Source organism: Citrobacter sp. Ca225, assembly GCF_030337175.1.
Classification (GTDB): Bacteria; Pseudomonadota; Gammaproteobacteria; order Enterobacterales; family Enterobacteriaceae; genus Citrobacter_A; species Citrobacter_A amalonaticus.
The window spans coordinates 1-57,671 of the sequence record NZ_JAOWCD010000057.1; the positions used below are offsets into that span (position 1 = coordinate 1).

Consider the following 57,671-nt stretch of genomic DNA (forward strand, 5'->3'; position numbering starts at 1 on the left):
TGTTCCGTGTCAGTGGAGGCGCATTATAGGGAGTTATTTCGGGCTGACAAGGGGAAATTTAAAATAATTTTCCGAGTGCGTAATATTTACCCAAAACAGCGTTAAACCGTCAGTTTTTCGAGCGATTCAAAGCCATAGCGCTGCAAAACGGGCAATAATTGCTCAGTTTCTGGCGTCATCGCCATGCAATAGGCAATGTTGGCATCTGCTGATTTCGCATCCGGCGCTTCATGTTCCAGTAGCCAGGCAGTACGTCGTGCAATGGCCGCCCCGGAATCGACCAGTCGCGTTCCTTCAGGCAGAACCTGTAAGAGTTCTTCCTGCAACAGGGGAAAGTGGGTGCAGCCAAGTACCACGGTATCAGGCGGCTCCGGCATCCGCAGCCATGGGCGCAGGATCCGTTGCAGTTCTTCCAGCGGCACGGGTTCGCCGTGCAACTTCGCTTCCGCCAGTTCCACCAGCTCTGCGGACCCCAGCATGGCTATCTGGCACTCATTGGCAAAGCGCGCGATCAGTTCATGCGTATAAGGGCGCTTCACCGTCCCGCGCGTGGCCAGAAGCCCGACAACCCCGTTCGCCGTCAGACGCGCCGCCGGTTTGATCGCCGGTACCACGCCCACAACCGGGAAAGCGAACTTCTCACGTAAGGCAGGAAGAGAGACCGTGCTGGCCGTGTTACAGGCGATAACGGCCAGAGAAAGAGGATAACGCTGCTGTACCGCCGTCACGATCTCAACAACGCGCTCAACGATAAATGCCTCGCTCTTCTCCCCATAAGGAAAAGCCACGTTATCGAAAGCATAGATATAGTGGAGATCCGGCAGGAGATGCCGAATCTCATCATAGACCGACAACCCACCGACACCGGAATCAAATACCAGCACGGTGGGGCGCGGATCAGAAGGTGTAGCTGCCAGACAAGGTGTATTCCCGTCCTGCAGTTTGGTAGCCATAAACTGTCTCGTAATCTTTATCGAACAGGTTGGCTATTTTACCACGAACTGTGAGATGTGAGGTGACTGGATATGAAAGTCCGAGGTCCCACACGCTCAGCCCGCCCATTTTCACCTTCCGGGAATTGTCGTAGTCGTAATCGTAACGCTCGCCAATATACTGATAGGTCACATCCCAGCCCAGATCGTAGACCTGTCCGCTGAGCTCGTACTTCACCTGCTGTTTAGCGCGACGATAAAGCGGCTGATCGGTTTCATCATCACGCGGATCAACATACTGCAACGTTAAGCGATGATCGACCGGCCCGGTCGTCAGGTTCCCGGTCCATTCCAGGCCTTTGATGGTCGCGGATTTGACGTTGAAGTAGGTATTGTTGTTGTAGTCGATCAGGTTCTGAATTTTGTAGCGATAGGTCGACAGACGCCAGTCAAGCGGGCCGGTCAGCCCTTCTAATCCGGCTTCCCACTGCTTCGACTCTTCCGGCTTCAGGTTTGGGTTAGAGGCGATCCCAAAACGCTCCGCACCAAACTGTTGCCCCAGTGAAGGCGCAAGGAAGCCCGTGCCATAGGAAAGCGTCACTTTATAGTCATCAACAAACTGCCATCCCGCCGCTGTTTGCCAGGTACCATGCCAGCCGAACTGGTCGTCATGGTCTTCACGGCCCGACGCTTCCAGCGTCACGCTATCAATCTGCTGTTGCCCGGTGAGATAGAGGCCCGTGTTATCACGCTTATAGTTGTCTGTCCCATACTCGCCGAAGGACATCAGCTTTTCTTGTTTCCAGTCGACACCAGCACTGACAGCGCCGTGCCCGACAATAACGTTGTTGCCCCACTGGACGTAGCGCTGTTCCATATCATCAAGGCTATAACCTGTGGCATAGCGCCCATTCAGGCTGCTGTAGTTATAGTCCTTAATTCGCTGGTAGTTAGCGACCAGTTGTGACGAGTAGATTCCAGAATTGAAGCGCAGCCCCGTATCCCACGACTGAGTGTAATTCTGGTGCTCGTCGTTTCCGCCGTCATATCCCCAGTTCCCCTGGTCGTAATCGGCATTACTGGCATAGCCGTAGCCACGAAAGTAACCATCGAATTGATCGTTAAATTTGTGCTCAACGCCACCCCAGAAGAGTTTATTGCGATAACCATCGCGATCGCTGTCGCCGCTATAGCTGGAACGCGGCTGAACGTCGAAGCCTTTGGTGGTCTGATAAGCCCCGGCCGCGGTTACCACGGTATCGCCAAAACGCTGGCGGTACGTACCGTCATATTGCTGATAACCTTTTGACCCCACGCCAGCATTAATCTGCGAACGTTCCTCACCCGTCATAGTGATGATGTTCACTACGCCGCCAATCGCGCCAGAGCCATAAATCGCTGAGCGCGGGCCACGGATATACTCAATGCGCTGCACCAGCGACACCGGGATCTGGTCAATATCGGAATTATTCGTAATGCCCGGACGGGCGACCGGAATACCATCGACTAACACCAGAACGTGTTTCGCTTCGGTACCCCGCACAAACAGAGAAGAGCTTTGCCCCATGCCGCCATTCTGGGCGACATCCACGCCTGGCAGGCGGCGCATGACATCCAGAACGGTTCGGGACTGCCAGCGTTCGATATCCTCGCGGGTGACAATATCGGTCGGGGCCAGAACGGTATTAACAGGTTGTTGAAAACGGTTTGCTGTCACGACAAGCGTGTCAGGGGTGGCATCCTGTGCCCAACCCGAAAAAGCCGTGACGGAGAGCGCCGTCAGCAGCGATGTTTTTTTAATCATTGTAAAGCATCCACAATATAAGAAGGATGCCGCAGGTCCCACCGATAGTACGCGATGATGAAAACCAGTTGCGACGTTAGCCGGCAGGTCTTCGGGCTTGGAAGGTTATCCACGGATATAAGAGATGAAGACTTCCCACCCAACAGGCAGTGTCTGCTTACGCTCTCATCTCACCTTTCCTTACCGCTGCGCGTCAGCTCCAGATTTACACTGGATTCCCTATTAACTCACAGGACCGGCACACGGATGCTACAGTTTGTAACATCTTACTGTCCAGCGTGTTTGTTAAATATGAGAGATCATCAATGACTGGACATCTGTTGAGCAATCCCTACAATCCCCGCGTACTTTTATTTTTCAGGATACATCATGACCCCCGAACACCTTCCGACAGAACAGTATGACGCGCAGCTCGCCGAAAAAGTGGTGCGCTTGCAGAGTATGATGGCGCCCTTTTCTGACCTTGTCCCGGAAGTGTTTCGTTCGCCGGTCAGTCACTACCGTATGCGTGCTGAATTCCGCATCTGGCACGATGGCGATGACCTCTATCACATCATTTTTGACCAACAGAGCAAAAGCCGAATCCGCGTCGACAGCTTCCCTGCGGCGAGTGAACTGATTAACCAGTTGATGACCGCGATGATCGCAGGCGTGCGCGACAACCGCGTGTTGCGCCATAAACTGTTCCAGATTGATTACCTCACCACCATGAGTAATCAGGCAGTGGTTTCGCTGCTGTATCATAAAAGGCTGGACGACGAATGGCGTGAAGCCGCCGAAGCGCTCCGCGACGCCCTGCGTGCGCAGAACCTGAACGTGCATCTGATTGGCCGCGCGACAAAAACCAAAATCGCGCTGGATCAGGACTACATTGATGAACGTTTGCCAGTTGCGGGCAAAGAAATGATCTATCGCCAGGTTGAGAACAGCTTTACGCAGCCAAATGCGGCCATGAACATTCAGATGCTGGAGTGGGCGCTGGATGTCACTAAAGGCTCAAAAGGCGACCTGCTTGAACTGTACTGCGGTAACGGCAACTTTTCTTTAGCGCTGGCACGCAATTTTGACCGTGTGCTGGCCACCGAAATCGCCAAACCGTCTGTTGCCGCCGCGCAATACAACATTGCGGCGAATCAGATTGATAACGTGCAGATTATCCGCATGGCGGCGGAAGAGTTTACGCAGGCAATGAACGGCGTGCGCGAATTTAACCGCTTGCAGGGTATCGATCTGAAAAGCTATCAGTGCGAAACGATTTTTGTCGATCCGCCCCGCAGCGGTCTGGACAGCGAAACGGAGAAAATGGTGCAGGCATATCCGCGCATTCTGTACATCTCCTGTAATCCGGAGACGCTGTGCAAGAACCTGGAAACGTTAGGCCAGACGCATGACGTATCACGTCTGGCGCTGTTTGATCAGTTTCCGTATACGCACCATATGGAGTGTGGGGTGTTGTTGACGGCGAAGTGAGTGTCATAACCGGATGATGACGCAAAGCGTCTCATCCGGCCTCTCCTCTTTATTCCGACACTTCCTGCTTGCGATTACGCATTTTCACGCCGATCCAGAAGACCAGAATGACCGACAGCACCGCCGGGAAGAAGTTGGAACCGATATCCGGATATTCCGCGCGCACCACGGTGCTGTAAAGCAGAACGCCGAGAATAAAGCAGGCGGCAGCCAGACCCGGTAAACCCACAGGCATGGTGCGATTCAAATAACGTTGATGCAGACAGTACACCGTCAGCACCAACGAGATAATCGGAAATACAGAGAACGGCACGATGGAGCTAAACAGCGCCGCGAATGTACCATTGATTGACAAGCCAGCGACCAGCGCCAGCAGCAGCGTACCTTTATCCTGAACTGACTGTTTCATTACTCTTCCTTCACGTTACCCGGAATGAGGGGCATCTTCTCTTGTTCACGGCGATACCAGTAATACGCACCTTTCGAAATCATGCGCAGTTGCAGTACCAGTCGCTCTTCTAACTGCCGACGCTGTTCCGCGCCCACGTCCAGCGCTTCGGCGCCTGCACTGAAGACAATCGTCACCATCGCTTCGGCTTGCGCTTCAGTAAACGCACGCGGCATATGGTTTTCGATTTCCAGATAGTCCGCAAGTTCCGCGATGAAGTGCTGAATTTCTCGCGCAACGGCAGCACGGAACGCCGCTGAGGTGCCAGAACGTTCACGCAATAATAAACGGAAGGCGTTGGGGTTGTTACCGATGAACTCCATAAATGTGGAGACCGAGGTGCGGATCACACTCCCGCCCTTGGCGATACGCTGACGAGCCTGGCGCATCAACTGACGCAACATCAGACCGCTTTCATCAACCATGGTCAGGCCGAGCTCATCAACATCACGGAAATGACGATAAAAGGAGGTTGGCGCAATGCCCGCTTCACGTGCGACTTCACGCAAACTGAGACTGGCGAAGCTACGCTCCGCGCTCAGTTGACTAAATGCGGCTTCTACCAGCGAACGCCGGGTTTTTTCTTTTTGCTGCGCTCTAACGCCCATCACGATGTCTGAATCCTTCCGTATGCCTTGTCCGGCACTATACCAGAGTTCAAAGTTAATCTGTTTGTTCAGCTTTGTGAATGATTGTTTACGCGCAGTTTGTGCTTCGGCTTCGCAAAAAAGCACAACGATAATTGGGTTATCCCGGCAATGATGTTACTATTCTGTTGCTTTTATGTATAAGAACAGGTAAGCCTTACCATGCCACATTCCTACGATTACGATGCCATAGTTATAGGTTCCGGCCCCGGCGGCGAAGGCGCTGCAATGGGTCTGGTTAAGCAAGGAGCTCGTGTTGCCGTTATCGAGCGTTATCACAACGTTGGCGGCGGTTGCACCCACTGGGGCACCATCCCGTCAAAAGCGCTCCGCCACGCAGTCAGTCGTATTATCGAATTCAATCAGAACCCCCTTTATAGCGATCATTCCCGCCTGCTTCGTTCCTCATTCGCCGATATTCTCAACCATGCCGACAACGTGATTAATCAGCAAACACGGATGCGGCAGGGTTTTTATGAGCGTAACCACTGCGAGATCTTGCAGGGTAACGCCCATTTTGTTGACGAACACACGCTGGCGCTGGAATGTCATGACGGTACGGTTGAAACCCTGACAGCAGAGAAATTTGTCATTGCCTGCGGATCGCGCCCTTATCATCCGGCAGACGTGGATTTCTCGCACCCGCGCATTTATGACAGCGATTCGATCCTCAGTCTGCACCACGAACCGCGCCATGTGATTATTTATGGCGCCGGGGTGATTGGCTGCGAATATGCGTCGATCTTCCGCGGAATGGAGGTCAAAGTTGATCTCATCAACACCCGCGACCGTCTGCTGGCGTTCCTCGATCAGGAGATGTCCGACTCCCTCTCTTACCACTTCTGGAACAGCGGCGTCGTCATTCGCCACAATGAAGAGTATGAGAAAATCGAAGGCTGCGACGATGGCGTGATCATGCACCTGAAGTCCGGTAAGAAACTGAAGGCCGACTGCCTGTTGTATGCCAATGGTCGTACCGGCAACACCGATTCTCTGGCGTTACAGAATATCGGTCTGGAAACCGACAGCCGTGGTCAGCTCAAGGTCAACAGCATGTACCAAACCGCGCTGCCGCACGTTTACGCGGTGGGTGATGTGATCGGTTACCCGAGCCTGGCGTCCGCAGCATACGACCAGGGACGCATTGCCGCCCAGGCGCTGGTGAAAGGGGAAGCGAACGCGCACCTGATCGAAGATATCCCGACCGGCATTTACACCATCCCGGAGATCAGTTCCGTTGGCAAAACCGAACAGCAACTGACGGCGATGAAAGTGCCTTACGAAGTGGGACGTGCCCAGTTTAAACACCTGGCGCGCGCGCAAATCGTCGGCATGAACGTAGGCACGCTGAAGATTTTGTTCCATCGGGAAACGAAAGAGATTCTGGGGATTCACTGCTTTGGTGAACGCGCAGCCGAGATTATTCACATCGGTCAGGCGATTATGGAGCAGAAAGGTGGTGGTAACACGATTGAGTACTTCGTTAACACCACCTTTAACTACCCGACGATGGCGGAAGCCTATCGGGTAGCGGCGCTAAATGGCTTAAACCGCCTTTTTTAACGCCTTGTCGAAATGGCCATCCATCGCACCGCGGATGGCCTCTGCCAGTTGCTCATAGCGACTACGCAGCGGTGATCCTGGACGATACACCAGCCCCACCGTACGACGCGGCTCAGGCTTAATGCAGGGCAGATATACCACGCCATCACGTTTGCGTTCTTGCGGAACCGCCAGTGCAGGCAGCAGGGTAATACCGCTTCCTGCCGCTACCATGTTACGCAGCGTTTCCAGACTGGTCGCACGGAAGTGGGTGTCTTCGTCAGCACCGGCTTCAAAGCAGAATCCCATCGCCTGATCGCGCAGACAGTGACCGTCCTCCAGCATCAGCAGTTTTTCGCCTGCCAGATCGGACATCGGCACGCATTCGCGATTCGCCCACGGGTGATCTTCGTAGATCGCCAGCAGCATCGGCTCGTCGAACAACGGCACTTCGATAAAGGCCTCGCTCTCTTTCACCAGCGCCAGGATCACGCAGTCAAGCTTGCCGCTATCCAGTTGCGCCAGCAGCTGATGGGTCTGCGCTTCATGCAGATACATTTCCAGCTTCGGGAAAGTCTGGTGCAGCATCGGGATAATATGCGGCAGCAGGTAAGGACCGACAGTGGGAATCAAACCAATGTGCAGCGGACCTGACATGGTTTCGCCCTGTTGGCTTGCCATCTCCTTGAGCACTTTGACCTCACGCAGCACGGTACGCGCCTGATCCACCAGCAGTAAACCCGCCTGGGTGAACAGCACTTTACGACTCGTACGCTCCAGCAGCATCACGCCCAGCTCATCTTCCAGCTTGCGGATTTGTCCGCTCAGCGTTGGCTGACTAACGTGACAGGAGTCCGCCGCGCGCCGGAAGTGGCGATGTTCGGCTAATGCCACCAGGTATTCAAGATCACGAATATTCATTATTCATCCTCCATCGCCACGATAGTTCATGGCGATAGGTAGCATAGCAACGAACGATTATCCCTATCAAGCTTTCTGTCTGATAATCCATCACAGAAACGGAGCAGTCTCGTTTAACCCTTGAAGCCACTGCCCGTTCAGAGAGTCTCTCTCTACCCAAATAACGAAAGCCAACGTGAACTTTTGCGGACCCCGTGGTCCGCATTTTTTTTTGCGTAAAAAAGCCAGGCATCGTGCCTGGCCGGAATGAAGTTAATCAGCGTTATATTGCACTCAATGCATCCGCAACGCGTTTGAATTGCGCAAACCGGCTACGCAGCATGTTGTGCTTTACGGCATTCGGCTCAAGTCTGATCACCGACGGCAGAGTGGCGTTAATCGCCTGTGCGAATCCTGCATAATCCCCCACGCCAACGGCCGCACACATCGCCGCCGCCCGGCACCCGGACTGCTCGACATCGACAATTTCAAGCGGCAGATTGCTGGCATCGCAAAACATCTGCATCCAGATGCGCGAATGCGTTGGCCCGCCGGTAAAACGAATCGCCTGGGTTGCGCCGTTGAGTTGCAGCATCCGGTCCTGATGCAGTAAATGAGAAAATACGATGCCCTGATAGATAGCGTAAACCATGTCTGACGCATCGTGATGCCCTGCCAGCCCGAAAAAGCCGCCGCTTAATGAGTCGCAATAGTTTGAGCCGTACAGCCACGGGAAAAACAGAATGCTGTCTGGCTTCTGATACCCCTGCTCCGCCCACCGGTTAAGCGTATCGTGATCGTTTGCCAACGCCGGGAAAAAATGGTTGATAAACCAGGTCAGATTACTGGCGGAAGTGGGGCTGCCTTCATGCGCAAAATACTGCCCAGGAACACTGAATTTACCCCACACATAGGGATAATCCGCCGGAATAATGCGATCGAATACCCGGGTAGCGATAGACCAGGTGCCCGCTACCGCACTGAGGTGCGAGCTGTCATGCACACCGGAGGTGATGGCTGCGCCAACCACGTCAAAGACCCCGCCGAACACGGGTGTACCTACCTTCAACCCGCATAACGTAGCGGCATCGGCGGTCACATAGCCAGCGAGATCGGCAGAACCTATCACCCCCGGCGTGCAGTGCACCATCTCCTCAATGCCAAACAGGGCGAACAGCGCGGGATCGAACTCATTACGCTGCTGATTAAACAACTGGCTCCCGGAGATATTGGTCTCTTCACAGGCAAGGTTATCCGTCAGGCAGTAACGAATATAGTCGTGCGCCATCAGGATGTGGCCCGTCCGCGCGTAGTTCTCCGGCTCATGCTGTTTCAGCCAGGCCAGCAGCGCTGCCGGATGAGAAGGCCATAGCTGTTGCAAACTGAGCGGGTACGCCTGGCGATCGACACCCTGCGCCTTCCAGCTTGCCACCTGCGGTTGCGCCCGTGAATCTGAAGAGACGATGCCATTACGGACGGGTTTTCCCGATTTATCGACCAGGTAAAGTCCTTTACCGTGTGCAGAAAAGCCAATCCCGCGGATCTGTTCCGCCGCAATATGGCTCTCGGCCAGTGCGCGCTGAATCACGAGACATGTGGTGGCCCAGAGCGCGTTCATATCGCGCTCACAACACCCCGCCTGTGAGCTCAGCAGCGGCAAGGTTTGGGCCGCAACGATGACTTCTCTACCTTCGGCGGTATAAATCCCCGCTTTGGTGACTGTGCCGCCCAAATCAATGCCGATAAAGTAATGGCTCATCGTTATCTCCTTAACCTGCCATGAGTGGCCGTTCGTCATACCACCCGGCTGCCTGCATCTTGCTCTCTATCCACTGGCGCGCATGGATAATTTCCAACAACGGCTCGGCGGACTTTTCCGTCCACATCTCAATCAGGAAGGTTCCCCGATAGTTAAGGCGGCGTAGCGTTTTGAACAGCTTGATAAAGTCCACACACCCTTCGCCAAAGGGCACATCGCGGAATTGACCGGGCGAATCCGGCGTCACCGGGAATGTGTCTTTGAGATGGATCGCGGCAATACGGTCGATGCCTTTCGCCAGTTCGCTCTCCAGTTCGTTACCCCAGGCAGTTAAGTTGCCGACGTCCGGGTAAACGGTGAACCACGGCGAGTTAATTTTTTCATCCAGCACTTTCCATTTGCTGATGGAATTGATGAAAGGCGTATCCATGATTTCCACGGCACACATCACCTGCGCAGCTGCAGCCTGCTCCGCGGCCCAGGCCATCGCATCTTCGAACCAGGCGATAGTCTCTTCATTCTGTGGCTCATAATAAACGTCATAACCGGCAAGCTGGATGGTCCGTATCCCTAGATCCTGCGCCAGTCGCAGTGCTTTTTGCATGATGGCACGCGCCTGCTGGCGAGTCTGACTATCGTGGCTGCCGAACGGGAAACGGCGATGGGCGGATAAGCACATCGTTGGAATGCGCACCCCGGTTTTCTGGATCGCGCTGATGATTTCCATACGCTCTGCCAGTGACCAGTCGAGACGTGCCAGCCGCTCTTCGCTCTCATCCACCGACATTTCGACAAAATCAAAACCGCAGGATTTTGCCAGTGCCAGTTTTTCTACCCAACTGGTGTTTCCGGGTAGCGCCTTTTCATAAATACCTAACGGGTGGCTACGCATTATCTTCCCTCACGAGTGGCCAGTTGTTGTAACGCTTTTCGGCTGTGATTCATGGCGCGCTGTGCCTGCCATTTTTGCTTAAAGAATTTAAACGCCAGCGCTGCTATCAGCGTGATACCCCAGACCGCCAGATTGAAATGCAGGCTGAGGCCTAACAGGCTCAGGCCGGTGGCGATCACCTGCAGCACCAGCAAGGCGCAAAAGACGTGGCTGACTTTGCCTGAGCCGCCGAAGGGATCGGTGCCGCCCAGCACAATCGCCAGTACCGTCAGCAGCAGATAAGAATCGCCATAGCCCATACGGGCGGAGTTAAAACGGGCCAGCATAATCAGCCCGGCCAGCACACACAGCAGGCTGGAAATCGCGTAAATCGCCATTAACACACGGTGGGTGCGAATGCCGCTAAACCAGGTCGCATTGATGTTGCTGCCGCACATATAGATGATTTTCCCGGTACGGGTTTTGCCGAGGAATAGCGCCAGGCCCAGGGTAGCGACGATAAAAATCACCATCGGCACCGGAATGCCAAAGATCACTTCCGACCCGATACTGCGCACCACCGGTGGCATACCGCTTAGCGCCGCGCCTTTAGTCAGGTAAACGCCGATGCCGCTGATAATGGTCATGCTGCCCAGCGTCACCAGAATCGGGTGCGCGCCCACGCGGGAAATAATGGTCCCGGTGAGCGCGCCGATCGCCATGGCGATCGCCATCGCACCCAGCAGCGCCAGAAACAGCCACCACAGTTGCATACCGGTAGACGCGTCAGCCGGCACATACTGGATCAGCAGCCAGGCCATAAACAGGCTGGTCAAATTCGCGGTACCGATAATCGCCAGATTCAGACCGCCGCTCAGCATCGGGACAAACATCGCGAAGGTCAGTAGCCCCAGTTCCGGTAGCTGAAAGGCGATACTCAGAAAAGTGTTGTCGGTAAAAAAACGCCCTGGCATCGCCAGACTGAACGCCGCCACGGCGAAGAAACAGATCGCCAGCAACCCTGAGCTGGTGCCATCAAGCGGTAAAAATGCCTGCTTTTTCATTTCAAGCCCCCTGTCAGACGAATCCAACGTCCGTTTCTTTACGTTTTTTGTAGTGGGTGACGCAGATAGCCGAGACAATCACCACGCCGATGACGATATTCACGAAGTAGCTGGAGACGCCGATCAGGTTAAGACCGTTTTTGAGGATGCCGATCAGAAAGACCCCCATTAGCGTGCCGATCACCGAACCGCGCCCGCCGGACAAACTGGCTCCGCCCAGCACGGCGGCGGCCAATACATCGAGTTCGCCGCCCACCAGCGCGTTAGGCACCACTTCACTCATGCGGTAGGCCTGTAGCATTCCGCCAATGGCGGCGGCGGCGCCAAGATACCCGTAGGCAAACAGATAAATCAGCGATACCCGGATACCGATACGTCGTGCCGACTCGGTACTGCCGCCCACCGCATACAGCTGGCGGCCAATATGGGTTTTATTCATCAGCATCCAGGTGAAACAGGCCATCGCCAACATCACCACCAGCGGCAGTCCGACCTGGTAGGTTTCTCCTTCAAAACCAAAACTAAACAGCGATCGCTGGGTGATCCACCAGTCCGGCAGGTCATAGATGCTGTGGCCGTTGGTCAGCCACATCAGCATGCCGAACAACAGCGACTGCATACTGATGGTGATGATGATGGAAACCACATTGAGGTAATAAATCAGGATCGCGTTGATCAGGCCAAATATCACACCCAGCGCGATAGCAAACCCCAGGCACAGCAGCGGGCTGGTCATGGTGCCGCTGAGCAACAGGGACGCCACCACGTACTGAACCACCGACGCCACGGCGGCGAAGGAAATATCAATCCCCCCGGTAACCAGCACCACAAACAAGCCGAGGGCGAATATCCCCGTCACCGCGTAGCTTTCGGTGAGATCGAGCAGGTTCTGGATTGACAGGAACTCATTACTCATCAGCGAAAAAAACGCCAGCATCAGGACGATGACCCAGCCCAGCCAGCCTTCCACCGACCGTGGAAACCGGAGCGACAATACATTAGCCATTAATCACCTCCGCCAGCTGCTGCTCGGTATAGTCCGCAGGCAACAGCTCGTTAATAATTTTCCCGCGCTGCATATGGAAAATACGATCGCAGTTGTAATACGCCTCTGGCGCTTCATCGGTAATCAGCAGCACGGAAATACCGACGCCGGAAAGGCGGTGGATAAGCTGATAAATACTGTCTTTCGCGCCAATATCGACGCCGACGGTCGGCGCATCGAGGATCAAGACTTTGGGGCGGGTTAAAATCCATTTTGCCAACACCACTTTTTGTTGGTTGCCGCCGGACAGCGTCGAGAGCGGGTTATCGGGATTGGCGACTTTAATATCCAGATCCTGGATCCACTCCTGAACGAGGGTGGCCTGCCGTTTTTCATCAATAACATGCCACGGCGTTTTTAACCGGTTAAGGATCGAAAGCACCATATTGTCGCTGACCGACTGCGGGAGCACCGCGCCCAGCGTCAGGCGGTCTTCAGAGACATAGGCAATGCCCAGTTTCGCGGCCTGCGTATTGTCTTTGATGATGACTTTTTTCCCTTCCAGATAAATCTCTCCGCTATCCGGATGGGTAATGCCAAAAAGACTTAACGCCAGCTCTGTTCGCCCTGAGCCTAACAATCCGCACAGTCCCAGCACTTCACCCTGGTGAAGCTTCAGTGAAATATCCTCGAACTGCCCTTTCCGACTGAGCTTATTCAGTTCCAGCACCACTTTTCCTTCCACGCTGTTCGGCAGCTTTTTCTGATGGACAATCGTTCTGCCGGTCATCAGTTCGGTAATACGCGACGGGGTTAGTAAATTCGCCGCCCAGGTGCCAATGATTTCGCCATCGCGGATCACAGTAATACGGTCGGAAATCTCTTTCACTTCATCCAGACGATGGCTGACAAACACCACGGTGATATTTTTATCGCGCAGATAATTGACCGTGCGCAGTAGTTGGTTAACTTCAGTACGCGTCAGCGACGCCGTAGGCTCATCCATAATCACCAGCCGGGCATCGGCCACCAGCGCGCGGCAAATCGCCACCTGCTGGCGCTGGGCAATCGGTAAATGCTGAACCTGCGCGTCCGGATCGAGGGAGAAATGTAATTCGTGGATAATTTTTAGCGCCAGCGCTTTCAGACGGGCTTTGCGGTGCCAGCCAAAATAGCCCTTGAGATTTTCTTCAAAGGCGATATTTTCCGCGACCGTGAGGTTCGGGAATAACGACAGATCCTGATAAATAACCTGAATGCCTAACTCACGGGCTTTATCCGGCGAGAGTCTTGACCAGGATTTATCATCAATAATAATTTCGCTACCGGCATCCGGGATATACACACCGCACAGGGTTTTTATCAGCGTGCTTTTACCACAGCCGTTCGCTCCGGCCAGACAGTGGACTTCGCCTTTATTTAACGTGAGATCAATATTCTTTAATGCCCGATGACCGCCAAAACTTTTGCTTAGCGACTTAAACGTCACCAACGGTTCACCGGCATTTCGTTCTGCAATATGCGGCATCATGCTGTTCCTGAAAACGACCAAAGGATTTCCGGGCCGGTTGGCGGCCCGGTGATGCGACCAGAAATTACAAACCTAACTTCACTAAACGCCGGGTATTTTCAACATCAAGCTTTTCGGGGTTATCGCTCAGAATGGTGTTGTTCTGGACTTTGATTTCGCCCATATCGCCGATTTTGACGCCGTCTTTAATCGGTTCGCCGTTCATCATCGCCGTGGCGACCTGAACGAAAACTTTACCGGCGATCATCGGGTTAGAAATGTAGCCGCCGTCAATCGCGCCTTTCTCCAGCAATTTAATGCCCTGACCCGGAGTGAAGGTGCCGAACACGCAAATCGCATCGTTTTTCTTACGCTTATCAATCGCGCGGCCTGCGCCAATCGGGCCCTGAGAACCGAACGACATAATGCCTTTGAGATCTTTGTATTTGGACATCAGGTCATTCGCAGTGCGCATGGAATCGTCCACCGATTCCGCCACGCCAAAGCGATCTTCCACCAGGGTCATTTTCGGGTAGTGTTCTTTTTGATAAGCAATCGCGGCATTGGCCCAGTCATTCACCAGCGGTACCGTCAGGCTACCGACAAACATGGCGTATTTGCCCTCTTCCCCCATGCACTTCGCCATATCTTTCATATGATTGGCGCCCATGGTTTGGGTGTTCAGCAGCTCAAAATCCCAGTCAGCATTAGCCTGATCCGGTGATTCATGTGTAATCACTTTGATACCGGCTTCCTGGGCACGTTTAAGTACCGGCTCCAGCACTTTCGCATCGTTCGGCACCACGCCAATCACATCGACTTTCTTAGCGATTAAATCTTCAATGGCCCGCACCTGCTCGGCCGGGTCTGCCGTCGTTGGGCCAACCTGCCAGGCATTAACGCCGAGCGCCTTGCCCTCTTCTTTAATCCCTTGTTCCATCACGTTGAACCAGGGAATCCCGCCGACTTTCACAACCACGCCCATGGTAAAAGGCTTGTTGGCTTTTTGCGGCGCCGTGGATTGTTCAGCCCACGCGGCGGTTGATGACAATGCAACAGTAATCAGGCAGGGTAAGAGTAATTTTTTCATCGTAATTTCCTTAAGAAATAGCTTCAGACGCCAGGAATACCCAATAAAAATTGGCCTGACTTTTTATTTATTTCGACTTTCCTCTGGCATTGGCAGAATAACCAGACAGGTGTCATGATTATTCAGATAACGGCTAACACATACTACTTATCGACTTCCACCACATTTAGCTGTGGGTATTGCGCACGATAACGTTGATCAATACAGCTATTGGTGACCATAATATCGATTTCATCCAGCATACATATTTTACTGAAGGCGTATTGTTCAAATTTACTGGAATCCACCAGAAGGATCTTTTGCCCGGAAACCTGTAACATAACCTGCTTTAATCTGGCATTTATTTCACTGCCATCACGTATGCCATTTTCCAGATTTACTCCCTGACAGGAAAAGAAAAAACTATTAATTTGAAAATTTCGAATAGCACTCTCGGCAACGGGTCCATGGAAATCATCGTGGCGTTCAGAATACTCACCGCCAATACCGATAATGCGCACTTTATCCCGACAGGCCAGCGCCTGGATAATGCGTAGCGAATTGGTCACCACGGTAATATCAATGTCCGGAATTTGCCGGGCCAGAAACCAGCAGGTACTGCTGTTGTCCATCAGAATGCAATCGCCGGAATGAATAAACTGTAACGCTGCCTTGGCGATTTTAGTTTTGATATCAGGATGTTCCTCGGTACGCTTGCGAAATGATTCGGCGCGGTCCACGCTGCTCGCCTGCCATGCCGTCCCCTCTATCGCCGCTGCCGTCGCCTCTGGCGCATCCAGAGAAACCGCGCCGCCAAAGCTGCGGGTCAATCGTTTGTTACGTTCTAATACTTTCAGATCCCGGCGAATGGTTTCCGGTGATACCTGACATAATTGCGACAGCTCCGTTACCCGCACCGCCCCTTGTTTTTGCACATGGGCACAAATCATTTTGTAACGTTCTGCCTGCAGCATAATAGGGATCCGCTAAGTATCATTTTACATGGTCTTATAATTAACGTTTCCACCCGGAATTAAAGTGATTAATTTCAAGAAATATTCCATTGAAAAAGCCCGCGAACAATTGAACGATACTCATCACAATAAACAATGAAATAACAGCAATCAGTCAACATGTAAGGTGATAAAACTCACAAAATACGCTTGTTTTGCACGCCTGCCGTAACCTGAAAACACGCAAACAAACATAAATGGTCATCTTAGGATTGACCAAATATGCCCGAATGTGACCGAGCATGACTTTTTCTTGCCATGACGCGCCTGACTACGTTTTACATCCTATTTATTCGGCGTAATTTAAATAAAAACGCGGCACATATTTTATGTTATCCATCGTTAAGTCATTAATGCTGTTAAATAACATGCTTCCTATATTCTGGAGTCAACAATGAATACGTTAAAACAACACGTTCTCGAGGCGAATTTATCCCTGCCTGCGCATAAACTGGTAACGTTTACCTGGGGTAACGTCAGCGGCATCGATCGTGAAAAAGGTATTATGGTCATCAAACCTTCCGGAGTGGAATATAACCATATGGGTCTGGAAGATATGGTGGTGGTGGATGTACAAAGCGGCAACGTTATTGAGGGAAATAAAAAGCCATCATCAGATACCGACACGCATTTAGCGCTCTATCGTGCTTTCCCGACGATTGGCGGCATCGTACATACGCATTCCCGACACGCCACTATCTGGTCGCAAGCCGGAAAAGACTTAATGGCTTTAGGCACCACGCATGCGGATTATTTTTACGGAACCATTCCTTGCACGCGCCCGATGCATGACGACGAAATTAATGGCCGCTATGAATATGAAACCGGCAGCGTGATTATCGAAACCTTTGCGCAGCGCGGGCTCTCACCGGAACAGATCCCGGCGGTACTGGTCAACAGCCATGGGCCTTTCGCCTGGGGTTCTGATCCTGCTAACGCCGTGCATAACGCCGTGGTACTGGAAGAAATCGCTTATATGAATTTGTTTACTCAGCAGTTACAGCCTCAAATTCCCGCCATGCAACCCACGCTGCTGGATAAACATTTCCTGAGAAAACACGGCGCGAATGCTTATTACGGACAGTAATCTTCGCGTGATGGCATAAAAAAGCCTGGCATCTCGCCAGGCCAGATAAGCCAGAATACCCGTTATGCCAGACGCGCCTTCGCGTAGCTGATCGCCTGTGCGATCTGCTGCGGAGACACCCCGCCCTTCGCGGCACGTTTGTCCAGACACGACTGCAGAGAGAGGATCGGGTATACGTCATCGCCGATGACGCTACTGAATTTCTGCAGATCGGCGAGCGGCAGGTCTTCCAGCGGTTTCCCCTGACGAATCGCCTCAACAACCGTTTCACCGACGATGTGGTGTGCTTCACGGAACGGCACGCCTTTCGCGACCAGATAATCCGCCAGTTCAGTGGCGTTAGCGTACCCTTGCTGCGCCGCTTCCTGGCAACGCGGACGTTTCACCTGAATGCCGTCCAGCACCAGCGCAGCCATATGCAGGCAGTCCAGCCAGGTGTCGAGCGCGTCGAACAAGCCTTCTTTGTCTTCCTGCATATCTTTGTTGTAGGCCAGTGGAAGTCCTTTCAGCGTCATCATCATGCCCGTCAATGCGCCCTGCACACGGCCACATTTACCGCGAATCAACTCCAGCGCGTCCGGGTTTTTCTTCTGCGGCATCAATGAAGAACCGGAGGTCACGCGATCGGAAAGCTCAACAAAGCCCGCTTCACCGGTGTTAAAGAAAATCAGATCTTCGGCAAAACGCGACAGGTGCACCATACCGATAGAGGCGTCGGACAGCAGTTCCAGCACGTGGTCACGATCCGATACGCTGTCCAGGCTGTTACGCGTGGCCGATGCAAATCCCAGCCAGCCCGCCAGCTGTTCACGATCGATTTCATAGGCGGTCCCGGCCAGCGCGCCACAGCCTAATGGGCTAACGTCCAGACGCTTTAACGCATCCTGCAGACGGCTTTCATCACGCGCCAGCATTTCGACATACGCCAGGCACCAGTGCGCAAACGTCACCGGCTGCGCACGTTGCAGGTGGGTATACCCCGGCATCACCGCATCCTGGTTATTTTCCGCCGTCTCGACCAGTGCGCTCTGCAACTGACGATTAGCAGTAAGCAGTTCGGTCACCGTCTCTTTGCACCACAGTTTCAAATCGGTAGCGACCTGGTCATTACGGCTACGCCCGGTATGCAGCTTTTTACCTAACTGACCGACTTTGTCGATCAGTTTGCCTTCCACCCAGCTGTGAATATCTTCGGCATCACTTTCGAGGATCTGTTGCGGATTAGCGCGAACCTCTTCCAGCAGTACGTTCAACGCCTCTTCGAGCTGAAGTTGTTCGTCAGCGGTCAACACGCCAACGGTAACCAACGCTTTGGACCAGGCCACAGAGCCAACAATATCCTGCTCCGCCAGGCGGTAATCAAAGCGCAACGAATCGTTGAACTGTTTGAACCGCTGATCTGCTGCCTGAGTAAAACGCCCACCCCAAAGTGCCATAACGAATTTCCTTAATTTGATATTTTTGCCCGGTGGCGCTGCGCTTACCGGGCCTACAAAACTCATGCAGGCCGGATAAGGCGAAGCCGCCATCCGGCACATTAATAGTTAAGCCAGAATACGTGTACCGATCGGCGTGCCATTGAACAGCGCCGGGAGTTGCTCGGCATGACGCCAGGAGGCGATATCCACCGGACGACCCAGCGTGCGTGCAGCATCCAGCGCGGCATTGACCTTCACAATCATGCCATCGGTAATAATACCCTGGTCGATCAGCTGTTCCGCTTTCGCGGCGGTCATTTCAGCAATGCGCTGACCTTTACCGTCGAGAATACCACTCACGTCGGAAAGCAGGATCAGATCCGCGCCCAGCGTCGCCGCCAGCGCTGTCGCCGCCTGGTCCGCGTTCACGTTCATCAACTGCCCTTCTTCCGTCACCCCAATCGAGCTGACGACTGGCAGAAAACCATTTTCCAGCAGCGTGTTAATCAGCGTAGGTGAACCCGGCTGCGCCAGTCCAACATGGCCAAGCTCTTCGTCGAGCTGGGTCACTTTTACGCTATCGCCATCGCCAAGATACAGGCCTACGGAGGCGATGTGGTGTTTCTTCGCCCAGGCCAGCAGCGTTTTGTTCGCCGTTCCCGCCAGCGCACCGGTGATGATGTCGATCTGGTCAGCAGGCGTCACACGCAGGCCGTTTTTCTTTTTCACCGGCAGGTTGAGCCCTTTCATCAACTCATCAACGACACAACCGCCGCCATGGACAATGACCAGCGGACGCTGATGCGACTCGCGATAGTTCACCAGCGCAGTAAAAAGACGCTCCAGCGCCTCTTCGCTATCCAGTAATACGCCACCCAGCTTGATAATTAATGGACTCATCATTGCACCCTTAAATAAGAGACTGCGTTTCAGCAAAGCCGAAACGGATATTGGCACACTGCACTGCCTGTGCGGCGGCGCCTTTCAACAAATTATCTTCGGTTGCCACCACGATCACATGTTCACCCTGCACGGCAAAACCGATATCGCAGAACGGCAGCCCAACGACATTCTTCAGCGCCGGAACGCCTTTGTCATACAGACGCACCAGCGGTTTATCCGCATACGCCTGCTGTAATACCTGCGCGACCTGCGCAGCGGTCACGCCCGGCTGCAGTCGACAAGTGATCGTTTCCAGGATCCCGCGCGGGAAATTGCCCAGATGCGGGGTGAAAATCACGTCCGTTCCCAGATGGGTGGCGATCTCCGGCTGATGACGATGGGTAAACACGCCATACGGTTGCAGGCTCACTTCGCAGAAGCTGTTAGACAATGCCGCTTTACGTCCCGCTCCGCTCACCCCGCTGGTCGCGTTGATCACCGGCCATTGCGTCAAATCCAGCAGTCCGGCATCAATCAGGGGTTTCAAAGAAAGTTGCGCCGCCGTGGGATAACACCCCGGCACCGCAATCAGATTCGCCTCTTTCAGTTTGTCGGCGCTCCACTCCGCCAGACCGTAGACCGCCTGCTCAAGCAGGTTGGGATACTGATGGGTGAAGCCATAGTATTTTTCATAGAAGCCGGCATCGTTCACGCGGAAGGCACCGGAAAGGTCGAAGACCACGCAACCGGCAGCCAGAAATTGCGGCGCCAGGTCATGGCTGACTTCGTGGGCGGTGGCTAAAAACACCACATCCACACCATCGGTAAACTCGCTGATATCGGACATCGGCTGCAACGGCAGATCGACGATGCCTTTAAGCTGTGGATGCAAATCAGAAATTAACTTTCCCGCATCATTGCTTTGCGCTGAGACGGTCAAAGCGGTTATGGTCATATGAGGGTGGCGATTCACGTAGCTTACAAGCTCTGCGCCCGCATAACCGCTAGCGCCTACAATCAGCGTATTCAACATCAGGTTCCTTTATGCTCAACGTTAATGTATTTTTATGCACATTTATTGCATGAATATTGATACTATCACGTCCTAAGGTGTGTCAACAATGAAAATGAACTTACCGCCATTTATCGAGATCTACCGCGCGCTGATTGCCACGCCGTCCATCAGCGCTACCGAAGAAGCACTGGATCAGAGCAATGAGTCTTTAATCAATCTGCTGGCGGGTTGGTTCAGCGATCTCGGTTTCAACGTTGAGATTCAACCGGTCCCGGGAACCCGCAATAAATTCAATCTGCTGGCCAGCACCGGACAAGGAGCAGGCGGCTTACTGCTCACGGGTCATACCGACACCGTACCGTTTGACGATGGGCGCTGGACGCGCGATCCCTTCACCCTTACCGAGCATGACAATAAGCTCTACGGTCTGGGTACCGCAGATATGAAGGGCTTCTTCGCATTTATTCTCGACGCGCTTCGCGACGTTGATGTGACACAACTGAAAAAACCACTCTACATCCTGGCGACGGCAGATGAAGAGACCAGTATGGCGGGGGCGCGTTACTTCTCGGAAAACGCGTCGATTCGTCCTGATTGCGCGATCATCGGTGAGCCCACGTCGCTACAGCCGATTCGCGCTCACAAAGGTCATATCTCGACGGCGGTACGGGTGATGGGCCAGTCCGGTCACTCCAGCGATCCGGCACGCGGCGTGAACGCCATCGAACTGATGCACGACGCGATTGGTCGCATTATGCAACTGCGCGATACTCTGAAAGCGCGTTATCACTACGACGCGTTCACCGTACCATATCCCACCCTGAATCTGGGTAGTCTGCACGGTGGCGATGCGTCGAACCGAATTTGTGCCTGCTGTGAACTGCATATGGATATCCGCCCGCTGCCGGGCATGACGCTGGGCGATCTGGATGGTTTGCTGACGGAAGCCCTGGCACCAGTGAGCGAACGCTGGCCGGGTCGTCTGACCGTTGCCGAACTCCATCCGCCGATCCCTGGTTACGAGTGTCCGCCGGACCATCAGCTTGTCGAGGTAGTGGAGAAACTGCTGGGCGAAAAAACCGATGTCGTGAACTACTGCACCGAAGCGCCGTTTATTCAGACCCTGTGCCCAACGCTGGTGTTGGGACCGGGTTCAATCAATCAGGCGCACCAGCCTGACGAATATCTCGAGACGCGTTTTATTAAGCCCACCCGTGAGTTAATCACCCAGGTCGTGCACCACTTCTGCTGGCACTGATCGAACTACCCGCTTTCCCGGCCTACCTCCGATGGTAGGCCGGATATGCGCAGCGCCATCCGGCAATGCATTTTCACATTCCGATAAGCATTTCTTATCTGGCTGGATGTGAATTAAATTTCGTAAATTACCCGCATTTATTCGTTTGCTGAACCGATTTCGCCGCAATTGACGCCACGGGTTTTACGTGGCTTTATAAAAGACGACTACTAAACAAAGTCCGAAAGATTTCGTGTCACAGCAAGGCGGCAAACAAGCCCATTCCAGGGCGCTTACATAAGTAAGTGACCTGGGTGGACGAGCGCAGCCAACGCCGCTGTGGCGTGAAAGATACAGGACTCATAGATTAAAGATGGGGTGTCTGGGTTAATATGAACGAACAATATTCCGCGTTGCGTAGTAATGTCAGTATGCTCGGCAAAGTGCTGGGAGAAACCATCAAGGATGCGCTGGGAGAGAACATTCTTGATCGCGTAGAAACAATCCGAAAGCTGTCTAAATCCTCACGCGCTGGCAATGAAGCAAATCGCCAGGAGTTGCTCACCACGTTACAGAATTTGTCGAATGACGAGTTGCTGCCGGTCGCACGCGCGTTTAGCCAGTTCCTGAACCTGGCCAATACCGCCGAGCAATATCACAGCAGTTCGCCAAAAGGCGAAGGCGCCAGCAACCCGGAAGTGATTGCCCGCACCCTGCGTAAACTGAAAAACCAGCCAGAGCTGAACGACGCCATCATCAAAAAAGCGGTAGAGTCGTTGTCTCTTGAGCTGGTGCTGACCGCACATCCGACGGAAATTACCCGTCGCACACTGATCCACAAAATGGGCGAAATCAACGCCTGTCTGAAGCAGCTCGATAACAAAGATATCGTTGAATACGAACGCCACCAGTTGATGCGCCGTCTGCGCCAGCTGATTGCCCAGTCCTGGCACACCGATGAAATTCGTAAGCTGCGCCCAAGCCCGGTTGATGAAGCCAAATGGGGCTTCGCGGTGGTCGAGAACAGCCTGTGGCAGGGCGTACCGAACTATTTACGCGAGCTGAACGAACAGCTGGAAGATAATCTGGGCTACCAGTTACCCGTTGATTTCGTTCCGGTCCGTTTCACCTCATGGATGGGCGGCGACCGTGACGGCAACCCGAATGTAACCGCAGATATCACCCGCCACGTTCTGCTGCTGAGCCGCTGGAAAGCAACCGACCTGTTCCTGAAAGATATTCAGGTTCTGGTTTCCGAGCTGTCGATGGTCGATGCCACGCCGGAACTGTTAGCGATGGTCGGTGAAGAAGGCGCTTCGGAGCCTTACCGCTATCTGATGAAAAACCTGCGCTCGCGCCTGATGGCAACCCAGGCCTGGCTGGAAGCGCGTCTGAAAGGCGAGAAGCTGCCGAAACCGGCAGGTCTGCTGACACAAAACGAACAGCTATGGGAACCGCTGTACGCCTGCTACCGGTCGTTACAAGCTTGCGGCATGGGCATTATCGCCAACGGTGAACTGCTCGACACCCTGCGTCGTGTGAAATGTTTTGGCGTCCCGCTGGTGCGTATTGATATCCGCCAGGAAAGCACCCGCCACACCGAAGCGCTGGGTGAACTGACCCGCTACCTCGGCATTGGTGATTACGAAAGCTGGTCAGAAGCGGACAAACAGGCCTTCCTGATCCGTGAGCTGAACTCCAAACGCCCGCTGCTACCGCGCAACTGGGAGCCGAGTAATGACACTCGTGAAGTGCTCGACACCTGTAAAGTCATCGCCGAAGCGCCGAAAGGGTCGATTGCTGCCTACGTCATCTCAATGGCAAAAACGCCATCTGACGTGCTGGCTGTGCATCTACTATTGAAAGAAGCCGGAATTGGCTTTGCCATGCCGGTGGCCCCGCTGTTCGAGACCCTTGACGACCTGAACAATGCCGACGACGTCATGACCCAACTGCTGAACATCGACTGGTATCGCGGTCTGATTCAGGGCAAGCAGATGGTGATGATTGGTTATTCCGACTCGGCAAAAGATGCCGGCGTAATGGCCGCCTCCTGGGCGCAGTATCAGGCGCAGGATGCGTTGATCAAAACCTGCGAGAAAGCCGGTATTGAACTGACGCTGTTCCATGGTCGCGGTGGTTCTATCGGTCGCGGGGGCGCACCGGCCCATGCCGCCCTGCTTTCACAACCACCGGGCAGCCTGAAAGGCGGTCTGCGCGTGACCGAACAGGGCGAGATGATCCGTTTCAAATACGGTCTGCCGGAAGTCACCGTCAGTAGCCTGTCGCTATACACCAGCGCCATTCTGGAAGCGAACCTGCTGCCGCCGCCAGAGCCGAAAGACGCCTGGCGTCATATCATGGACGAACTTTCAGTCATCTCCTGTGACGTGTACCGTGGCTACGTGCGTGAAAACAAAGACTTTGTCCCGTACTTCCGCTCCGCAACGCCGGAACAGGAACTGGGCAAACTGCCGCTCGGTTCGCGTCCAGCGAAACGTCGCCCGACCGGTGGTGTGGAATCTCTGCGCGCTATTCCGTGGATTTTCGCCTGGACGCAGAACCGCCTGATGTTGCCAGCCTGGCTCGGTGCCGGCACCGCGCTGCAAAAAGTGGTGGAAGATGGTAAGCAGAGCGAACTGGAAGCGATGTGCCGCGACTGGCCGTTCTTCTCCACCCGTCTCGGCATGCTGGAAATGGTGTTCTCGAAAGCGGATCTGTGGCTGGCGGAATATTACGATCAGCGCCTGGTCGCGAAAGCGCTGTGGCCGCTGGGCAAGGAGCTGCGCGAACTGCTGGAAGAAGACATCAAAGTGGTGCTGGCGATTGCCAACGATTCACATCTGATGGCCGATCTCCCGTGGATTGCCGAGTCTATCCAGTTACGGAATATCTACACCGACCCGCTGAACGTTCTGCAGGCCGAGCTGTTACACCGCTCGCGACTGACGGAACAACAGGGCAAAGAGCCCGATCCTCGCGTTGAACAAGCGCTGATGGTCACCATTGCCGGCGTGGCGGCAGGTATGCGTAATACCGGCTAATTTTCCCCCTCCCCCCCTCTCGTGCTATTGCGCGCGAGGGGGTTGAAATAGTTCTGTCATAACCTCCGCACATTCACTATATTTCTGTCTGTTTTTTCCACCGTGAGATTTTTCAGAGCAACGTGTGCCTTTGCACCGGTGCTTCAGATTCTCTTAAGGTTTAGTCGCTACGTTTGGCACCACGTTTAAAGACAGGCTGACAATATGCAATCCACAACCCTCCAGTCTACGCCATCATTTAGCTGGAAAGCCCTTGGCTGGGCGCTTCTCTATTTTTGGTTTTTCTCCTCTTTATTACAGGCCATTATTTTAATTACGGGTTTCAGCGGTACCAACGGACTGCGTGACTCGTTGCTTTACAGCTCCCTTTGGCTGATCCCAATTTTCCTGTTCCCGAGTCGGACCCGCATTATTGCTGCGGTGGTGGGGATCGTGTTATGGGCGACGTCGCTGGCCACGCTCTGCTATTACGTCATCTACGGGCAAGAGTTTTCGCAAAGCGTCTTGTTCGTGATGTTTGAGACTAACGCCAACGAAGCCAGCGAATACCTGAGCCAATACTTCAGCCTGAAGATTATCGCCATTGCGCTGGCCTATACCGTCGTCGCCGTATTTCTCTGGACACGACTGCGCCCCGTCTATATTCCCGGACGTTGGCGTTGGCTCGTCTCTTTTGCGCTGCTGTATGGGCTGATCCTGAACCCGTTTGTGGTTCGTTCTGCGTTTGGCAACTCGCCGTATGAAAAAACGCTAAGCGGCCTCTCCTCACGTATGGAACCAGCGGCGCCATGGCAGTTTGTCATTGGTTACTACCAGTATCAGCGCCAGTTGACCTCACTTAACAACCTGTTAAGTCAGAACCACGCTCTGCCTCCGCTGAGCAATTTTAAAGACAATTCCGGCGACGCGCCGCGCACGCTGGTGCTGGTGATTGGCGAATCCACCCAACGTGGCCGCATGAGTCTGTACGGTTATCCGCGTGAAACCACGCCGGAACTGGACGCATTGCATCAGTCGGATCCGAATCTGACCGTGTTTAACAACGTCGTGACCTCACGCCCTTACACGATCGAAATCTTGCAACAGGCGCTGACCTTCGCGAACGAGAAGAACCCGGACCTGTATCTGACGAAACCGTCGCTGATGAACATGATGAAACAGGCGGGGTATAAGACCTACTGGATCACAAACCAGCAGACGATGACCGCCCGTAACACCATGCTGACGGTTTTCTCGAAGCAGACCGACGAGCAGTTCTATATGAACCAGCAGCGTACGCAAAGCGCGCGCGAATATGACACTAACGTGCTGACGCCATTTAAGAAAATCATGGCTGATCCGGCACCGAAAAAGTTCATCATCGTGCATTTGCTGGGCACGCACATTAAGTACAAATTCCGTTACCCGGAAGACCAGGGCAAGTTCGACGGTAGTACCGATCATGTCCCGCCAGGTCTGAGCGCAGAAGAGCTGGAATCGTATAACGATTACGACAACGCCAACCTGTATAACGACAAAGTCGTCGCGAGCCTGATTAAGGATTATAAAGCGACCGATCCGAACGGCTTCCTGCTCTATTTCTCCGACCATGGCGAAGAGGTGTATGACACCCCGCCGCATAAAACGCAGGGTCGTAACGAGGACAACCCGACGCGTCACATGTATACCGTGCCGTTCTTGTTGTGGACGTCCGAGAAATGGCAGGCCGCGCATCCGCGTGATTTATCACAAGATGTGAATCGTAAGTACAGCAGTTCGGAACTGATCCACACCTGGTCCGACTTAGCCGGGCTGACCTACGACGGTTTCGATCCGACGCGCTCCATCACCAGCCCGCAGTTCAAAGAAACCACGCGCTGGATTGGTAACCCGTACAAGAAAAATGCGCTGATTGATTACGACACTCTGCCGTATGGCGATCAGGTCGGAAATCAGTAAGTCATTCAGCAGGCCACGCTTTTTAGGGTGGCCTTTTTTCGCCCTGGCAGTTACTGTTTCCTTGTCTGAGCAACGCAAGGGATCATCATGTATCAAGACGTCAGCCATCTTCTATCCCGCCTGATTCATGGCCCCGCGCCGCTGCGCCAGATTTTCTTTGCCAGTACGCTTACCCCCATCCCGGCGCTGGCGTATCAGGTCGATTTTCCCCGTCTGGAAATCGTGCTGGAAGGTGAACTGACCGACGCCAGCCTCACCGACACGCTCACCCCATACGATGTGCTCTATGTGCCAGCAGGTGGCTGGAATCTTCCGCAGTGGCAGGTGCCGGTCATTACGCTCAGTATCCTGTTCGGCAAACAACAGCTCGGATTCAGCGTGGTGCAATGGGACGGGGAAACATACCAGAATCTGGTCAAACAGCACGTGGCGCGCCGTGGCCCGCGTATCGGTTCCTTTCTGTTGCAGACGCTCAATGAAATGCAAATGCAGCCGCAGGAGCAGCAAACGGCGCGGTTGATTGTCGCCAGTCTGCTCAGCCACTGTCGCGACCTGCTTGGCAGCCAGATCCAGACTGCCTCGCGCAGCCAGGCGCTGTTTGAGGCTATCCGCGACTACATTGACGAGCGCTACGCCTCACCGCTCACCCGGGAATCGGTGGCGCAGGCGTTCTATATTTCGCCGAACTATCTCTCGCATCTGTTTCAAAAAACGGGGGCGGTTGGCTTTAACGAATACCTGAACCATACGCGACTGGAACACGCAAAGACCTTGTTGAAAGGCTACGACTTAAAAGTGAAAGAAGTCGCGCACACCTGCGGATTTGTGGACAGTAACTACTTTTGCCGCCTGTTTCGTAAAAACACCGAACGCTCGCCGTCAGAATATCGTCGTCAGTATCACAGCCAGCTAACGGAAAAGCAGGTCAGTCCAGAATAAGATGGGTATATTGCGGAGCGGAAAGCAACTTACGCACCGCGCTCATGACACGCTGCGGTTCGCGCAGAAAGGCGTTAATGCCGGACTGGACATAACGGCATTGAGTGAAACGTTCCGCTCCCGCCAGTTCGATATCGGTAATCAGCAGCACGGCATCCGCCCGACGGATATCCTCTTCGGTTAAGCGATTTTCCGTACCAAGCGCCCCCTGCGTTTCAATCTTAATGGTCCATTTTTCCTGCTGGCATAACTTCTCCAGCCGTTCAGCCGCCATGTAGGTATGGGCCACACCGCTTACGCAGGCCGTCACCGCGACCAGAAATCGTCCTGTTGACACGGACATATTACCCTCCTGTTGTGACCTGAAAGCCCGCGTTCTCCGCCATCTCACGCATTTGGGCAATAATCTGTTCCGTTGGCGCAGGGACGTCCTTCATCCCCCACTGCTGCCCGAGCAACCGATATTTCGGTTCTCCATAGAGATGAAACGGTAGCAGGTGCAATTGCTTTATACCAAGCGATAACAGCAACGTCAGCGCGCGCTGCATATTCTCATGTGTGAGCGTGTAACCGGGGATCAGCGGCAAACGGGGGATCACGTTAACGCCCTCCGCCACCAGCATCCGCAAATTAGCCACGACGCGCGGCATATTCATCGCCACAATCTCACGGGCCCGTTCAGGCTCCATGATCTTTAAATCGAACAGCACTTCATCACACGCTTTCGCCAGCGGAAGCAGCCGACGGGCGGGGGCATCGCCTGCCGTTTCAATTGCACAATGCACACCCCAGCGCCGCAGACGCTGTAAGAATCGCGTAGCGAAAGCCGCCTGCATCAACACCTCTCCGCCCGACAGCGTCACCCCGCCGCCAGAGGTGCGAAAGAAAACGTCATCTTTCATCACCTCGCGTTCCAGCTCATCCAGGGTGACATCACGGCCAATCCGCTCAAACGCCCCGGAAGGACACTCGTCGGCATCACGCAGACACGGCGTACAGCGCAGGCATTTGCTTTCCCGTCGCACCGTTTCAATCCGTGGCGAGATCGATTCCGGATTGGCGCACCACGGGCAGGTGTGTGGGCAGCCTTTAAAAAAGACCACCGTGCGGATCCCCTGACCGTCATTCAGCGAATACCGTTGAATATTGAAGATGCGTGCGACCTCCTCGTCGCACGACTCCACAACCTCACAACTGATGCGCGGTGCGGCGAATGATGTCATCCTGAATCTCCTTCGACAGCTCGACAAAGAAGGCGCTATACCCTGCTACGCGTACCACCAGCCCGGCGAAATCCTGGGGTCGCAGCTGCGCTTCCCGCAGCGTTTCGGCATTCACCACGTTAAACTGAATATGCTGCAATTTGAGCTGGGTAAAGGCGCGCAAGAAATCGCACAGCTTGTGTAATCCTGCCTCTCCTTCCAGCGTGGCGGGCGTGAACTTCACGTTCAGCAACGTCCCGTTGGACAACAGCGTGTTATCCAGCTTACTGACCGATTTCAGCACCGCCGTCGGTCCCTGCATATCCTGTCCAAGCATCGGCGAAAGGCCGCCATCCGCCAGTTGCTCTCCGGAAAAACGCCCGTCCGGTGTCGCCCCTACCACCGCCCCCAACGGCACGTGTGCGGACACGGTATAAGAACCCGGCGTAAACTGCCCGCCACGCGGATTCTGATACTTCTCCACCTCTTTGCAGTAATAACGCAGCAGTTCGGCGCTGATGTTGTCCACCTCATCAATGTCATTACCGTATTTATGGAAGCGGTTGATCAACCTGGCGCGGATCTTTTCCCCTTCCGGCGTGGCAAAGTTAGCCTTTAACACCGCAAGAAGTTCGTCAAAACGGAGGCGCTGCTGCTCAAACACCAGTCCATTCAGCGCATGCAGAGAATCGCTGAGGTTGGCGATGCCAATACCCTGCACACCCGAGAAATTATAGCGCGCGCCGCCGTCGGTGATGTCACATCCCTTCTCCAGACAATCACTGATAAACGAGGAGAGCAACGGCACTGGCGCCCAGTCGCGATGACCGATGTCGCAAATATTACTGCCTTCAACCATCAGCGTGATGTAGTGGCTGATTTTGGCGCGAATATGTGCCAGCAGACCGTCCCAGGTCAGCTCACCATTACCTTCATTCTCGTACAGGCTAATTTCCATGACCTTCAACAGATTGAACATAGCGATATCATGCAGACCATAGGTTCTGCCCGGAATCGACAACTCCACGCACCCTACCACGGCGTAATCACGCGCATCTTCCAGCGAGACGCCCCGGTTGAGGAATGCCGGGATCACCACTTCATCATTAAAGATCTGTGGAATACCGGTACCCAGGCGGATAGTCTCGGCAGTCTTCATCAGAAACGGCTTATCAATCAGCGTGTTGGTGCGAACGCCCAGATTCGGCTGGGGTAACTGCACACTCTGATAGGCATCGAGACAGAGGAATGAAAGCACGTTTACCGCACTGCGGCCATTCTCCGTCAGGCCACCAAGTAGCGCGGTATAGCCGGTCGGGAAGCCAGCGAAATAACGTGCGCTGCTGGTCGAACGCAGGAGCACAATGTCGTTGCATTTCACCCACAGCGATTCCAGCAGTTCTTTCAGGAATGCGGGATCATCTCCCTGCGCCAGCGACGCCTGATAAAACGGCAGCATGTACTGATCGAAACGCCCCAGCGACAGCGAACTAGCGTTGGACTCGTACTGCAAAATGATGTTCATGTACCAGAACAACTGGCACGCCTGCCAGAAGGTGTGCGGCTTATGCTGCACGTTATGCCGCGAGTTGGCAGCGATAGTCAGCAACTCCTGGCGACGAGTGACGTCAGGGCAGCGTTCAGCCATCTCTTCCGCCAGTACGGCATAACGCAGAATGTGGCGCTGCGACGCTTCCAGCAGCAGCAGTGCCGCCTGATAAAAGGCGTTATGCGGCGCCTGCTCGCAGTGCGCGCGCATCTCCATCACCAGTTCACCCAGCCCGTGATTCAGCAGGCGCGGATAATCAATGATGATATGCCCCTGTCCCTTATCCGTCTGGTTGATGCTAAAAATCTGGGTACTGACGGCGGCCTTAACCTCATCCGTCATCTGACCGTTGATGAAATCCTTCATCGACCGTTTTTCCCAGTAAGGGAACAGCACATCACGATAGAGGCGTTTATCGTCTTCGCTGATGTCGAAACGGTCCTGGGGACGAGTCGGGAACTGATCCAACTCGTTGAGCAGCCAGTACGGGTCCATCTCCGGCGACATGATGCCCGCACGCGGTTTAACGGTACGGTTGCCGGCAATCAGTTCCTCATCACGAATCGAAATCTCGACATGCTCGAGGATATACGCGGTCGCTTTAGCCCGACGTAAAATGACCGGCTCCCCTTCCGTCTGTTGATGACTGGCGGTATACAGCATTGCACGCTCAAGCGAAATTTCCCTGCTGTTCTGAAAGAGTGCCGCTTTTAAGCGGTGGATGCGGTGGGTCATGAGGAACTCCTGTGGGCATGAATGCCTGATGGCGCTACGCTTATCAGGCCTACAAATTCGTAGGCCGGATAAGGCAGCGCCGCCATCCGGAACACAAAAAACTTATGCGGTTTGCGCCAGATGCGCGCCAATCTTGTTCATAATCGCGTCGGCGCGTTTTACCGCATCGCTGATGTTGACACGGACGATAGTCTTACCAGCAAAACGCTCCTCAAATTTAATCCCGATATCCTTGGTCAGAATGACGATATCAGCCTGTGCCACATCAGCGGGTGTCAGTTCATTTTCCAGACCAATGGAGCCCTGCGTCTCCACTTTCACTTCCCAGCCTTTCGCTTTGGCTGCACTTTCCAGCGCTTCAGCGGCCATATAGGTATGTGCAACACCTGAAGGACATGCGGTTACTGCAATAATTTTCGTCATGACGCCACTCCTCACTTAATTAATTTCAAAATCTAAATCCAGATCGTCTTCTTTCTCGTCGGTCTGAGAGACATTCTTGCGCGCCAGGCTTTTCAGCACGTTCACACAGATAGCCGTCACCACCGCACCTACCGCCACCGCGGCGACATAACCCAACTTACCTTCAACCACCGGCAGAACAATCAGTCCACCCCAGCCTGCGTAACACTGAGCGCCGAACAATGCCGCCGTGGCCGCACCACAGGCCGAACCCAGCATGATGGAAGGAATGACGCGCAGCGGGTCAGCGGCAGCGAAAGGAATCGCCCCTTCGGTAACGCCCACACATCCCATCACCAGCGCCGCTTTACCGGCTTCGCGCTCTTCAGAAGAGAAATTTTTACGCCCCACCAGCGTCGCCAGTCCTAAGCCCAGCGGCGGCACGCAGATCCCGACCGCCGCAATGGCCACGACGGTGTAAACCCCCTGCGCTACACAAATCAGCATGAAGGCGTAGGCCACTTTGTTGATCGGGCCGCCCATGTCAAAGGCCAGCATCAGCCCCATAATCACGGCTAACATCACGATGCTGCCCTGCTGCATGCCTTGCAGCCACTGGGTCAGACTGGCGGTCAGCGCGCCAACGGGTTCGCCCAGTCCCCACATCATGATGCCCGCCGTAATAAAGGTCCCGATGACAGGAATCACGAAGATGGGCATGACAGAACGCAATACCTTATGGACCGGAATTTTTTTCAGGTAATACACCACAATGCCGCCGATAATCCCGGCAATCAGCGCCCCGAAGAACCCGGCGCCGAAGCTGTTGCCTACCCAGGCACCAATCGCGCATGGTGCCAGCGCGGAGCGTTCCGCAATGGAATAACCAATGTACGCCGCAAGGAAAGGCACCATCAGGGTCAGCCCGGCCACGCCGATATCAAACAGCTTTTTGAGATTCGGATCGGTCGCGGCATCAGGCACCGCCCCTTTCCCATACAGCATGACGGAGACTGCCAGTAAGATGCCGCCCGCAACCACAAAGGGGATCATATGCGACACCCCCGTCATCAGATGCTGACGGGTATTTTTCAGGATGTGTACCAACTCATTCATAAGTCGCTCCCGGGCAGGTGTTTGCCCATATCCATAACGTTGTTGTGGCAAACAATAGGCAATCCGCAAGGTCGCAGACAGTGGATAAAAAGGCCATTTACTGGATTTTTGTAATGTCAGTACAAAAATGCGATCCGCTTCATAAGTTGAAGGATAAGAGAATTCACGGATACCGGGAGGACTTGTGAACTGTCTCCCACTTTTCGCCTTACATTACATTTGTCCAGTTTTTGGCAGAATTGTCACATGGCAGCGAACAAGCAAGGCCTTTTATGCTGTAGGCAGAAAACCGTTATGGGAGAAAGGCAATGGCCCTGATTGTGGAATTTACCTGTGAGCTGCCCAATGGCGTCCATGCACGCCCGGCAAGCCATGTTGAGACCCTGTGTAACACCTTTACTTCACACATTGAGTGGCACAACCTGCGAACCGATCGTAAGGGCAACGCCAAGAGCGCGCTGGCGTTGATTGGCACGGATACGCTGGCTGGCGACCCCTGCCAGTTGCTGATTACAGGAGCAGATGAAGCCGATGCCCATCAGCGCCTGAGCCTGTGGCTGCGCGACGAGTTCCCCCACTGCGATGCCCCGCTGGCAGAAGCCAGTAACAGCGAATTAGAACCACTACCGGTTTCACTGACTCACCTGAACCCGCAGCTTTTCCGCGCCCGTAGCGTTTGCAGTGGTAGCGCGGGCGGTATCCTGACGCTTCTCTCTTCGCTGGATCTCAACGCGCTCGGCGAACTCCCTGTGGCAGGCGATGTGGAAAGCGAGCAGTCGGCGCTGGATCGCGGCTTAACGCTGCTGGTAAAAAACATTGCGTTTCGTTTGCTCGACAGCGACGGCACCACCAGTGCGATTCTGGAAGCCCACCGTTCGCTGGCGGGCGATACCTCCTTGCGTCAGCATTTGCTGGCAGGCGTTTCTCGCGGCTTAAGCTGCGCGCAGGCGATTGTCGACAGCGCCAACCATTTCTGCGATGAGTTTGCCCGTTCCAGCAGTCGCTATTTGCAGGAACGCGCGCTGGACGTGCGCGACGTCTGTTTCCAGTTGCTGCAACACATCTACGGCGAAAAGCGCTTTCCGGCACCGGGAAAGCTGACCCAACCCACTATTTGTATGGCGGATGAGTTGACGCCCAGCCAGTTCCTGGAACTGGACAAAACGTTCCTCAAAGGACTGCTGTTGAAAAGCGGCGGCACCACTTCGCACACGGTGATTCTTGCTCGTTCATTCAACATCCCCACTCTGGTCGGTGTCGCGATTGACGCTTTAACCCCGTGGCTGCAGCAAGAAGTTTATATCGATGGCAATGCAGGAGCGGTGGTGGTCGCGCCTGATGAACCGGTCAGCCGCTACTATCAGCAGGAAGCCCGTGTACACGAGGCGCTGCGCGAGCAACAGCGCGTCTGGCTGACCCAGGAAGCGCGCACGGCCGACGGCATTCGTATGGAAGTTGCCGCCAACATTGCTCACTCCGTGGAAGCGCAGGCGGCATTTGGCAACGGCGCGGAGGCGGTTGGCCTGTTCCGCACCGAAATGCTGTATATGGATCGGCTCAGCGCTCCGGACGAGAACGAGCTGTACAACATTTTTTGCCAGGCGCTGGAATCCGCACAGGGGCGCAGCATTATTGTGCGTACGATGGATATCGGCGGCGATAAGCCCGTTGATTATCTGAATATTCCTGCTGAAGCCAACCCGTTCCTCGGCTATCGCGCCGTGCGTATCTATGAAGAGTACGCCGCGCTGTTTACCACTCAGCTCCGGTCGATCCTGCGCGCATCGGCGCACGGAAGCCTGAAAATTATGATCCCGATGATCTCCTCAATGGAAGAGATCCTGTGGGTGAAAGAGAAACTGGCGGAAGCCAAACAGCAGCTTCGCAATGAACAGATCCCATTTGATGAGAAGATCCCGCTCGGCATTATGCTGGAAGTCCCGTCAGTGATGTTCATCATCGACCAGTGCTGTGAAGAGATTGATTTCTTTAGTATTGGCAGCAATGACCTGACGCAATACCTGTTGGCCGTTGACCGCGATAACGCCAAAGTGACCCGCCACTACAACAGCCTGAACCCGGCCTTTCTGCGCGCGCTGGATTTCGCGGTGCAGGCGGTGCACCGTCAGGGGAAATGGATCGGCCTGTGTGGCGAGCTCGGGGCAAAAGGTTCCGTTCTGCCATTGCTGGTCGGGTTGGGGCTGGATGAAATCAGCATGAGCGCCCCCTCCATTCCTGCCGCTAAAGCGCGAATGGCGCAGCTCGACAGTCGCGCCTGCCGCCAATTGCTGAATCAGGCGATGGCCTGTCGCACGTCGCTGGAAGTGGAGCATCTGCTGGCGCAGTTCCGCATGTCACAGCAGGATGCCCCACTGGTCACCGCCCAGTGCATCACCCTCGACAGCGACTGGCGTAGCAAAGAAGAGGTAATCAAAGGGATGACCGACAACCTGCTGCTCGCCAGCCGCTGCCGCTACCCCCGCAAACTGGAAGCCGATCTGTGGGCTCGTGAGGCAGTATTCTCTACCGGGCTGGGCTTCAGCTTCGCCATTCCGCACAGCAAATCTGAACACATTGAGCAGTCCACTATCAGCGTGGCACGCCTGAAAGCGCCTGTCCGCTGGGGAGATGACGAGGCGCAGTTCATCATCATGCTAACGCTCAACAAACACGCGGCGGGGGACCAGCACATGCGTATTTTCTCACGCCTGGCCCGTCGCATTATGCACGAAGAATTTCGCAATGCGCTGGTGAATGCCGCGTCTGCCGACGCGATTGCCAGCCTGCTGCAACATGAGCTTGAACTTTAAGAGGAAGCAAAATGGAACTGTATCTGGATAGCGCCAATGTGGCGGAAGTCGAACGTCTGGCCCGCATCTTCCCTATCGCCGGGGTGACGACCAACCCGAGTATTATCGCGGCAAGCAAAGAATCCATCTGGGATGTTCTGCCGCGTCTGCAAAAGGTGATTGGCGAAAACGGCGTTCTGTTTGCCCAGACCATGAGTCGCGATGCGCAGGGAATGGTGAATGAAGCTAAACGTCTGAACAATGCCGTTCCGGGAATTGTGGTGAAAATACCGGTAACCTCTGAAGGACTGGTCGCCATCAAACAGTTGAAAAAAGAGGGCATAGTCACCCTGGGAACCGCCGTGTACAGCGCCTCTCAGGGACTACTTGCCGCGCTGGCGGGGGCAAAATATGTCGCGCCTTACGTCAACCGCGTAGATGCCCAGGGCGGAGACGGTATTCGCACCGTTCAGGAATTACAGACGCTACTGGAACGTCATGCCCCGAAAAGCAAAGTGCTGGCCGCCAGTTTCAAGACCCCGCGCCAGGCGCTGGACTGTCTGCTGGTGGGCTGTGAAGCAATCACCCTTCCTTTAGATGTAGCGCAACAAATGCTCGATACCCCTGCGGTAGAGTCAGCTGTTGAGAAGTTTGAGCAAGACTGGAAAAACGCATTCGGTAACATCAACCTGTGAGGGAAATAAGGTATGGATCGCATTATTCAATCCCCTGGTAAGTACATTCAGGGTGCAGATGTCATCACTCGTCTTGGCGAATACCTCAAGCCGTTGGCTGAACGTTGGCTGGTTGTCGGCGACAAATTTGTTCTCGGTTTCGCTCAGGGCGAACTGGAAAAAAGCTTTAAAAACGCAGGACTGGCGCTGGAAGTCGCGCCGTTTGGCGGTGAATGCTCGCAAAACGAGATCGACCGTTTGCGCAGCGTGGCGGAAAATGCGCAGTGTGGCGCGGTGCTCGGCATCGGCGGCGGTAAAACGCTGGATACCGCCAAAGCCCTTGCCCACTTTATGAACCTGCCTGTGGCGATCGCCCCGACCATCGCCTCAACGGATGCGCCCTGCAGCGCGCTTTCCGTTATCTACACCGATGCTGGTGAATTTGACCGTTATCTGCTGCTACCGCACAACCCGCATATGGTTATCGTCGACACCAAAATCGTTGCCGGCGCCCCGGCGCGTCTGTTAGCCGCAGGGATTGGTGATGCGCTGGCCACGTGGTTTGAAGCACGCGCGTGTTCACGCAGCGGCGCGATCACCATGGCGGGCGGCAAATGCACTCAGGCGGCGCTGGCGCTGGCTGAACTGTGCTACAACACGCTGCTCGAAGAGGGTGAAAAAGCAATGCTCGCCGCCGAGCAGCATGTCGTGACCCCGGCGCTTGAACGCGTGATTGAGGCCAACACCTATCTGAGTGGCGTCGGCTTTGAAAGCGGCGGTCTGGCTGCCGCGCACGCGGTTCACAACGGTCTGACGGCGATCCCGGATGCGCATCACTATTATCACGGTGAAAAAGTGGCCTTTGGTACGCTGACGCAGCTGATTCTGGAAAACGCGCCGGTTGAAGAGATTGAGACCGTTGCCGCACTGTGCCATTCCGTCGGTCTGCCGATTACGCTGGCGCAACTGGATATCAAACAGGATATCCCGGCGAAGATGCGTATTGTGGCAGAAGCCTCCTGCGCGAAAGGCGAAACCATTCACAACATGCCTGGCGGCGCTACGCCGGATCAGGTTTATGCCGCACTGTTGGTTGCCGACCAGTACGGTCAGCGCTATCTGCAAGAGTGGGAATAACACGCTCTACACTCCCGGCCTCGCCGGGAGTGTTTCTTATCTCATCAGGCCTGTTCGACCACCTGCACCTCACGCTTTTTCCGGCTGACAATTGCCAGCGCCATAACGATCAGCACAATTCCCCCACCCTCAACGGGACCGGGGTTTTCACCAAGCAGCCACCAGGAAAACAGCACGCTACAGACCGGCACCGCCAGGGTACTTAAGCTGGCGATACTGGCAGGCAAATTCTTCAGGACAAACAGCCACAAACTCCAGGCCAGCGCCGTCGCCAGAATCGCGCTATATCCCAGCGCCCAGAGGACCACCGGCTGCCAGTCAACTTCCCGCTGCGGCACCAGCCAGGCCACCGCACTCATCACCAGCGCGGCATACAACATCTGCCAGGCCGTTAACGACAGCAAATCGACGCGTGGATGGCGGGTATAAAGACGTTTAGCGACAATGGCGCTCGCTCCCCAGCTGACTCCGGAGAGAATCGCCAGCAGAGCGCTCTTCAATGTTGATAAATTCAGTTGCCACGGTTGCAGCACAAGCAGTAACCCTATTGCGGCAATGGCAATTGCGGCGTATTGCAGGCGTCGCAGTCGCTCCCCCAGAAACAGCGCCGCCAGAATAACGACCCAAAACGGCATGGTATAGGTCAGGATAGCGACTTTCCCCGCCCCGCCGCTGACCAGCGCCCACTGACCGAAGCCAATCATCCCGCAGGTCTGCAACAGCGCAATCGCCAGCGTAAACCGAAACGGCGTCGGGTGCAGGCCACGGCCGCGCAAAAGGAGGACGAGGAATAATATTAAGGCTCCGAAGATACAGCGTAATGCAGTGAAGTCGAACGCGCCGATATAGCTCGTGACCTGCTTCATAAAAATCCAGCTATAGCTCCAGATAAGGGTAAGCAAGATAAGACCACCGATTGCCAGTGGATTGCCCTTTCCTGAGACAGACATGATAGATCCAATAGATTGACGTTTCCTGCGGACACTATACCCCTACAAATACACTTCAGCGACTGCAAGCCGTCGCTGAAGTGGGGTCAGATTACATCAGGGGTGGGCTTACTGCAGGTCGAAACGGTCCAGGTTCATCACTTTCACCCATGCCGCAACAAAGTCCTTCACGAACTTCACGTGCGCATCGCTACCGGCATACACTTCCGCCAGAGCACGCAGCACCGCATGAGAGCCAAAAACCAGGTCCGCACGAGAAGCGGTGTATTTCACTTCACCTGTCTGACGATCGCGACCTTCAAACTGTTCGTTTGACTCATCAACCGGTTTCCATTCGTGACGCATATCCAGCAGGTTGACGAAGAAGTCATTGCTGAGTACACCCGGACGATCGGTAAAGACACCATGTTTACTGCCGTCGTAGTTCGCGCCAAGCACGCGCAGACCACCCACCAGCACGGTCATTTCTGGTGCGGTCAGAGTCAACTGCTGCGCTTTATCGATCAGCAGAGACTCTGTTGTTGCCACGCCAGGTTCACCGCGATAGTTACGGAACCCATCGGCGATCGGTTTGAGGAGCTCAAACATCTCAATATCTGTCTGATCCTGACGCGCATCCACACGACCAGGCGTAAACGGCACATGAATGCTGACACCTGCAGCGCTGGCGGCTTTTTCAACCCCCACGACACCGGCAAGAACAATGATATCGGCCAGCGACGCTTTAGCGGAATCACGCTGGATTTTCTCCAGAACCGGCAGCGCACGCGTAGCAATCGCATTGACATCCCAGCCGCGCTGCGGCGCTAATGCCAGACGCGCACCGTTCGCCCCGCCACGTTTATCCCCCCCGCGGAAGGTCGACGCAGACGCCCACGCAACGGACACCAGTTCACCGACAGAGAGACCGGAATCCGCGATGGCAGACTTCAGGCTCAGGATATCTTCTTCCGTTGGATTGAAGGTGGGTTGCGGCAGCGGGTCCTGCCAAATCAGATCTTCTTTTGGCACTTCCGGACCGATGTAACGCGCTTTCGGCCCCATATCACGGTGGGTCAGTTTGAACCACGCACGGGCGAAGGCTTCGTTAAACGCCTGCGGATCGTTCAGGAAACGGCGGGAAATTTTTTCGAATTCTGGATCAAAACGCAGCGTCAGGTCGGTGACCAGCATCGTCGGCTTACGTTTTTTCGACGGGTCGAACGGATCAGGAATGATTTCTGGCGCATCGACTGCTTCAAACTGGATGGCGCCAGCCGGACTGCGCGTCTGTACCCACTCATATTTGAACAGGTTCTCGAAGAAGTAGTTGCTCCACTGGGTTGGGGTTTGCGTCCAGACCACTTCCAGTCCGGATGTAATCGCATCCGCGCCCACACCGCTACCAAAATCACTTTTCCAGCCTAAACCCTGGTTTTCGATCGGTGCCACTTCCGGGTCCGGGCCGACGTGCGTCGCCGGGCCTGCGCCGTGGGTTTTCCCTAATGTGTGACCGCCGGCAATCAACGCAACGGTCTCTTCGTCGTTCATCCCCATGTTGCCAAAGGTTGCACGAATCGCTGAAGCCGCCGAAAGCGGTTCACCGCTGGCGTTAGGACCTTCCGGGTTAACATAGATCAGCCCCATCTCGGTGGCGGCTAAAGGACGTTTAGCCAGTTCTTCCGGGTCACGGTGGGCAAGCCACGTTTTCTCATCGCCCCAGTTTACATCCAGATCCGGTTCCCAGACGTCCTCACGACCCGCACCGAAACCAAAGGTACGGAAGCCGGAGTTTTCCAGCGCAACGTTACCCGCCAGAATAAACAAGTCGGCCCAGGAAATTTTTTGTCCGTATTTTTGCTTGATTGGCCACAGCAGACGACGCGCCTTGTCCAGACTCACGTTATCCGGCCAGGAGTTCAGGGGAGCAAAACGCTGCTGTCCGCGACCTGCGCCGCCGCGTCCGTCAACGGAACGATAGGTACCAGCCCCGTGCCAGGCCATGCGGATAAACAGACCGGCATACGTTCCCCAGTCAGCAGGCCACCACGGTTGAGATTCGGTGAGAAGCGCTCTGAGATCGCCTTTCAGCGCGGAATAATCTAATTTGCTGAATTCTTTGCGGTAATCAAAATCTTCACCCAGCGGGTTTGAGCGATTGGAATGTTGGTTTAACAAGTCGACGCGGAGCTGGTTAGGCCACCAGTCACGGCTGGTTGTTCCTGCTCCAGCGCTCTGGTCATGGCCGCCCTGATGAAAAGGACATTTTCCGGCGGACGTCGGGTTATGGATATCGTCTGGCGTGCTCATCTATATGCTCCCTTTACAGTGTTTACATTACGATATACACCTACAGAGATAAGATATAGTCGAAAAAATCCACAGATTCGATAGCCGATACCTTTTATATTTTTAGTTACAGAGATGTAGATCAAAATGAGGTGTAATAAAGCCCTCCGGGGAGGGCCGAGGCATTTAGATACCGGGTCTGACACCCAGGGTGTGGCAAATGGCATAACTCATTTCAGCGCGGTTAAGTGTATAGAAATGAAAGTCTTTTACGCCTTCCCGGCTTAAAATTTTCACCATGTCCATGGCGATATTTGCTCCCACCAGCTTACGGGTTTCCGCATCGTCATCGAGGCCATTAAACATCTGTGACATCCACGCCGGAATGCGCACATTGGTCATATCGGCAAACTTCTTCGCCTGCTTAAAGTTCGAGACCGGCAGAATGCCAGGAATGATTTCCACGTCGATACCCGCAGAGACGCAGCGGTCACGAAAACGCAGGTAGCTTTCGACGTCAAAGAAAAATTGGGTAATGGCGCGGTTCGCCCCGGCATCCACTTTACGTTTCAGGTTGAGCAGATCCGCCTGCGCGCTTTTCGCTTCCGGATGCACTTCCGGGTAAGCGGCGACGGAGATATCAAAGTCGGCCACCTCTTTCAGCAGGCTCACCAGGTCGGCAGCATACATATCGGGCTTACCGCTGCCTGCCGGCAAATCGCCGCGCAGCGCAACGATGTGGCGGATTCCGTTGTTCCAGTAGTCCTGTGCAATAGTACGCAGTTCATCGCGGGTCGCATCAATACAGGTCAGGTGCGGTGCGGCTTCCAGACCGGTACGATCTTTAATCCCTTTGATGATGCTGTGCGTGCGATCGCGTTCGCCAGAGTTGGCGCCGTAGGTTACCGAAACAAACTTCGGCTTCAGGCTGCTCAGGCGATCGATGGAATTCCACAGGGTTTGCTCCATTTCACTGGTGCGCGGCGGGAAAAACTCGAACGAAACGTTAATCTGACCCTGGACTTCCGCCAGGCTCTGATTCAGGGCTTCCCGCTGGTTGGCGTGAAAAAAGCTCATACCTTACCTCATCAATCGCTTGTCATTATATGTTGTGTTGTGAACATCTATCCGTTTAGACGTCCAGATGTAAAAATGACGGAAAAGCACGATGACGTCAACTGAAAAATCATCGTTGATGGTGAGGAAAAGTCAGGGAAGATGAAAAAAATTCACGTTAGTGGGCTATACCAGCGGACAGCATCATGCTTTTCAGCCATTGTAAGCGGGCAGCGTTCTCCGGCAACATCGCCAGCCCCGCCTGAATGCTGAGTTCACCCTCGCTCAGTGGTCGAAAAACCACGCCCTGACGCTGAATAGCGGCAAAGGAAGCAGGGAATAAGCTCAGACCATCGCCATGGGCTATTCGCGCCAGCAGAACGTCATGCTCCAGCGGCTCTTCAAGACAGGCAGGAGCGTAACCTATACGCTGAAAGCGTGCCCGCGTAGCGTCAAAGAAGGCCGGATTTCGTTCCCGGCTAAACCAGAACAGCGGCCGGTGATTAAGTGCTTTCAGGGAGAGGGTGTCACTGCCAGCCTCTGACCAAATGGCAGGTAGCGCTGCGATGAGCGGCTCACGCCAGTCGAGCGGCGTGATGGTCAGTCCGGCGGTCTCCAGCGGCAACGCCACCACGGCAGCATCCAGTTTTCCGCGTCGCACCTGACGTATGAGATCGGGCGAGCCCTGGCGCACAAGACGCAGGGTATCAACCCGGGTATTCAGTTGCGTTTCCAGCGCGGCGAAAACGCCCTGCTCAAATGCCGTCGTCAGCCCCAGACGCAACGACTGCACGCCGTCTGGCGCAAGCTGATTCAGGGCCGCATAGGTTTTATCCTGCTGTTCCAGCAGCGGACGCACGATCTCCAGCACGCGCAGCCCCTCATTCGTCAGCGTCAACCCTTTGGTATGACGGACAAACAGCGTCACCCCCAGACGTTCTTCAAGCTGGCGTATATGGCGGCTAAGCGGCGGTTGCGACATAAACAGTCGCAGGGCTGCCCGGCTCATGTTGTTCTCTTCCGCCACCACGGCAAAGTAACGCAGCAGGCGAATATCCAGAGAGTGCAGAAGCGGTGTTGTCATACCGAAAAGGTATCACGGAAACGGTATTATCCAAATCATTCCACCCACCCTATCCTCACGTCATCACTAACAGATGAGGAAGACACTATGCATTCAGAACGCTTTATCACCGGTCAGAACATGCTACAGCAGGTTGATGGCAAAGGCGGCGATGCCGTCGTCGAGAGCCTGAAGGACATCGCTCCCGACTTCGCTCGCTATCTGATTGAGTTTCCTTTTGGCGACATTTATTCCCGCCCCGGACTGGATTTACGCAGTCGGGAAATCGCCACCGTCGCCGCCTTAACCGCACTGGGCAACGCCGCACCGCAGTTGAAGGTTCACATTGCTGCCGCGCTGCATGTCGGGTTAACGCAGGAGGAGATTATTGAGGTCATGATACAGATGGCAGTGTATGCCGGTTTCCCGGCGGCGCTGAACGGTCTGTTCGCCGCAAAAGAGGTGTTTGCTGGTCGGTAACACGCCGGACAGGATGCTGAAGCATCTTATCCGGCCTGAATTACGCCCGAACCATCGGCCGGATAAGCGCACTGCGCCATCCGGCAAAAAACTACAGCAGCTGCGCCAGACGGTTAATATCCGACTGAATCGCCCCGGCAGTGACGTCACGCCCGGCACCGGGCCCGCGGATCACTAACGGGTTATCGCGATACCAGCGGCTTTCGATAGCAAAGACGTTATCGCACGGCAGCAGCGCTGCCAGCGGATGCTCCGGGCGAACCGCTTCCACGCCAACACGCGCTTTGCCATTGGCGTCGAAACGCGCCACATAGCGCAGTACCAGCCCCATTTCACGGGCCGCTTCCAGACGCTGCACCATCTGATCGTTCAGCTCATCGCCATTCTCAAAGAAGTGGTCGATTGAGCCTTCTTCACAATGCGCGGGAACCAGCGACTCAACGCGGACCTGATCCGGCTCGATGTCGTAGCCTGCTTCGCGTGCCAGAATCACCAGCTTGCGCATCACATCTTTACCCGACAGGTCAACGCGCGGATCCGGCTCCGTCAGTCCCTGTTGCCAGGCCTGATCCACCAGATCGGTAAACGGCACAGAGCCATCAAACTGCAGGAACAGCCAGGACAGTGTGCCGGAGAAGATCCCGCTGATCGACAGGATGGTGTCGCCGCTGTCGATCAGATCGCGCACGGTGTGGTTGATCGGCAACCCCGCACCCACGGTTGCGTTATACAGCCAGTGGCGCCCGGTCTTATCAAACGCGTCGTGGATCTGGCGATACTTATTGCTGGTGCTTGCACCGGCCAGTTTGTTCGCACTAATCACGTGAAAACCGTGGCTGGCAAAGTCGAGATACTGATCGGCGAGCTGTTCGCTGGCGGTCACATCCAGCACCACCAGATCGTCATACGGATGCGCGCGCATCCACAGGAACAGCGACTCTTCATCCTGTTCAATGGCTTCATCATTGAAGAACGCCAGCGCCCGGCTGGCGTCCAGCCCTTCGTAGTTCAGCAGGCTGCGACGGCTATCCACCACCCCGGCCAGCACAAATTCAAATCCGGTACGCGCCGAGAGCGTGCTCTGCTCGCGGGCAAACAGCTCCAGCCAGCGGGAGCCGATGTTGCCCTTGCCGAAAAGCACCAGGCCGATGCGTTTTTCAGCGCGGAAAATGGACTGATGCAGACCCTGAATCAGGCTCTCCGTTGGGCCGGTACGCAGTACGGCCACCAGGCTGATGCCCTCTTCCGACTGCCAGGTAAATTCTACCGGCTGTCCTTTCAACTGTTGCCAGAAACGATGGCAGTGCAGCGGGTTACGGGTGACGCCTGCGCCCACCATTGCCACCAGCGCCAGCCCCTGACGCAATCGCAGTTCACCCGGCAGACCGGCTTCATCGAGGATTCGCAGGGCACTGTCGGCCACTTCCGAGGTATAGCAGAACTGCAGCAGATGACGATCGGTATGGACGCCAACGGCCAGCGGACGCACCTGTGCCCGCTTGAGGACCTGATCGATATCTTTATGCGCCTGCTTAAAGTCCTGGCTGGCAGGCACCTGAAATTCAATCAGGCAGACGTCATCATGGCTGGTCACGATACGCGCACCGGTCCCGGAAGCTAATACACGCTCAATGCGCGTGGAGCCTTGATCTGGCGTATAACTACAGCGCAACTGAAGATCGATATCGCTGCCAGAAACCGGCTGCAGCGTACGGGCGTGCAGAACCGGTGCCGCCAGACGCGCCAGCTCGCTGGCTTCATCCAGACGCAGCAGCGGCAGCAGGCAGGCATCTTTGACTTTACGCGGGTCTGCGCTGTAAACCCCGGCCACATCACTCCAGATGGTGACGCGAGACACTCCTGCCAGCGCACCGATCTGCGTGGCGGAGTAGTCAGAACCATTACGGCCTAGTAGCACCGTTTCACCCGCATTACTACGACTGATAAAACCGGTCACGACCAGACGTTTCTGCGGATGCTGGATCAGCAGTTGCTGTAATAACGGGTAAGAAAGCCCTTCATCCACCTGCGGTTGCGCAGCGCGCTCAGCGCGTAAGAATTCACGTGCATCCAGCCAGGCCGACTCCATGCCCTGCTGATTGAGCACAGCCGACATCAGACGCGCTGACCATACTTCACCGTGGCCCACGACTTCCGCATAAACGGCGTCATTCACGCCGCTGTCCAGCAGATTGGCCAGACGTTCCAGATCGCTGATAAACAGGCTGGTTAATGCCTCCGCCACGTCGGCGGGAAGCAAGCCGCTAATCAGTTCACACTGATAGCGTCGCAGGGTCTGTTGTACCTGATGCGCAGAGAGGCGATCGGTCTGACTTAATTTCAGCCAACTGATCAGTTGGTTGGTCGTACTGCCCGCAGCGGAAACCACCATCATGTCGTCAGGCTGTGAGTATTCCGCCATGATGCCCGCGACGCGCAGATAACACTTCACGTCAGCCAGACTACTACCACCAAATTTGTGCAGTTGACGACCCTTCGCCCCTGCCTGCGCAATCACACTCATGTTTACCCCTTGTTTGCAGCCCGGAAGCCATTTTCCAGGTCGGCAATTAAATCTTCGCCATCTTCAATACCCGTGGAGATGCGCAGCAGCGTCTCGGAGATCCCGGCGGCCGCACGCGCTTCTGGCGCCATGCCAGCATGCGTCATCGTTGCGGCGTGAGAGATTAAGCTTTCCACTCCCCCTAAAGATTCCGCCAGCGTAAACAACGACAGCCCACTCAGGAAACGACGCAGCGTCTGCTCATCGCCATCCAGTTCAAAACTCAACATTGCGCCAAAGCCTTTCTGCTGCCGCGCGGCAATGTCATGCCCCTGATTTTCTGGCAGCGACGGATGATACAGCTTTTTCACCAGCGGCTGGGTTTGCAGGTAATCGACGATCGCCTGTGCATTACGCTGCGCCACTTCCATGCGCGGCGACAGCGTACGCAGCCCGCGCAGCAGCAGGTAGCTGTCAAACGCGCTGCCGGTCACACCGATATTATTCGCCCACCAGGCCAGTTCGGTGACGATCTCCGGATCTTTGGCTATCACCACGCCCGCCACGACGTCAGAGTGACCATTCAGATATTTCGTGCATGAATGCAACACCAGATCGGCGCCCAATGCCAGCGGATTTTGCAGCGCCGGGCTTAAAAAAGTGTTATCGACAACGCTGACGGCCCCGGCTTCACGTGCCAGTTGACAGATTTTCGCAATATCCACCACGCGTAACAGCGGATTACTCGGACTTTCTACCAGCACCAGTTTAGGTTTTTCTGCCAGCGCGGCCTGCAACGCCTGCTCATCTCCCTGATCGACAAAGTGCACGCGATAGCATCCGCGCTTCGCCAGGCTGTCAAACAGGCGGTAGCTGCCGCCGTAGCAGTCATGTGGCGCAACCAGCAGATCTCCGGGCTTCAGGAACACGGTCGTCACCAGATGAATCGCCGACATACCGGTATTGGTCAGTACCGCACCCGCACCGCCTTCCAGTTCGGCCAGCGCACGCTGAACCACATCGCGTGTCGGGTTACCGCGACGGGAGTAGTCATGGGCGCGCGGCTCATTAAAACCGGTAAAATTATAGGTACTGGAAAGGTGAATCGGCGGAACGACGCAACCGTACTGTTCGTCGTCATTTAACCCGCTACGCACTGCGATGGTGGCCTGTTTACGCGTCATGTTAGGGTGTTCCTGAGCTGAGTCGATGAAAAGTCAGGTCCCAGAGTAAACAGGTTAACAATAGACGTCAATACATCTGGACATCTAAACTTCTTTGCGTATAGATTGAGCAAACCGGAAATAGCCGTTAAAATTATCTGCATTAGCGCACAACTACAGGTGCTTAATCCGTGTCACGGTATCGCCTGTACGGTAAACTATGCGGAATTACGGCGAGTAGGCATACTAATAGTATGGTCTTGCCCCATATTAATGACGAAGAGGATTAAGGTATCTCATGGCTGAATGGAGCGGCGAATATATCAGCCCATACGCTGAGCACGGTAAGAAGAGTGAGCAAGTAAAGAAAATTACGGTTTCCATTCCTCTGAAGGTGTTAAAAATCCTCACCGATGAACGCACGCGTCGTCAGGTGAACAACCTGCGTCACGCCACCAACAGCGAGCTGCTGTGTGAAGCGTTTCTGCATGCTTTTACCGGACAACCCCTGCCAAACGATGCAGACCTGCGCAAAGAGCGTAGCGATGAAATCCCGGAAGCGGCGAAAGAAATTATGCGCGAACTGGGCATCGACCCGGAGACGTGGGAATATTGATGCAGAAAAGAGCAGAAGCCACGCTTCTGCTTTTTTTCATGGTGATTATCGATTTGGCTCTCTCGGATCAGGCTGGCTGATGGTACTGCGCCTTCTGCCGGTTTACATAACCAATCGTATTGTTTCCCCACAGCTGTTCGTACGGCATACCAGCCAGCATCTCCACGGTCTGGCGCGCCTGAGGTGTGATCGCGTCCGGGGTAATCCCTCCGGCCTGACGCATTTTCAGTGTCTCTTCGCGCAGTACTTTGTGCGTTTTCAGGTTTAATCGAAAACGCAGTGAAACCAGGAATCCCATGCAGAGCACGGCCACCGTACCGAAACTCAGAATCAGCATGATGGTATGGCTGACACCCGGCACCTGAGTGGCCTGTCCTGAGACAAAACCGGAATACTGCATCACAATGCCGACCAACATTACGGCACCGGCCTGAGACGCTTTGCGAGTCAGGGTCATGATGCCCGCAAATATCCCCTCGCGACGCTGTCCTGTGATGACCTCATCCACATCCGCAATATAGGTATAAATGTTCCACGGGATATAATTGATGCCGCCGCGCCCCAGACCGGCCACCGCGGAAATCAGCAGCAACAGCGCCGAATTGTCGCTCATCCCGCTATAGTACAGTGCGGAGTATGACAGCGCGCCCAGACCAAACAGCAGCACCACCACACGATACGACGGCGCCGGGCCAAAACGGATACACAGCGGGATCATCGCCATCACGGCGATAAACTGCAGGATCGCCATCGTCCCCATGAGATTGGACGCCAGCGTTGGGCTTTGCATCAGCACGAACACCACGTAATAGGTAAACACGGCGTTGAAAACGTCCTGCGCAATATAGCCGCCGAGATACATCCCGAGATGCAGACGAAAAATTCGAATGCGAAACGTTGAGCTCAGCTCAATCACCAGGCGATGCAGACTCTGCCCCAGAGTCAGCTTTTGCGCCTGCACCGCCAGCTCTTCCGCACTACGTTCACGTTCCCAGGTAAAGATCCAGACGAAAGTCAGCACCACGGCACACATAATGGCGAACACCAGGCTGGCGTAAAAGAAGGAGATGGCATTGTCCTTACCAAAATGGTTCAGCAAAATACCGGGTAAAAAAGCCGCCAGGATCGCTGACAGTTGCGCCATCGCGATACGCGCCCCGGAAAACTTCGTTTTCTGCCTGAAGTCGTCGGTCATTTCCGGAACCAGCGTTTCATAAGGCACCAAAATCATGGTGTAGACCACGTCGAACAACAGATAAGCGGCCAGATAATACCAGTAGCTCATTCCCTCCATCCACATCAGGCTATAGGAGAAAACGCAGGGAATACCCAGTAAAATAAAGAACTTCCGTCGACCAAATCGTTTTCCCAACCACGTATTGCCAAAGCTATCCGTCAGATATCCCATCAGCGGACTGACCACCGCATCCAAAATTCTCGCCATCGCAAAAATAAACGTCGCCTCTATTGGTGTTAATCCGCAAAAGGTGGTGAAAAAATATAATAACCATGCCGCAGTCAGCGCGGTTGTCCCTGCGCCAAGACAATCACCTGAGCCATAGGCGAGGTAATTCACAAGACCTATTTTTCGCTTATTCATCTGGATTCCCTGATTATTAAGCATGAAGTACGCGCGGCAAAAAAAATACGCTTACCGCACAGGAATATGTCATAGAGAAGAATTTATTAATCAGAAAGTATAACCAATACCAATACGATAACGTGTCTGACGATCGTCGGTTGTCGCTGTATTATAGCCGGAAGAGACGTTACCCACTTCAGCAAAAGGGATCCAGGAACCTATTTTATAGGCAACGCGAAAGTTAAGTTCATAGTCTTCTTTTTTATTATTATATAAATCTTCACTGTCTGCGATTTTATAAATACCGTTCAGTTCAAACATCCAGTCATGAAGGTTATAGCCCAACCAGGCCTCCGGGCGATAAACCATTCGATCATCTCTGCCTTCTGAATTGCGACGAGTATACTCAAAACGATAGCGGAATGCCGTCCACCAGCTATCATTGATATTATATTGCACACGCAAGTACGGCTTATAGATTGCCTGACCTTCATCTGTTTCTATCGCCAGTCCCGGTTGCCAGACAAGGTCTTGCCAGGTGAACTGGTAACTGGCCGTGTACTCGTTACCGTTCGTCTCCATGTTATTAACCGGATGTTTTGCATCCGAATCATCAGAGCGCGAAATCGCTTCTACCGCAACGCCAAATCCACTGGCAAAACGATGGGACATATAAACACGGTCATAGTTACGTCCGTCATCATAATATTCATGACGATAATCTACGTAGCCAGCATGAGCGGCTCCAGATAATATTGGAATAAGTAATAACGCATATCCACGCTTCATAGCAATCCCTCTCAATAGAATACATCAAAAACAATCTGACCTTATCAACATCACAACGATAAAAATGCAATGATGAAAACAAGGATAATTTTATATTACGAAGTGAAGTTTATTTAAGTGGGAAAGTTAAAACCTTTTAAATTTTGCCAGCAAATAAAAATCATGGCAAAAAAAGGAAGATAAGAGAGACAGATATCACCAACAGAAACAATTTATCGATAAATTAAAAACACCATTTCAATTTGCTATGGCGTTATTTATTCAAGACATTAATGATATATATGGAACAGATAAATTTCAGAGACAAAAAAAGCGCCAGTCGGCGCTTTTTTTTGACAGCTGAAACTTATTTGCTGCCCGGGATGTTGAAGCGCTTGTTGAAGCGGTCAACACGGCCACCGGTTGCAACGTCACGCTGTTTGCCAGTGTAGAACGGGTGGCATTTACCGCACACGTCCAGGTTCAGATCGTGACCAACGGTAGAGCGGATTTTCATGACGTTACCGCAAGAACAGGTAGCAGTAATTTCTTCGTATTTCGGGTGAATATCTTTTTTCATGGGAAACCTCAGTTTAAGGCCGCGTCGCTCTTCCAGCCCTAACGCCAGACACCACGCGATGTTGATAGTATAGTTTGACACAATCAATTTGCATCAAAGGCGGCGAATCATACAGAAATTAGCCCACTCATGCAAACTGATTCGCTCGTCACCCACGACTAATGTGTATACTAACCCGCCAGATTTCAAGTCAGGACGATTTATGCCCGTAGCGCGCGTTGCCTTACCCGTTCCGCTTCCCCGCACCTTTGACTATCTTCTGCCGGAAGGCATGAGCAGCGTCAAGGCAGGATGTCGCGTGCGCGTGCCGTTTGGCAAACAGCAAGAGCGCGTCGGGATCGTGGTTTCGGTCAGCGACAAAAGCGAGCTGCCTCTGAATGAACTGAAAGCGATCGTTGACGTGCTGGATGATGAACCGCTCTTTTCGACCTCTGTCTGGCGGCTGCTGATCTGGGCGGCGGATTATTATCATCATCCCATCGGCGATGTGCTGTTCCACGCTCTGCCCATCCTGTTGCGTCAGGGGAAACCTGCTACCAACGCGCCAATGTGGTACTGGTTTGCCACCGAAGAGGGTCAGGCCATTGATCTCAATAGCCTGAAGCGTTCCCCCAAACAGCAGCAGGCGCTGGCTGCGTTACGGCAGGGGAAAATCTGGCGCGATCAGGTGGCTGCTCTCGAATTCAACGATGCCGCGCTTCAGGCGCTGCGTAAAAAAGGCTTGTGCGAACTGGCGAGCGAAACGCCTGGTTTTAGCGACTGGCGCACAAATTACGCGGTCTGCGGCGAACGTCTGCGCCTGAACACCGAACAGGCCACCGCCGTTGGCGCCATTCACAGTGCGTCAGACAGTTTCTCCGCCTGGCTGCTGGCCGGGGTGACAGGCTCAGGTAAAACCGAAGTTTACCTGAGCGTACTGGAAAACGTCCTCGCGCAGGGTAAACAGGCGCTGGTAATGGTGCCGGAAATTGGCCTGACGCCGCAAACCATCGCCCGCTTTCGCGAACGTTTCAACGCGCCGGTGGAAGTGCTGCACTCCGCTCTCAACGACAGCGAACGCCTCTCTGCCTGGCTGAAGGCGAAAAACGGCGAAGCCGCGATCGTCATTGGCACCCGTTCCTCCTTATTTACACCGTTTAAAAATCTTGGCGTGATCGTGATCGATGAAGAACACGACAGTTCCTATAAACAGCAGGAAGGCTGGCGCTACCATGCCCGCGATCTGGCGGTCTGGCGCGCCCATAGTGAACGCATCCCGATTATCCTCGGTTCGGCAACGCCGGCGCTTGAGACGCTTTGCAATGTCAGGCAGAAAAAATACCGCATGCTGCGCCTGACGCGTCGTGCCGGAAACGCACGCCCCGCCACTCAGCATGTACTCGATTTAAAAGGTCAACAGGTACAGGCAGGCCTGGCACCGGCGTTAATCGCCCGTATGCGCCAGCATTTACAGGCCGATAACCAGGTAATTTTATTCCTCAACCGCCGGGGTTTTGCGCCTGCGTTGCTTTGCCACGACTGCGGCTGGATTGCAGAGTGTCCGCGTTGCGATCACTACTACACCCTGCACCAGGCGCAGCACCACTTGCGCTGCCACCACTGCGACAGTCAGCGCCCGGTGCCGCGTCAGTGCCCCTCCTGCGGCTCCACGCATATGGTGCCGGTCGGGTTAGGCACCGAGCAGCTTGAACAAGCCTTAGCCCCCTTCTTTCCCGGCGTGCCGATTTCCCGCATTGACCGCGACACCACCAGCCGAAAAGGATCGCTTGAGCAACATCTGGCGGAAGTCCATCGCGGCGGCGCAAGGATCCTGATCGGCACCCAGATGCTGGCAAAAGGTCACCACTTCCCTGATGTGACGCTGGTTGCGCTGCTGGATGTGGATGGCGCGTTGTTCTCCGCAGACTTCCGCTCGGCGGAGCGCTTTGCCCAACTTTATACTCAGGTGTCCGGACGCGCAGGACGCGCAGGCAAACAGGGGGAAGTGGTTTTGCAGACTCACCATCCGGAACATCCGCTGCTGCAAACTCTGTTGCATAAAGGCTATGACGCGTTTGCCGAACAGGCGCTGGCCGAACGCCAAACGATGCAACTGCCGCCGTGGACCAGCCACGTCATCGTGCGTGCTGAAGATCATAATAATCAGCAGGCTTCACTGTTTTTGCAGCAGCTGCGTAATCTGATCCAGGCCAGCCCGCTGGCAGATGACAAGCTCTGGGTGTTAGGCCCCGTTCCGGCGCTGGCGCCGAAGCGCGGCGGACGCTATCGCTGGCAGATTTTATTGCAACATCCATCACGAATTCGTTTGCAACATATCGTCAGCGGAACGCTCGCGCTCATCAATACCTTACCGGATTCACGCAAGGTGAAATGGGTGCTGGATGTCGATCCTATTGAGGGATAACCCCCTCACGATGCGAGGCGGATCGTAAAATTTAACACCCATCACACTTTTTATGAAAATTCTGTAACCGTTTCCATTCGCTATCTGATAAAAATGTTTCCGATGTGAATTTAAACAGGGATTGTGCTGCGCCGGATTTCCCAGGCGAGGAGAAAGAGTGAAACCGAATAAGCAGGTTGCTGCCGCTACAATGAAAGATGTTGCCATGAAGGCGAAAGTCTCAACGGCAACCGTGTCTCGCGCGCTAATGAACCCGGATAAAGTCTCTCAGTCCACCCGAAACCGGGTTGAACAGGCAGCTGTAGAGGTCGGGTATTTACCGCAGGCGGCGGGACGCAACGTTAAACGTAATGAATCGCGAACCATCCTGGTGATTGTTCCGGATATTTGCGATCCCTTCTTTAGCGAACTGATCCGTGGGATCGAGGTCACCGCCGCCAGTCATGGCTATCTGGTGCTGATCGGCGATTGTGCGCATCAGAACCAGCAGGAAAAAACCTTCGTCAATTTGATCATCACCAAGCAAATTGATGGCATGCTGCTGCTGGGCTCTCGTCTGCCGTTTGACGCCAGTATTGAAGAGCAGCGCAATCTGCCGCCGATGGTGATGGCGAACGAGTTTGCGCCGGAACTGGAACTGCCTACCGTCCATATCGATAACCTGACCGCCGCCTTCAATGCCGTGAACTACCTGCATGAGCTGGGACATCAGCGCATTGGCTGTATTGCCGGGCCGGAAGAAATGCCGCTGTGTCATTACCGCTTGCAGGGCTACGTGCAGGCGCTGCGTCGTTGCGGTATTACCGTTGATCCGCACTATATCGCCCGTGGGGATTTTACCTACGAAGCTGGCGGCAATGCGCTTAAACAACTGTTCGACTTGCCGCAACCACCGACAGCGGTATTCTGTCATAGCGATGTTATGGCGCTTGGTGCCCTCTCATGGGCCAAACGTCAGGGCATCAACGTCCCGGATGACCTGTCGATTATTGGTTTCGACAACATCGCCCTGGCGGAGTTTTGCGATCCGCCGCTGACCACCGTTGCGCAACCGCGTTTCGAAATTGGTCGCGAAGCGATGCTGTTGCTGCTTGACCAAATTCAGGGGCAAAATGTCAACAGCGGCTCGCGTTTAATGGATTGTGAGTTAATCCTTCGGGGTACGACGCGCGCCTTAACGTAAACCTTTCAGACACCGTGTCTGGTCAAAGGCCCGCCGCTTAAGTAACATGGCGGGCTGACGAACGAATCAATACAGCGAAACGATAGTGGCACAACGAGATTATGTACGTCGCGGCCAACCGGCACCTTCGCGGCGCAAAAAGAGCACCTCACGGAAAAAGCAACGCAACACGTCTGCGGTATCGCCCGCAATGGTCGCCATTGCCGCCGCCGTGCTTGTGGCCTTTATCGGTGGTCTGTACTTCATTACGCATCATAAAAAAGAAGAATCCGAAACGTTGCAGGGTCAGAAAGTGACTGGCAACGGGCTGCCGCCAAAGCCGGAAGAGCGCTGGCGCTATATTAAAGAGCTGGAAAGCCGTCAGCCGGGCGTACGTGCGCCCACAGAACCGTCAGCCGGTGGTGAAGTCATGAAGCCGGATCAACTGACTGAAGAACAGCGCCAGTTACTTGCGCAAATGCAGGCCGACATGCGCCAGCAACCGACGCAGCTCAACGAAGTGCCGTGGAACGAGCAGACACCGGCACAACGTCAGCAAACGTTGCAGCGCCAGGCTCAGCAACGTCAGGTTGAGCAACAGCAGCAGTGGAACAGCACGCCGCCGGTTCAACAGCCGCGTACGCAGCCACAGACGCAAACGCGTACTGCGCAAACGGCGCCAGTGCAGCAGCCGTCGAAGCCTGCCACGCAGACGCAGAAACCCGCTGCGACGTCGCAACCGTACCAGGATCTGCTGCAGACCCCGGCACACACCACGGCATCGCAGCCAAAAACACAGCCAGCCGCACCGGTTGAGCGCGTGCCAGAGGCACCGAAGCCGACGACAGAGAAGAAAGACGAACGTCGCTGGATGGTACAATGTGGTTCGTTTAAAGGCGCAGAACAGGCAGAAACCGTGCGTGCACAGTTAGCTTTCGAAGGCTTTGACTCCAAAATCACCACCAATAATGGCTGGAACCGCGTGGTCATCGGGCCGGTGAAAGGCAAAGAGAATGCCGACAGCACCATTAGCCGTCTGAAGATGGCAGGTCACACAAACTGTATTCGACTCGCCTCCGGGGGTTGAAACCCCCAAAATCTCCCCCATCTATACTTGCATTACGCCCCGCACACCGTGCGGGGCTTGTATTCTGCATTTGTAACCAAGGGGTCTGCTCGTGACAACAATAGTAAGCGTACGCCGTAACGGCCAGGTGGTTATCGCCGGTGATGGTCAGGCCACACTGGGTAACACCGTCATGAAAGGCAACGTGAAGAAAGTGCGTCGTCTGTACAACGACAAAGTCATTGCTGGCTTTGCGGGCGGTACGGCGGATGCGTTCACGCTGTTCGAACTGTTTGAGCGCAAGCTGGAAATGCATCAGGGACATCTGGTTAAAGCCGCCGTTGAGCTGGCGAAAGACTGGCGTACCGATCGCATGCTGCGCAAACTTGAAGCGCTGTTGGCGGTCGCGGATGAAACCGCCTCCCTCATCATCACCGGTAACGGTGACGTCGTGCAGCCGGAAAACGATCTGATTGCCATCGGCTCCGGCGGTCCCTACGCCCAGGCTGCGGCACGTGCTCTGCTGGAAAACACCGAGCTCGGCGCTCGCGACATTGCTGAAAAAGCGTTGGATATTGCAGGTGATATCTGCATTTACACCAACCATTTCCATACCATTGAAGAATTACCGTCTAAAGCGTAAGGATCTCCCATGTCTGAAATGACCCCACGCGAAATCGTCAGCGAACTGAACAAGCACATCATCGGCCAGGATAACGCCAAGCGTTCCGTGGCGATTGCACTGCGTAACCGCTGGCGCCGCATGCAGCTCGACGAAGAGCTGCGCCATGAAGTTACACCGAAAAACATTCTGATGATCGGCCCAACCGGTGTCGGTAAAACCGAAATCGCCCGTCGTCTGGCAAAGCTTGCCAACGCGCCGTTCATTAAAGTGGAAGCAACAAAATTCACCGAAGTGGGTTATGTCGGTAAAGAAGTCGACTCTATCATCCGCGATCTGACCGATGCCGCCATTAAAATGGTTCGCGTCCAGGCGATCGAAAAGAACCGCTATCGTGCGGAAGAGATGGCAGAAGAGCGCATTCTTGATGTGCTGATCCCACCGGCGAAAAATAACTGGGGCCAGGCGGAGCAACAGTCTGAACCGTCCGCTGCGCGTCAGGCGTTCCGTAAAAAACTGCGTGAAGGCCAGCTCGACGATAAAGAAATCGAGATCGATCTTGCCGCCGCACCGATGGGCGTGGAAATCATGGCGCCTCCGGGAATGGAAGAGATGACCAGCCAACTGCAGTCCATGTTCCAGAACCTGGGTGGACAGAAGCAGAAAGCGCGTAAGCTGAAAATCAAAGACGCGATGAAGCTGCTGATTGAAGAAGAAGCGGCCAAACTGGTGAACCCGGAAGAGCTGAAACAGGAAGCTATCGACGCCGTTGAGCAGCATGGGATCGTGTTTATCGACGAAATCGACAAAATCTGTAAGCGAGGCGAATCCTCGGGTCCGGACGTGTCCCGTGAAGGCGTACAGCGCGACCTGCTGCCGCTGGTTGAAGGCTGCACCGTCTCGACCAAACACGGTATGGTCAAAACCGACCACATTTTGTTTATCGCCTCTGGCGCATTCCAGGTGGCAAAACCGTCCGATCTGATCCCGGAACTGCAGGGTCGTCTGCCGATTCGCGTAGAGCTGCAGGCGCTGACTACCAGCGACTTCGAACGTATTCTGACGGAACCTAACGCTTCTGTTACCGTGCAGTACAAAGCGCTAATGGCGACCGAAGGCGTCAACATTGAGTTTACGGAATCCGGTATCAAGCGTATTGCTGAAGCAGCATGGCAGGTTAACGAGACCACTGAAAACATCGGTGCCCGTCGTCTGCACACCGTTCTGGAGCGTCTGATGGAAGATATTTCCTATGATGCGAGCGATTTGAACGGTCAAAGCATAACAATTGATGCGGATTATGTGAGCAAACATCTGGATGCGCTGGTCGCAGATGAAGATCTGAGCCGTTTTATCCTATAATCGCGTTCACTGCATTTTCATCATTGTTGATGGGGCTGAAAGGCCCCATTTTTATTGGCGCTAAATATGACTGAACAACAACAAATTAGCCGCTCCCAGGCCTGGCTGGAAAGTTTACGACCCAAGACTCTACCGCTCGCCTTCGCGGCGATCATCGTCGGTACTGCCCTGGCATGGTGGCAGGGATATTTTGATCCGCTGGTCGCCTTGCTGGCGCTCATTACGGCAGGGCTTCTGCAAATCCTGTCAAATCTCGCCAACGACTATGGTGATGCCGTTAAAGGCAGCGATAAGCCGGATCGCATTGGGCCGCTGCGTGGGATGCAAAAAGGGGTGATCACCCAACAGGAGATGAAGCGCGCGCTGATCATCACCGTGGTACTCATTTGCGTGTCCGGTCTGTCGCTGGTTGCGGTGGCATGCCGCACGCCGGCGGATTTTGTCGGCTTCCTAGTGCTTGGCGTACTGTCGATCATTGCCGCCATCACCTATACCGTGGGCAATCGTCCTTATGGCTACATCGGTCTGGGCGATATTTCCGTGCTGGTCTTCTTTGGCTGGCTGAGCGTGATGGGGAGTTGGTATCTGCAGGCGCATACGCTGATCCCGGCGTTAATCCTTCCAGCTACCGCCTGCGGTCTGCTGGCCACCGCCGTGCTTAACATCAATAACCTGCGCGATATCAACAGTGACCGGGAAAACGGCAAGAACACGCTGGTTGTCCGCCTCGGCGCCGTAAATGCCCGTCGTTACCACGCTTGCTTGCTGATAGGCACGCTGATCTGCCTGGCGCTGTTTAACCTGCTTTCGCTGCAAAGTCCGTGGGGTTGGTTGTTCCTGCTGGCCGC

47 protein-coding genes and 1 riboswitch (1 of these 48 running past the window's edge) are annotated in these 57,671 nt (G+C 54.5%); of the genes, 18 read left to right on the forward strand and 29 right to left on the reverse strand.

All coding sequences use genetic code 11. From position 1 onward, the window contains the following. Positions 1 to 101: 101 nt before the first annotated feature. A complete protein-coding gene (gene murI / locus OGW13_RS05730) occupies positions 102 to 953 on the reverse strand; it encodes a glutamate racemase (RefSeq protein ID WP_042998964.1) in 852 nt (283 codons plus the stop codon). Then, positions 898 to 2,736 carry a TonB-dependent vitamin B12 receptor BtuB gene (gene btuB / locus OGW13_RS05735; protein WP_042998963.1) on the reverse strand — a complete coding sequence of 613 codons (1,839 nt, stop codon included), beginning with the start codon at positions 2,734 to 2,736 and terminating at the stop codon, positions 898 to 900. The genes murI and btuB overlap by 56 nt, the downstream gene beginning before the upstream one ends. A gap of 65 nt (positions 2,737 to 2,801) precedes the next feature. Continuing rightward, positions 2,802 to 2,991, reverse strand: a riboswitch (cobalamin riboswitch). A gap of 114 nt (positions 2,992 to 3,105) precedes the next feature. Between btuB and trmA the strand changes: the two genes are divergently transcribed. Continuing rightward, complete coding sequence (gene trmA / locus OGW13_RS05740) at positions 3,106 to 4,206, forward strand: tRNA (uridine(54)-C5)-methyltransferase TrmA (RefSeq protein ID WP_287115791.1); 1,101 nt, start codon at positions 3,106 to 3,108, stop codon at positions 4,204 to 4,206. Between the two features lie 49 nt (positions 4,207 to 4,255). Here trmA and OGW13_RS05745 read toward each other — a convergent pair whose 3' ends face one another. Further along, a complete protein-coding gene (locus tag OGW13_RS05745) occupies positions 4,256 to 4,615 on the reverse strand; it encodes a YijD family membrane protein (RefSeq protein WP_042998961.1) in 360 nt (119 codons plus the stop codon). Beyond that, positions 4,615 to 5,265: an HTH-type transcriptional repressor FabR gene (fabR, locus tag OGW13_RS05750; protein WP_043001797.1), complete on the reverse strand. Its 651-nt coding sequence runs from the start codon at positions 5,263 to 5,265 to the stop codon at positions 4,615 to 4,617. Before fabR ends, OGW13_RS05745 begins: the two co-directional genes overlap by 1 nt. 198 nt (positions 5,266 to 5,463) lie before the next feature. Here fabR and sthA point away from each other — a divergent pair, with 198 nt between their 5' ends. After that, positions 5,464 to 6,864, forward strand: a complete 1,401-nt coding sequence (gene sthA, locus OGW13_RS05755) for a Si-specific NAD(P)(+) transhydrogenase (protein ID WP_042325654.1) — start codon at positions 5,464 to 5,466, stop codon at positions 6,862 to 6,864. Here sthA and oxyR read toward each other — a convergent pair. The 8 genes from oxyR to OGW13_RS05795 all read right to left on the reverse strand — a co-directional run bounded on the left by oxyR (position 6,847) and on the right by OGW13_RS05795 (position 15,975). Beyond that, a complete protein-coding gene (oxyR, locus tag OGW13_RS05760) occupies positions 6,847 to 7,764 on the reverse strand; it encodes a DNA-binding transcriptional regulator OxyR (RefSeq protein WP_042998960.1) in 918 nt (305 codons plus the stop codon). The two genes, sthA and oxyR, sit on opposite strands and share 18 nt — an antisense overlap. A 262-nt stretch (positions 7,765 to 8,026) precedes the next feature. Continuing rightward, positions 8,027 to 9,502, reverse strand: a complete 1,476-nt coding sequence (locus OGW13_RS05765) for an FGGY-family carbohydrate kinase (RefSeq protein ID WP_287115792.1) — start codon at positions 9,500 to 9,502, stop codon at positions 8,027 to 8,029. A gap of 10 nt (positions 9,503 to 9,512) precedes the next feature. Next, positions 9,513 to 10,394 (reverse strand): L-ribulose-5-phosphate 3-epimerase, encoded by an 882-nt coding sequence (locus OGW13_RS05770; protein WP_042998958.1) that lies wholly within the window; start codon positions 10,392 to 10,394, stop codon positions 9,513 to 9,515. Further along, a complete protein-coding gene (locus OGW13_RS05775) occupies positions 10,394 to 11,437 on the reverse strand; it encodes an ABC transporter permease (protein WP_042998957.1) in 1,044 nt (347 codons plus the stop codon). Before OGW13_RS05775 ends, OGW13_RS05770 begins: the two co-directional genes overlap by 1 nt. Positions 11,438 to 11,450: 13 nt before the next feature. Next, complete coding sequence (locus OGW13_RS05780; protein WP_042998956.1) at positions 11,451 to 12,443, reverse strand: ABC transporter permease; 993 nt, start codon at positions 12,441 to 12,443, stop codon at positions 11,451 to 11,453. Next, positions 12,436 to 13,953, reverse strand: coding sequence for a sugar ABC transporter ATP-binding protein (locus tag OGW13_RS05785; protein ID WP_044265230.1), 1,518 nt, complete (start codon positions 13,951 to 13,953; stop codon positions 12,436 to 12,438). The genes OGW13_RS05780 and OGW13_RS05785 overlap by 8 nt, the downstream gene beginning before the upstream one ends. A gap of 64 nt (positions 13,954 to 14,017) precedes the next feature. Next, positions 14,018 to 15,022 carry a substrate-binding domain-containing protein gene (locus OGW13_RS05790; RefSeq protein WP_042998953.1) on the reverse strand — a complete coding sequence of 335 codons (1,005 nt, stop codon included), beginning with the start codon at positions 15,020 to 15,022 and terminating at the stop codon, positions 14,018 to 14,020. Positions 15,023 to 15,165: 143 nt separating this feature from the next. Next, positions 15,166 to 15,975 carry a DeoR/GlpR family DNA-binding transcription regulator gene (locus OGW13_RS05795; RefSeq protein ID WP_287115793.1) on the reverse strand — a complete coding sequence of 270 codons (810 nt, stop codon included), beginning with the start codon at positions 15,973 to 15,975 and terminating at the stop codon, positions 15,166 to 15,168. Positions 15,976 to 16,408: 433 nt separating this feature from the next. Between OGW13_RS05795 and araD the strand changes: the two genes are divergently transcribed. After that, a complete protein-coding gene (araD, locus tag OGW13_RS05800) occupies positions 16,409 to 17,101 on the forward strand; it encodes an L-ribulose-5-phosphate 4-epimerase (protein ID WP_042998951.1) in 693 nt (230 codons plus the stop codon). 62 nt (positions 17,102 to 17,163) lie between these two features. Here the strand turns inward: araD and argH are convergent, their stop codons facing one another. The 3 genes from argH to argC form a co-directional block, all read right to left on the reverse strand. Next, on the reverse strand, positions 17,164 to 18,537 hold the full coding sequence (argH, locus tag OGW13_RS05805; protein ID WP_042998950.1) for an argininosuccinate lyase: 1,374 nt from the start codon (positions 18,535 to 18,537) through the stop codon (positions 17,164 to 17,166). 108 nt (positions 18,538 to 18,645) lie between these two features. Further along, positions 18,646 to 19,422, reverse strand: coding sequence for an acetylglutamate kinase (gene argB / locus OGW13_RS05810; protein ID WP_086512777.1), 777 nt, complete (start codon positions 19,420 to 19,422; stop codon positions 18,646 to 18,648). Positions 19,423 to 19,429: 7 nt separating this feature from the next. Next, entirely contained in the window at positions 19,430 to 20,434 is a 1,005-nt protein-coding gene (gene argC / locus OGW13_RS05815; RefSeq protein ID WP_054176980.1) for an N-acetyl-gamma-glutamyl-phosphate reductase, read from the reverse strand. 88 nt (positions 20,435 to 20,522) lie between these two features. Between argC and argE the strand changes: the two genes are divergently transcribed. From argE to OGW13_RS05835, 4 genes are all read left to right on the forward strand, one after another. Continuing rightward, positions 20,523 to 21,674 (forward strand): acetylornithine deacetylase, encoded by a 1,152-nt coding sequence (gene argE / locus OGW13_RS05820; RefSeq protein ID WP_044257496.1) that lies wholly within the window; start codon positions 20,523 to 20,525, stop codon positions 21,672 to 21,674. A 371-nt stretch (positions 21,675 to 22,045) separates the two neighbouring features. Then, positions 22,046 to 24,697: a phosphoenolpyruvate carboxylase gene (ppc, locus tag OGW13_RS05825; protein WP_042998946.1), complete on the forward strand. Its 2,652-nt coding sequence runs from the start codon at positions 22,046 to 22,048 to the stop codon at positions 24,695 to 24,697. A 204-nt stretch (positions 24,698 to 24,901) separates the two neighbouring features. After that, entirely contained in the window at positions 24,902 to 26,635 is a 1,734-nt protein-coding gene (locus tag OGW13_RS05830; protein ID WP_054176979.1) for a phosphoethanolamine transferase CptA, read from the forward strand. Positions 26,636 to 26,722: 87 nt separating this feature from the next. Then, positions 26,723 to 27,574, forward strand: coding sequence for a helix-turn-helix transcriptional regulator (locus OGW13_RS05835; protein WP_042998944.1), 852 nt, complete (start codon positions 26,723 to 26,725; stop codon positions 27,572 to 27,574). Here OGW13_RS05835 and OGW13_RS05840 read toward each other — a convergent pair. The 5 genes from OGW13_RS05840 to OGW13_RS05860 form a co-directional block, all read right to left on the reverse strand. Beyond that, positions 27,561 to 27,917, reverse strand: a complete 357-nt coding sequence (locus OGW13_RS05840) for a PTS fructose-like transporter subunit IIB (RefSeq protein WP_042998943.1) — start codon at positions 27,915 to 27,917, stop codon at positions 27,561 to 27,563. The genes OGW13_RS05835 and OGW13_RS05840 overlap by 14 nt on opposite strands. Position 27,918: 1 nt before the next feature. Beyond that, on the reverse strand, positions 27,919 to 28,797 hold the full coding sequence (locus OGW13_RS05845) for a [formate-C-acetyltransferase]-activating enzyme (protein WP_044327880.1): 879 nt from the start codon (positions 28,795 to 28,797) through the stop codon (positions 27,919 to 27,921). Further along, positions 28,763 to 31,060 carry a formate C-acetyltransferase gene (locus OGW13_RS05850; RefSeq protein WP_287115794.1) on the reverse strand — a complete coding sequence of 766 codons (2,298 nt, stop codon included), beginning with the start codon at positions 31,058 to 31,060 and terminating at the stop codon, positions 28,763 to 28,765. Before OGW13_RS05850 ends, OGW13_RS05845 begins: the two co-directional genes overlap by 35 nt. A 102-nt stretch (positions 31,061 to 31,162) precedes the next feature. Continuing rightward, on the reverse strand, positions 31,163 to 31,483 hold the full coding sequence (locus tag OGW13_RS05855) for a PTS fructose-like transporter subunit IIB (protein WP_044257490.1): 321 nt from the start codon (positions 31,481 to 31,483) through the stop codon (positions 31,163 to 31,165). 15 nt (positions 31,484 to 31,498) lie between these two features. Then, positions 31,499 to 32,578 (reverse strand): PTS fructose transporter subunit EIIC, encoded by a 1,080-nt coding sequence (locus tag OGW13_RS05860; RefSeq protein WP_044257488.1) that lies wholly within the window; start codon positions 32,576 to 32,578, stop codon positions 31,499 to 31,501. 308 nt (positions 32,579 to 32,886) lie between these two features. On the opposite strand from OGW13_RS05860, the gene ptsP reads away from it, so the two are divergent. Genes ptsP through gldA form a run of 3 tightly spaced genes read left to right on the forward strand, consistent with a single transcriptional unit; the run spans position 32,887 to position 37,178 of the window. Then, positions 32,887 to 35,388, forward strand: coding sequence for a phosphoenolpyruvate--protein phosphotransferase (gene ptsP / locus OGW13_RS05865; RefSeq protein WP_287115795.1), 2,502 nt, complete (start codon positions 32,887 to 32,889; stop codon positions 35,386 to 35,388). Positions 35,389 to 35,399: 11 nt separating this feature from the next. After that, entirely contained in the window at positions 35,400 to 36,062 is a 663-nt protein-coding gene (fsa, locus tag OGW13_RS05870; protein ID WP_042998940.1) for a fructose-6-phosphate aldolase, read from the forward strand. A gap of 12 nt (positions 36,063 to 36,074) precedes the next feature. Continuing rightward, positions 36,075 to 37,178, forward strand: coding sequence for a bifunctional L-1,2-propanediol dehydrogenase/glycerol dehydrogenase (gene gldA / locus OGW13_RS05875; RefSeq protein ID WP_044265214.1), 1,104 nt, complete (start codon positions 36,075 to 36,077; stop codon positions 37,176 to 37,178). 44 nt (positions 37,179 to 37,222) lie between these two features. On the opposite strand, the gene OGW13_RS05880 is transcribed toward gldA, so the two are convergent. The 4 genes from OGW13_RS05880 to OGW13_RS05895 form a co-directional block, all read right to left on the reverse strand. Further along, entirely contained in the window at positions 37,223 to 38,128 is a 906-nt protein-coding gene (locus OGW13_RS05880; RefSeq protein WP_054176974.1) for a DMT family transporter, read from the reverse strand. Between the two features lie 108 nt (positions 38,129 to 38,236). Continuing rightward, the gene (katG, locus tag OGW13_RS05885) at positions 38,237 to 40,417 is read right to left on the reverse strand and encodes a catalase/peroxidase HPI (RefSeq protein WP_042998937.1); all 2,181 of its coding nucleotides are present in this window, start codon (positions 40,415 to 40,417) and stop codon (positions 38,237 to 38,239) included. A gap of 165 nt (positions 40,418 to 40,582) precedes the next feature. Then, positions 40,583 to 41,473, reverse strand: coding sequence for a methylenetetrahydrofolate reductase (gene metF / locus OGW13_RS05890; protein WP_042998936.1), 891 nt, complete (start codon positions 41,471 to 41,473; stop codon positions 40,583 to 40,585). Positions 41,474 to 41,630: 157 nt separating this feature from the next. Further along, complete coding sequence (locus OGW13_RS05895) at positions 41,631 to 42,536, reverse strand: LysR family transcriptional regulator (protein ID WP_044265210.1); 906 nt, start codon at positions 42,534 to 42,536, stop codon at positions 41,631 to 41,633. 87 nt (positions 42,537 to 42,623) lie between these two features. Here OGW13_RS05895 and OGW13_RS05900 point away from each other — a divergent pair, with 87 nt between their 5' ends. After that, the gene (locus OGW13_RS05900; protein WP_109739602.1) at positions 42,624 to 42,995 is read left to right on the forward strand and encodes a carboxymuconolactone decarboxylase family protein; all 372 of its coding nucleotides are present in this window, start codon (positions 42,624 to 42,626) and stop codon (positions 42,993 to 42,995) included. A 91-nt stretch (positions 42,996 to 43,086) separates the two neighbouring features. Here OGW13_RS05900 and metL read toward each other — a convergent pair whose 3' ends face one another. Continuing rightward, on the reverse strand, positions 43,087 to 45,519 hold the full coding sequence (gene metL / locus OGW13_RS05905; protein ID WP_046401646.1) for a bifunctional aspartate kinase/homoserine dehydrogenase II: 2,433 nt from the start codon (positions 45,517 to 45,519) through the stop codon (positions 43,087 to 43,089). Between the two features lie 2 nt (positions 45,520 to 45,521). Beyond that, the gene (gene metB / locus OGW13_RS05910; protein ID WP_044257479.1) at positions 45,522 to 46,682 is read right to left on the reverse strand and encodes a cystathionine gamma-synthase; all 1,161 of its coding nucleotides are present in this window, start codon (positions 46,680 to 46,682) and stop codon (positions 45,522 to 45,524) included. Positions 46,683 to 46,959: 277 nt separating this feature from the next. Here metB and metJ point away from each other — a divergent pair, with 277 nt between their 5' ends. Beyond that, positions 46,960 to 47,277, forward strand: coding sequence for a met regulon transcriptional regulator MetJ (metJ, locus tag OGW13_RS05915; RefSeq protein WP_042325599.1), 318 nt, complete (start codon positions 46,960 to 46,962; stop codon positions 47,275 to 47,277). Positions 47,278 to 47,344: 67 nt separating this feature from the next. Here the strand turns inward: metJ and OGW13_RS05920 are convergent, their stop codons facing one another. The 3 genes from OGW13_RS05920 to rpmE form a co-directional block, all read right to left on the reverse strand. Then, positions 47,345 to 48,877 (reverse strand): MFS transporter, encoded by a 1,533-nt coding sequence (locus OGW13_RS05920; protein WP_044328859.1) that lies wholly within the window; start codon positions 48,875 to 48,877, stop codon positions 47,345 to 47,347. Positions 48,878 to 48,967: 90 nt separating this feature from the next. Then, entirely contained in the window at positions 48,968 to 49,648 is a 681-nt protein-coding gene (locus OGW13_RS05925) for an oligogalacturonate-specific porin KdgM family protein (protein WP_287115796.1), read from the reverse strand. Between the two features lie 346 nt (positions 49,649 to 49,994). Then, positions 49,995 to 50,207, reverse strand: coding sequence for a 50S ribosomal protein L31 (rpmE, locus tag OGW13_RS05930; protein WP_042325590.1), 213 nt, complete (start codon positions 50,205 to 50,207; stop codon positions 49,995 to 49,997). A 202-nt stretch (positions 50,208 to 50,409) separates the two neighbouring features. Between rpmE and priA the strand changes: the two genes are divergently transcribed. The 6 genes from priA to menA form a co-directional block, all read left to right on the forward strand. Then, the gene (priA, locus tag OGW13_RS05935; RefSeq protein WP_200119805.1) at positions 50,410 to 52,611 is read left to right on the forward strand and encodes a primosomal protein N'; all 2,202 of its coding nucleotides are present in this window, start codon (positions 50,410 to 50,412) and stop codon (positions 52,609 to 52,611) included. Positions 52,612 to 52,768: 157 nt separating this feature from the next. After that, on the forward strand, positions 52,769 to 53,794 hold the full coding sequence (gene cytR / locus OGW13_RS05940) for a DNA-binding transcriptional regulator CytR (protein WP_044257471.1): 1,026 nt from the start codon (positions 52,769 to 52,771) through the stop codon (positions 53,792 to 53,794). Positions 53,795 to 53,879: 85 nt separating this feature from the next. Beyond that, a complete protein-coding gene (gene ftsN, locus OGW13_RS05945; protein WP_042998927.1) occupies positions 53,880 to 54,860 on the forward strand; it encodes a cell division protein FtsN in 981 nt (326 codons plus the stop codon). 91 nt (positions 54,861 to 54,951) lie between these two features. Then, positions 54,952 to 55,482 carry an ATP-dependent protease subunit HslV gene (gene hslV, locus OGW13_RS05950; RefSeq protein WP_044257469.1) on the forward strand — a complete coding sequence of 177 codons (531 nt, stop codon included), beginning with the start codon at positions 54,952 to 54,954 and terminating at the stop codon, positions 55,480 to 55,482. Positions 55,483 to 55,491: 9 nt separating this feature from the next. Next, positions 55,492 to 56,823, forward strand: coding sequence for an ATP-dependent protease ATPase subunit HslU (hslU, locus tag OGW13_RS05955; RefSeq protein WP_044257468.1), 1,332 nt, complete (start codon positions 55,492 to 55,494; stop codon positions 56,821 to 56,823). A 66-nt stretch (positions 56,824 to 56,889) separates the two neighbouring features. Beyond that, on the forward strand, positions 56,890 to 57,671 hold the 5' portion of the coding sequence (menA, locus tag OGW13_RS05960) for a 1,4-dihydroxy-2-naphthoate polyprenyltransferase (protein ID WP_042998925.1). Its footprint extends 148 nt past the window's final position; the window shows 782 of its 930 coding nt (coding positions 1-782); its start codon is at positions 56,890 to 56,892; its stop codon lies off the right edge, out of view.

Coding starts and splice junctions, on each gene's coding strand:
- murI (WP_042998964.1), bottom strand. CDS start 953: ATGGCTACCAAACTGCAGGACGGGAATACACCTTGTCTGGCAGCTACA.
- btuB (WP_042998963.1), bottom strand. CDS start 2,736: ATGATTAAAAAAACATCGCTGCTGACGGCGCTCTCCGTCACGGCTTTT.
- trmA (WP_287115791.1), top strand. CDS start 3,106: ATGACCCCCGAACACCTTCCGACAGAACAGTATGACGCGCAGCTCGCC.
- OGW13_RS05745 (WP_042998961.1), bottom strand. CDS start 4,615: ATGAAACAGTCAGTTCAGGATAAAGGTACGCTGCTGCTGGCGCTGGTC.
- sthA (WP_042325654.1), top strand. CDS start 5,464: ATGCCACATTCCTACGATTACGATGCCATAGTTATAGGTTCCGGCCCC.
- oxyR (WP_042998960.1), bottom strand. CDS start 7,764: ATGAATATTCGTGATCTTGAATACCTGGTGGCATTAGCCGAACATCGC.
- OGW13_RS05765 (WP_287115792.1), bottom strand. CDS start 9,502: ATGAGCCATTACTTTATCGGCATTGATTTGGGCGGCACAGTCACCAAA.
- OGW13_RS05770 (WP_042998958.1), bottom strand. CDS start 10,394: ATGCGTAGCCACCCGTTAGGTATTTATGAAAAGGCGCTACCCGGAAAC.
- OGW13_RS05775 (WP_042998957.1), bottom strand. CDS start 11,437: ATGAAAAAGCAGGCATTTTTACCGCTTGATGGCACCAGCTCAGGGTTG.
- OGW13_RS05780 (WP_042998956.1), bottom strand. CDS start 12,443: ATGGCTAATGTATTGTCGCTCCGGTTTCCACGGTCGGTGGAAGGCTGG.
- OGW13_RS05785 (WP_044265230.1), bottom strand. CDS start 13,953: ATGATGCCGCATATTGCAGAACGAAATGCCGGTGAACCGTTGGTGACG.
- OGW13_RS05790 (WP_042998953.1), bottom strand. CDS start 15,022: ATGAAAAAATTACTCTTACCCTGCCTGATTACTGTTGCATTGTCATCA.
- OGW13_RS05795 (WP_287115793.1), bottom strand. CDS start 15,975: ATGCTGCAGGCAGAACGTTACAAAATGATTTGTGCCCATGTGCAAAAA.
- araD (WP_042998951.1), top strand. CDS start 16,409: ATGAATACGTTAAAACAACACGTTCTCGAGGCGAATTTATCCCTGCCT.
- argH (WP_042998950.1), bottom strand. CDS start 18,537: ATGGCACTTTGGGGTGGGCGTTTTACTCAGGCAGCAGATCAGCGGTTC.
- argB (WP_086512777.1), bottom strand. CDS start 19,422: ATGATGAGTCCATTAATTATCAAGCTGGGTGGCGTATTACTGGATAGC.
- argC (WP_054176980.1), bottom strand. CDS start 20,434: ATGTTGAATACGCTGATTGTAGGCGCTAGCGGTTATGCGGGCGCAGAG.
- argE (WP_044257496.1), top strand. CDS start 20,523: ATGAAAATGAACTTACCGCCATTTATCGAGATCTACCGCGCGCTGATT.
- ppc (WP_042998946.1), top strand. CDS start 22,046: ATGAACGAACAATATTCCGCGTTGCGTAGTAATGTCAGTATGCTCGGC.
- OGW13_RS05830 (WP_054176979.1), top strand. CDS start 24,902: ATGCAATCCACAACCCTCCAGTCTACGCCATCATTTAGCTGGAAAGCC.
- OGW13_RS05835 (WP_042998944.1), top strand. CDS start 26,723: ATGTATCAAGACGTCAGCCATCTTCTATCCCGCCTGATTCATGGCCCC.
- OGW13_RS05840 (WP_042998943.1), bottom strand. CDS start 27,917: ATGTCCGTGTCAACAGGACGATTTCTGGTCGCGGTGACGGCCTGCGTA.
- OGW13_RS05845 (WP_044327880.1), bottom strand. CDS start 28,797: ATGACATCATTCGCCGCACCGCGCATCAGTTGTGAGGTTGTGGAGTCG.
- OGW13_RS05850 (WP_287115794.1), bottom strand. CDS start 31,060: ATGACCCACCGCATCCACCGCTTAAAAGCGGCACTCTTTCAGAACAGC.
- OGW13_RS05855 (WP_044257490.1), bottom strand. CDS start 31,483: ATGACGAAAATTATTGCAGTAACCGCATGTCCTTCAGGTGTTGCACAT.
- OGW13_RS05860 (WP_044257488.1), bottom strand. CDS start 32,578: ATGAATGAGTTGGTACACATCCTGAAAAATACCCGTCAGCATCTGATG.
- ptsP (WP_287115795.1), top strand. CDS start 32,887: ATGGCCCTGATTGTGGAATTTACCTGTGAGCTGCCCAATGGCGTCCAT.
- fsa (WP_042998940.1), top strand. CDS start 35,400: ATGGAACTGTATCTGGATAGCGCCAATGTGGCGGAAGTCGAACGTCTG.
- gldA (WP_044265214.1), top strand. CDS start 36,075: ATGGATCGCATTATTCAATCCCCTGGTAAGTACATTCAGGGTGCAGAT.
- OGW13_RS05880 (WP_054176974.1), bottom strand. CDS start 38,128: ATGTCTGTCTCAGGAAAGGGCAATCCACTGGCAATCGGTGGTCTTATC.
- katG (WP_042998937.1), bottom strand. CDS start 40,417: ATGAGCACGCCAGACGATATCCATAACCCGACGTCCGCCGGAAAATGT.
- metF (WP_042998936.1), bottom strand. CDS start 41,473: ATGAGCTTTTTTCACGCCAACCAGCGGGAAGCCCTGAATCAGAGCCTG.
- OGW13_RS05895 (WP_044265210.1), bottom strand. CDS start 42,536: ATGACAACACCGCTTCTGCACTCTCTGGATATTCGCCTGCTGCGTTAC.
- OGW13_RS05900 (WP_109739602.1), top strand. CDS start 42,624: ATGCATTCAGAACGCTTTATCACCGGTCAGAACATGCTACAGCAGGTT.
- metL (WP_046401646.1), bottom strand. CDS start 45,519: ATGAGTGTGATTGCGCAGGCAGGGGCGAAGGGTCGTCAACTGCACAAA.
- metB (WP_044257479.1), bottom strand. CDS start 46,682: ATGACGCGTAAACAGGCCACCATCGCAGTGCGTAGCGGGTTAAATGAC.
- metJ (WP_042325599.1), top strand. CDS start 46,960: ATGGCTGAATGGAGCGGCGAATATATCAGCCCATACGCTGAGCACGGT.
- OGW13_RS05920 (WP_044328859.1), bottom strand. CDS start 48,877: ATGAATAAGCGAAAAATAGGTCTTGTGAATTACCTCGCCTATGGCTCA.
- OGW13_RS05925 (WP_287115796.1), bottom strand. CDS start 49,648: ATGAAGCGTGGATATGCGTTATTACTTATTCCAATATTATCTGGAGCC.
- rpmE (WP_042325590.1), bottom strand. CDS start 50,207: ATGAAAAAAGATATTCACCCGAAATACGAAGAAATTACTGCTACCTGT.
- priA (WP_200119805.1), top strand. CDS start 50,410: ATGCCCGTAGCGCGCGTTGCCTTACCCGTTCCGCTTCCCCGCACCTTT.
- hslU (WP_044257468.1), top strand. CDS start 55,492: ATGTCTGAAATGACCCCACGCGAAATCGTCAGCGAACTGAACAAGCAC.